At 61.7% G+C, this 56,531-nt stretch carries 56 protein-coding genes, 2 tRNA genes and 5 pseudogenes (2 of these 63 only partly in view); 33 read left to right on the forward strand and 30 right to left on the reverse strand.

Annotated features, from left to right (window positions below):
- The 4 genes from E3T27_RS14260 to E3T27_RS14275 all read left to right on the forward strand — a co-directional run.
- Positions 1-516 carry the 3' portion of a dipeptide ABC transporter ATP-binding protein gene (locus tag E3T27_RS14260; RefSeq protein WP_174722227.1) on the forward strand. 1,182 nt of this gene lie to the left of the window's left edge, so 516 of the gene's 1,698 nt are visible here — the last part of the coding sequence; its start codon lies off the left edge, out of view; its stop codon occupies positions 514-516.
- Between the two features lie 5 nt (positions 517-521).
- Complete coding sequence (locus E3T27_RS14265; protein ID WP_134573498.1) at positions 522-1,427, forward strand: ATP-binding cassette domain-containing protein; 906 nt, start codon at positions 522-524, stop codon at positions 1,425-1,427.
- Positions 1,428-1,657: 230 nt separating this feature from the next.
- Positions 1,658-1,730: transfer RNA gene (locus E3T27_RS14270), tRNA-Asn, on the forward strand.
- 123 nt (positions 1,731-1,853) lie between these two features.
- Positions 1,854-2,729, forward strand: coding sequence for a sensor histidine kinase (locus E3T27_RS14275; RefSeq protein ID WP_104196319.1), 876 nt, complete (start codon positions 1,854-1,856; stop codon positions 2,727-2,729).
- Between the two features lie 41 nt (positions 2,730-2,770).
- Here the strand turns inward: E3T27_RS14275 and def are convergent, their stop codons facing one another.
- Positions 2,771-3,343: a peptide deformylase gene (def, locus tag E3T27_RS14280; protein WP_134573500.1), complete on the reverse strand. Its 573-nt coding sequence runs from the start codon at positions 3,341-3,343 to the stop codon at positions 2,771-2,773.
- Positions 3,344-3,383: 40 nt separating this feature from the next.
- Here def and E3T27_RS14285 point away from each other — a divergent pair, with 40 nt between their 5' ends.
- From E3T27_RS14285 to E3T27_RS17040, 4 genes and pseudogenes are all read left to right on the forward strand, one after another.
- The gene (locus E3T27_RS14285) at positions 3,384-4,298 is read left to right on the forward strand and encodes a DMT family transporter (RefSeq protein ID WP_134573502.1); all 915 of its coding nucleotides are present in this window, start codon (positions 3,384-3,386) and stop codon (positions 4,296-4,298) included.
- Positions 4,299-4,453: 155 nt separating this feature from the next.
- A complete protein-coding gene (locus tag E3T27_RS14290; RefSeq protein WP_370449041.1) occupies positions 4,454-5,734 on the forward strand; it encodes a glycosyltransferase in 1,281 nt (426 codons plus the stop codon).
- Between the two features lie 39 nt (positions 5,735-5,773).
- Positions 5,774-5,847: transfer RNA gene (locus E3T27_RS14295), tRNA-Ile, on the forward strand.
- 718 nt (positions 5,848-6,565) lie between these two features.
- Positions 6,566-7,084 (forward strand): annotated as a pseudogene (locus E3T27_RS17040) (recombinase family protein); the annotation flags it as partial.
- Here the strand turns inward: E3T27_RS17040 and E3T27_RS17045 are convergent.
- The 6 genes and pseudogenes from E3T27_RS17045 to E3T27_RS14325 all read right to left on the reverse strand — a co-directional run.
- Positions 7,079-7,588: pseudogene (locus tag E3T27_RS17045) on the reverse strand (ATP-binding protein); the annotation flags it as partial. The pseudogenes E3T27_RS17040 and E3T27_RS17045 overlap by 6 nt on opposite strands.
- Positions 7,585-8,820, reverse strand: a complete 1,236-nt coding sequence (gene istA / locus E3T27_RS14305) for an IS21 family transposase (protein ID WP_134573707.1) — start codon at positions 8,818-8,820, stop codon at positions 7,585-7,587. The pseudogene E3T27_RS17045 and the gene istA, both read right to left, overlap by 4 nt.
- 200 nt (positions 8,821-9,020) lie before the next feature.
- Entirely contained in the window at positions 9,021-9,806 is a 786-nt protein-coding gene (locus E3T27_RS14310; RefSeq protein WP_134573506.1) for a hypothetical protein, read from the reverse strand.
- Between the two features lie 215 nt (positions 9,807-10,021).
- Complete coding sequence (locus E3T27_RS14315) at positions 10,022-10,534, reverse strand: SdpA family antimicrobial peptide system protein (protein WP_166786218.1); 513 nt, start codon at positions 10,532-10,534, stop codon at positions 10,022-10,024.
- 83 nt (positions 10,535-10,617) lie between these two features.
- The gene (locus E3T27_RS14320; protein ID WP_134573510.1) at positions 10,618-11,361 is read right to left on the reverse strand and encodes a sporulation delaying protein family toxin; all 744 of its coding nucleotides are present in this window, start codon (positions 11,359-11,361) and stop codon (positions 10,618-10,620) included.
- Positions 11,362-11,408: 47 nt separating this feature from the next.
- On the reverse strand, positions 11,409-11,726 hold the full coding sequence (locus E3T27_RS14325; RefSeq protein WP_134573512.1) for an SdpI family protein: 318 nt from the start codon (positions 11,724-11,726) through the stop codon (positions 11,409-11,411).
- Between the two features lie 652 nt (positions 11,727-12,378).
- On the opposite strand from E3T27_RS14325, the pseudogene E3T27_RS14330 reads away from it, so the two are divergent.
- The 3 genes and pseudogenes from E3T27_RS14330 to E3T27_RS14340 all read left to right on the forward strand — a co-directional run.
- Positions 12,379-13,574 (forward strand): annotated as a pseudogene (locus E3T27_RS14330) (IS256 family transposase); the annotation flags it as partial.
- Positions 13,575-13,786: 212 nt separating this feature from the next.
- A complete protein-coding gene (locus tag E3T27_RS17235) occupies positions 13,787-13,948 on the forward strand; it encodes a hypothetical protein (protein ID WP_241992261.1) in 162 nt (53 codons plus the stop codon).
- Positions 13,949-14,585: 637 nt separating this feature from the next.
- On the forward strand, positions 14,586-14,909 hold the full coding sequence (locus E3T27_RS14340) for a PadR family transcriptional regulator (protein ID WP_134573516.1): 324 nt from the start codon (positions 14,586-14,588) through the stop codon (positions 14,907-14,909).
- A 311-nt stretch (positions 14,910-15,220) separates the two neighbouring features.
- On the opposite strand, the gene E3T27_RS14345 is transcribed toward E3T27_RS14340, so the two are convergent.
- From E3T27_RS14345 to E3T27_RS14355, 3 genes are all read right to left on the reverse strand, one after another.
- Positions 15,221-15,997, reverse strand: a complete 777-nt coding sequence (locus E3T27_RS14345; RefSeq protein WP_134573518.1) for a hypothetical protein — start codon at positions 15,995-15,997, stop codon at positions 15,221-15,223.
- Positions 15,994-16,368, reverse strand: coding sequence for a PadR family transcriptional regulator (locus E3T27_RS14350; RefSeq protein WP_420898070.1), 375 nt, complete (start codon positions 16,366-16,368; stop codon positions 15,994-15,996). The genes E3T27_RS14345 and E3T27_RS14350 overlap by 4 nt, the downstream gene beginning before the upstream one ends.
- Positions 16,369-16,660: 292 nt before the next feature.
- Positions 16,661-17,473 carry an arginase family protein gene (locus tag E3T27_RS14355; RefSeq protein WP_134573522.1) on the reverse strand — a complete coding sequence of 271 codons (813 nt, stop codon included), beginning with the start codon at positions 17,471-17,473 and terminating at the stop codon, positions 16,661-16,663.
- A 101-nt stretch (positions 17,474-17,574) separates the two neighbouring features.
- Between E3T27_RS14355 and E3T27_RS14360 the strand changes: the two genes are divergently transcribed.
- Positions 17,575-18,231 carry a GDSL-type esterase/lipase family protein gene (locus tag E3T27_RS14360; RefSeq protein WP_134573524.1) on the forward strand — a complete coding sequence of 219 codons (657 nt, stop codon included), beginning with the start codon at positions 17,575-17,577 and terminating at the stop codon, positions 18,229-18,231.
- A 132-nt stretch (positions 18,232-18,363) separates the two neighbouring features.
- Here the strand turns inward: E3T27_RS14360 and E3T27_RS14365 are convergent, their stop codons facing one another.
- Positions 18,364-18,852 carry an anthrone oxygenase family protein gene (locus E3T27_RS14365; RefSeq protein WP_134573526.1) on the reverse strand — a complete coding sequence of 163 codons (489 nt, stop codon included), beginning with the start codon at positions 18,850-18,852 and terminating at the stop codon, positions 18,364-18,366.
- On the reverse strand, positions 18,849-19,691 hold the full coding sequence (locus tag E3T27_RS14370; protein ID WP_134573528.1) for an NAD(P)H-binding protein: 843 nt from the start codon (positions 19,689-19,691) through the stop codon (positions 18,849-18,851). Before E3T27_RS14370 ends, E3T27_RS14365 begins: the two co-directional genes overlap by 4 nt.
- Positions 19,692-19,771: 80 nt before the next feature.
- Here E3T27_RS14370 and E3T27_RS14375 point away from each other — a divergent pair, with 80 nt between their 5' ends.
- Complete coding sequence (locus tag E3T27_RS14375; RefSeq protein ID WP_134573530.1) at positions 19,772-20,773, forward strand: AraC family transcriptional regulator; 1,002 nt, start codon at positions 19,772-19,774, stop codon at positions 20,771-20,773.
- Positions 20,774-20,817: 44 nt separating this feature from the next.
- Here E3T27_RS14375 and E3T27_RS14380 read toward each other — a convergent pair.
- Positions 20,818-21,297: pseudogene (locus tag E3T27_RS14380) on the reverse strand (IS30 family transposase); the annotation flags it as partial.
- 226 nt (positions 21,298-21,523) lie between these two features.
- On the opposite strand from E3T27_RS14380, the gene E3T27_RS14385 reads away from it, so the two are divergent.
- A complete protein-coding gene (locus tag E3T27_RS14385) occupies positions 21,524-22,729 on the forward strand; it encodes an IS110 family RNA-guided transposase (protein ID WP_134573532.1) in 1,206 nt (401 codons plus the stop codon).
- On the opposite strand, the pseudogene E3T27_RS17390 reads toward E3T27_RS14385, so the two are convergent.
- Together E3T27_RS17390 and E3T27_RS14395 are read right to left on the reverse strand one after the other, a co-directional pair.
- Positions 22,696-23,460 (reverse strand): annotated as a pseudogene (locus E3T27_RS17390) (IS30 family transposase); the annotation flags it as partial. The gene E3T27_RS14385 and the pseudogene E3T27_RS17390 sit on opposite strands and share 34 nt — an antisense overlap.
- Positions 23,461-23,567: 107 nt before the next feature.
- Positions 23,568-24,059, reverse strand: coding sequence for a GNAT family N-acetyltransferase (locus tag E3T27_RS14395; protein ID WP_134573536.1), 492 nt, complete (start codon positions 24,057-24,059; stop codon positions 23,568-23,570).
- A gap of 162 nt (positions 24,060-24,221) precedes the next feature.
- Here E3T27_RS14395 and E3T27_RS14400 point away from each other — a divergent pair.
- A protein-coding gene (locus E3T27_RS14400) for an IS3 family transposase (RefSeq protein WP_134573709.1) occupies positions 24,222-25,621 on the forward strand; the annotation gives its coding sequence in 2 pieces (ribosomal slippage) (positions 24,222-24,543 and positions 24,543-25,621; 1,401 coding nt in all).
- Between the two features lie 105 nt (positions 25,622-25,726).
- Here E3T27_RS14400 and catA read toward each other — a convergent pair.
- The 4 genes from catA to E3T27_RS14420 form a co-directional block, all read right to left on the reverse strand.
- Positions 25,727-26,401, reverse strand: a complete 675-nt coding sequence (catA, locus tag E3T27_RS14405) for a type A chloramphenicol O-acetyltransferase (RefSeq protein WP_134573538.1) — start codon at positions 26,399-26,401, stop codon at positions 25,727-25,729.
- Between the two features lie 460 nt (positions 26,402-26,861).
- A complete protein-coding gene (locus E3T27_RS14410; protein ID WP_134573540.1) occupies positions 26,862-27,410 on the reverse strand; it encodes a hypothetical protein in 549 nt (182 codons plus the stop codon).
- A 430-nt stretch (positions 27,411-27,840) separates the two neighbouring features.
- A complete protein-coding gene (locus E3T27_RS14415; RefSeq protein WP_241991182.1) occupies positions 27,841-28,116 on the reverse strand; it encodes a winged helix-turn-helix domain-containing protein in 276 nt (91 codons plus the stop codon).
- Between the two features lie 36 nt (positions 28,117-28,152).
- A complete protein-coding gene (locus E3T27_RS14420) occupies positions 28,153-29,097 on the reverse strand; it encodes a hypothetical protein (RefSeq protein WP_134573542.1) in 945 nt (314 codons plus the stop codon).
- A 183-nt stretch (positions 29,098-29,280) separates the two neighbouring features.
- On the opposite strand from E3T27_RS14420, the gene E3T27_RS14425 reads away from it, so the two are divergent.
- The 5 genes from E3T27_RS14425 (at position 29,281) to E3T27_RS14440 (ending at position 32,583) form a co-directional block, all read left to right on the forward strand.
- Positions 29,281-29,649, forward strand: coding sequence for a PadR family transcriptional regulator (locus E3T27_RS14425; RefSeq protein WP_134573544.1), 369 nt, complete (start codon positions 29,281-29,283; stop codon positions 29,647-29,649).
- On the forward strand, positions 29,646-30,389 hold the full coding sequence (locus E3T27_RS14430) for a hypothetical protein (RefSeq protein ID WP_134573546.1): 744 nt from the start codon (positions 29,646-29,648) through the stop codon (positions 30,387-30,389). The genes E3T27_RS14425 and E3T27_RS14430 overlap by 4 nt, the downstream gene beginning before the upstream one ends.
- Positions 30,389-30,967: a hypothetical protein gene (locus E3T27_RS14435; protein WP_134573548.1), complete on the forward strand. Its 579-nt coding sequence runs from the start codon at positions 30,389-30,391 to the stop codon at positions 30,965-30,967. Before E3T27_RS14430 ends, E3T27_RS14435 begins: the two co-directional genes overlap by 1 nt.
- 117 nt (positions 30,968-31,084) lie before the next feature.
- Positions 31,085-31,228, forward strand: coding sequence for a hypothetical protein (locus E3T27_RS16640; RefSeq protein WP_158252419.1), 144 nt, complete (start codon positions 31,085-31,087; stop codon positions 31,226-31,228).
- A 143-nt stretch (positions 31,229-31,371) separates the two neighbouring features.
- Positions 31,372-32,583 carry an LCP family protein gene (locus E3T27_RS14440; RefSeq protein WP_134573550.1) on the forward strand — a complete coding sequence of 404 codons (1,212 nt, stop codon included), beginning with the start codon at positions 31,372-31,374 and terminating at the stop codon, positions 32,581-32,583.
- A gap of 182 nt (positions 32,584-32,765) precedes the next feature.
- On the opposite strand, the gene E3T27_RS14445 is transcribed toward E3T27_RS14440, so the two are convergent.
- From E3T27_RS14445 to E3T27_RS14465, 5 genes are all read right to left on the reverse strand, one after another.
- Positions 32,766-33,782, reverse strand: coding sequence for an acyltransferase family protein (locus E3T27_RS14445; RefSeq protein WP_134573552.1), 1,017 nt, complete (start codon positions 33,780-33,782; stop codon positions 32,766-32,768).
- Positions 33,770-35,236, reverse strand: coding sequence for a hypothetical protein (locus E3T27_RS14450; protein WP_134573554.1), 1,467 nt, complete (start codon positions 35,234-35,236; stop codon positions 33,770-33,772). The genes E3T27_RS14445 and E3T27_RS14450 overlap by 13 nt, the downstream gene beginning before the upstream one ends.
- The gene (locus tag E3T27_RS14455) at positions 35,233-35,592 is read right to left on the reverse strand and encodes a PadR family transcriptional regulator (RefSeq protein WP_134573556.1); all 360 of its coding nucleotides are present in this window, start codon (positions 35,590-35,592) and stop codon (positions 35,233-35,235) included. Before E3T27_RS14455 ends, E3T27_RS14450 begins: the two co-directional genes overlap by 4 nt.
- Before the next feature lie 195 nt (positions 35,593-35,787).
- Positions 35,788-37,005 (reverse strand): MFS transporter, encoded by a 1,218-nt coding sequence (locus E3T27_RS14460; RefSeq protein ID WP_134573558.1) that lies wholly within the window; start codon positions 37,003-37,005, stop codon positions 35,788-35,790.
- Positions 36,998-37,528, reverse strand: a complete 531-nt coding sequence (locus tag E3T27_RS14465; RefSeq protein ID WP_134573559.1) for a winged helix-turn-helix domain-containing protein — start codon at positions 37,526-37,528, stop codon at positions 36,998-37,000. Before E3T27_RS14465 ends, E3T27_RS14460 begins: the two co-directional genes overlap by 8 nt.
- 423 nt (positions 37,529-37,951) lie before the next feature.
- On the opposite strand from E3T27_RS14465, the gene E3T27_RS14470 reads away from it, so the two are divergent.
- Both E3T27_RS14470 and E3T27_RS14475 read left to right on the forward strand, forming a co-directional pair.
- The gene (locus tag E3T27_RS14470) at positions 37,952-38,287 is read left to right on the forward strand and encodes an ArsR/SmtB family transcription factor (protein WP_134573561.1); all 336 of its coding nucleotides are present in this window, start codon (positions 37,952-37,954) and stop codon (positions 38,285-38,287) included.
- Positions 38,288-38,365: 78 nt separating this feature from the next.
- On the forward strand, positions 38,366-39,088 hold the full coding sequence (locus tag E3T27_RS14475) for an NAD(P)H-dependent oxidoreductase (RefSeq protein ID WP_134573563.1): 723 nt from the start codon (positions 38,366-38,368) through the stop codon (positions 39,086-39,088).
- A 142-nt stretch (positions 39,089-39,230) separates the two neighbouring features.
- Here the strand turns inward: E3T27_RS14475 and E3T27_RS14480 are convergent, their stop codons facing one another.
- From E3T27_RS14480 to E3T27_RS14490, 3 genes are all read right to left on the reverse strand, one after another.
- On the reverse strand, positions 39,231-40,088 hold the full coding sequence (locus tag E3T27_RS14480) for an alpha/beta fold hydrolase (protein ID WP_134573565.1): 858 nt from the start codon (positions 40,086-40,088) through the stop codon (positions 39,231-39,233).
- Positions 40,089-40,236: 148 nt separating this feature from the next.
- On the reverse strand, positions 40,237-41,031 hold the full coding sequence (locus tag E3T27_RS14485; RefSeq protein WP_134573567.1) for a GNAT family N-acetyltransferase: 795 nt from the start codon (positions 41,029-41,031) through the stop codon (positions 40,237-40,239).
- Positions 41,032-41,577: 546 nt separating this feature from the next.
- On the reverse strand, positions 41,578-41,964 hold the full coding sequence (locus tag E3T27_RS14490; protein WP_134573569.1) for a hypothetical protein: 387 nt from the start codon (positions 41,962-41,964) through the stop codon (positions 41,578-41,580).
- Between the two features lie 194 nt (positions 41,965-42,158).
- Between E3T27_RS14490 and E3T27_RS14495 the strand changes: the two genes are divergently transcribed.
- The 3 genes from E3T27_RS14495 (at position 42,159) to E3T27_RS14505 (ending at position 43,857) form a co-directional block, all read left to right on the forward strand.
- Positions 42,159-42,623 (forward strand): GNAT family N-acetyltransferase, encoded by a 465-nt coding sequence (locus E3T27_RS14495; protein ID WP_134573571.1) that lies wholly within the window; start codon positions 42,159-42,161, stop codon positions 42,621-42,623.
- A 237-nt stretch (positions 42,624-42,860) separates the two neighbouring features.
- Complete coding sequence (locus E3T27_RS14500; protein ID WP_198416540.1) at positions 42,861-43,262, forward strand: gamma-glutamylcyclotransferase family protein; 402 nt, start codon at positions 42,861-42,863, stop codon at positions 43,260-43,262.
- Between the two features lies 1 nt (position 43,263).
- Complete coding sequence (locus E3T27_RS14505; protein WP_134573573.1) at positions 43,264-43,857, forward strand: SGNH/GDSL hydrolase family protein; 594 nt, start codon at positions 43,264-43,266, stop codon at positions 43,855-43,857.
- A gap of 400 nt (positions 43,858-44,257) precedes the next feature.
- On the opposite strand, the gene E3T27_RS14510 is transcribed toward E3T27_RS14505, so the two are convergent.
- Positions 44,258-45,175, reverse strand: a complete 918-nt coding sequence (locus E3T27_RS14510) for a LysR family transcriptional regulator (protein ID WP_134573575.1) — start codon at positions 45,173-45,175, stop codon at positions 44,258-44,260.
- A gap of 72 nt (positions 45,176-45,247) precedes the next feature.
- Between E3T27_RS14510 and E3T27_RS14515 the strand changes: the two genes are divergently transcribed.
- Complete coding sequence (locus E3T27_RS14515) at positions 45,248-46,189, forward strand: DMT family transporter (protein ID WP_134573576.1); 942 nt, start codon at positions 45,248-45,250, stop codon at positions 46,187-46,189.
- Between the two features lie 132 nt (positions 46,190-46,321).
- On the opposite strand, the gene E3T27_RS17055 is transcribed toward E3T27_RS14515, so the two are convergent.
- Positions 46,322-46,726 (reverse strand): NAD(P)/FAD-dependent oxidoreductase, encoded by a 405-nt coding sequence (locus E3T27_RS17055; protein WP_241992264.1) that lies wholly within the window; start codon positions 46,724-46,726, stop codon positions 46,322-46,324.
- Here E3T27_RS17055 and E3T27_RS17060 point away from each other — a divergent pair.
- The 6 genes from E3T27_RS17060 (at position 46,661) to katG (ending at position 55,121) form a co-directional block, all read left to right on the forward strand.
- On the forward strand, positions 46,661-46,990 hold the full coding sequence (locus E3T27_RS17060; protein ID WP_241992265.1) for a tripartite tricarboxylate transporter substrate-binding protein: 330 nt from the start codon (positions 46,661-46,663) through the stop codon (positions 46,988-46,990). The two genes, E3T27_RS17055 and E3T27_RS17060, sit on opposite strands and share 66 nt — an antisense overlap.
- Positions 46,991-46,995: 5 nt before the next feature.
- A complete protein-coding gene (locus E3T27_RS14525) occupies positions 46,996-47,544 on the forward strand; it encodes a tripartite tricarboxylate transporter TctB family protein (protein ID WP_134573578.1) in 549 nt (182 codons plus the stop codon).
- A gap of 6 nt (positions 47,545-47,550) precedes the next feature.
- The gene (locus E3T27_RS14530; protein ID WP_134573580.1) at positions 47,551-49,194 is read left to right on the forward strand and encodes a tripartite tricarboxylate transporter permease; all 1,644 of its coding nucleotides are present in this window, start codon (positions 47,551-47,553) and stop codon (positions 49,192-49,194) included.
- Positions 49,191-50,393, forward strand: coding sequence for an MFS transporter (locus tag E3T27_RS14535; RefSeq protein ID WP_134573582.1), 1,203 nt, complete (start codon positions 49,191-49,193; stop codon positions 50,391-50,393). The genes E3T27_RS14530 and E3T27_RS14535 overlap by 4 nt, the downstream gene beginning before the upstream one ends.
- Before the next feature lie 5 nt (positions 50,394-50,398).
- Positions 50,399-51,367 (forward strand): NAD(P)H-quinone oxidoreductase, encoded by a 969-nt coding sequence (locus tag E3T27_RS14540; RefSeq protein ID WP_134573584.1) that lies wholly within the window; start codon positions 50,399-50,401, stop codon positions 51,365-51,367.
- Between the two features lie 1,480 nt (positions 51,368-52,847).
- Positions 52,848-55,121: a catalase/peroxidase HPI gene (gene katG / locus E3T27_RS14545; RefSeq protein WP_206750169.1), complete on the forward strand. Its 2,274-nt coding sequence runs from the start codon at positions 52,848-52,850 to the stop codon at positions 55,119-55,121.
- A 706-nt stretch (positions 55,122-55,827) separates the two neighbouring features.
- Here the strand turns inward: katG and E3T27_RS14550 are convergent.
- Positions 55,828-56,196: a hypothetical protein gene (locus E3T27_RS14550; protein WP_134573588.1), complete on the reverse strand. Its 369-nt coding sequence runs from the start codon at positions 56,194-56,196 to the stop codon at positions 55,828-55,830.
- A 292-nt stretch (positions 56,197-56,488) separates the two neighbouring features.
- Between E3T27_RS14550 and E3T27_RS14555 the strand changes: the two genes are divergently transcribed.
- On the forward strand, positions 56,489-56,531 hold the 5' portion of the coding sequence (locus tag E3T27_RS14555) for a hypothetical protein (RefSeq protein ID WP_134573590.1). 998 nt of this gene lie beyond the right edge of the window; only the first 43 of its 1,041 coding nucleotides appear in the window; its start codon is at positions 56,489-56,491; the stop codon falls past the right edge of the window.

Consider the following 56,531-nt stretch of genomic DNA (forward strand, 5'->3'; position numbering starts at 1 on the left):
ATCGCTGAGTGCGTGGCCGAACCGCTCGTCGTACACGGGCGAGCAGCCAACCCCCGTGCCGCCCGTAGGCGCGTCAACGAGCTACTCGAGGCGGTCCAGCTGCCGCGCGCATTCGGTGACCGCTACCCGCACGAGCTCAGCGGTGGACAGCGTCAGCGCGCGAGCCTGGCCCGCGGACTCGCGCTGGAACCGAGCCTGCTCATCGCGGACGAACCGACCAGCGCGCTCGACGTGTCGGTGCAGTCGAAGGTGCTCGAGCTCTTCGCCGAGCTGCAGAAAGAGTTTGGCTTCGCTGCGCTGTTCATCAGCCACGACCTTGCCGTCGTCGATATTCTCGCCGACCGCATTGCCGTGCTCTACCAGGGAAAACTGGTCGAGGAAGGAACCGGCGCTGAAGTTCTCGGTGCCCCGAAGGATGCCTACACCCAGCGGCTGCTGGCGTCGCTGCCGGTTCCTGATCCGGCGGCGCAGGCCCTGCGGAGGGATGAACTTCGCATCCTGCGTGCGGCAGGATAGATCGGATGAGGCATGGCGCAGCATCCGTTCCCCCGATTCAAACGAGCGATCTGACCATCGAATACCCGCAGCACGGGGCGAGCCCGGCGTTCGTTGCGGTGCACGGGTTCACCCTGCGCATCGCACCGGGGGAGGTCGTGGGTCTGCTCGGTGAGAGCGGCTCGGGCAAAAGCACCCTCGCCCGGGTGCTCTCCGGTGACGCCTTCGTGAACGATGCCGCCGGCATCCGTCCGCAAATCACCGGGGGAGAGGCGACGGTGCTCGGGTTCGAGCTGCGCCGTATCAGCAAACGCAAGCTGACCCGGCTCACCTTCGGAGTGGGGCTGCTGGCCCAGAATGCCGCGGATACCCTGCCGTCGACCATGACGGTGGCCGAGATTGTCGCCGAACCGGTGCTCGAACGGGATCGACGCTATAACCGTCGTGCGCTCGGCGCCCAGGTGGCTACCATGATCGATGCGGTGCGCCTGCCGCTGGCTCTTCTCAGTCAGTATCCCTATGAGCTCTCCAGCGGTCAACGACAGCGGGTAGCGCTGGCCCGGGCGCTCGTATTCGGTCCGGCCCTGTTGATCGCTGACGAGCCCACAGCGGGCGTTGATGTACTGGTCCGGGACGCCGTGATTGACCTGATCAGCGAGCTGCAGCAGGAACGATCCTTTTCCGCGCTCGTGATCAGCTCCGACCTGGCCGTGCTGCAGCGGGTCGTCAATCGCATCGGTGTCATGCACCAGGGCGTGCTGGTCGGTCTCGGCACCATCGACGACGTCTTTCGAGACCCCTGGCACCCGTATGTCCGTGGACTCGCCGCAGCCTTGCAGCCTCCCGCAGACACTGCCGTCGTCGTCGATGATGTGCGCAGCGTCGAGGTTGGCGACATCAGCGGTGAAACCGGTGGCGTAGCCGGGAACTGATCTGGGTCGCGATCGATCGCATCCGCTGCGAAGCGCGATTGGTCGCGACCGGTCCGACACGCCCGACCGGCTTTTGGAGCACCAGACTGCTCAACTGTTGCCCGTGGCCCATATTTCGTGGCCTGCAAAGGCTTTTCGGTGGTCAAAATGAGAACTTAGAGCCAATCGGCAGTCGTCGTGGTTTTGGCACATCAAGAAATCTTGGTAAAGTAACAACGCTGTTCCAGTATTCCTCGATAGCTCAATTGGCAGAGCAGCGCACTGTTAATGCGCAGGTTCTTGGTTCGAGTCCAAGTCGGGGAGCGAAAGGCCACTCAGGGCTCCACCCCGGGTGGCCTTTTTTGTCGCTACGTTTTTGTTTCGACAGAAGGTTTTTTCACCTCTTAAAATGCGCCATGGTTTCGGCACAAGAAACGGCGGTCAGCAGTGGATTTCTCGCAACTTCTGGTACCTGCACTCGGCGTACTATCCGGGGCGCTGCTCGTGTTGTGGACCATCTCGTTGCTGCGCTCACGTCGAGTCATCTTCGATCGCAATGCCGCTGAACGTGTGCGCATTGAACTCGAGCTCTCCCTCGCCGAGCAACAGGGGCGCCTGGCCATCATTCGGGAGTTGCAGGATGGCGCAGTGCTCACGATTGCCCGCCTCGTCACGCGGGCCGAGGGCGCCCGCTACATGGCGGAGAGCGATCCGTCAACGGCCGTGCGCGCCGCCACGGCGCTCGTTGATGATGGCCGGGTGGCCCTCGCTGACATGCGTCGCGTGCTGACAATCGTGCGCGAGGGCGAAACGGTCGGGGCCTTACAGCCGGGCCCGCAGTCAACCCGCGACCTGTTTCGCGTGATGCGTGACGCCGGTCTGGTGGTCGGTTTCATCGAATCGGGCGAACGATTCGCGCTCAAGGCTGGTGCGGAGCTGGCCATCTTCCGAATTCTGCAGAGCGCCCTCTCAAACGCGCTCAAGCACGGCGGCGTTGGAACTGAAGCGCGCGTGTCGTTCACCTGGACCAGGGACGGCCTGCAATTGCTCGTCGACGATGACGGTATCCGCGCCGCAGCCCGTCGGGACGGCAAGGAAGCTGGCGAACAGGCTGCACGCACCCCGTACACGATCGAGGACGACCTCAAGGCCCTCAGCGAGAGCATCGCCGGTCCCGGCATCACGCAGATGCGGGAGCGCGCGCAGCTCTTCGGTGGTGTCTTCAACGCCGGAACGGTACCCGGGCTGGGTTTCTCGGTGTCGGCCGTGTTCCCATCCCTGCGCTTTCACAACGGCGTGCACGGTGTAGACCTCAGCCGGTGACCTCGGTACCGCTCACGGTGCCTGATACTCGTGCTGGGGCGTTACCCCTCGAGGTTGTCGACCCCCGGGGTCCAGCTCAGGCCGGGCCCGCCCCAACTCTTCTTACGTTCGATCTTGGCCGCAGCCTTCGCGTAGACGTGCTCGAGGCGGTCAACATATAGGGTGCCGTCGAGATGGTCGTACTCGTGCTGAAAGATACGGGCGAGCCAGCCGTCCGCTCGAATCTCAAAGGGTTTTTGCTCGGCGTCGACAGCGCGCAGAATGGCCGACTCTGCCCGTTTCAGTGGAAAACGTTCGCCCGGAAATGACAGGCATCCTTCGTCTTCGTCGACATCTTCGTCGTCAACGGGCTCGGCCGACACCGGTGTGATCCAGAGTTCAGGGTTGATCGCGACGCCCCGCCAGGACAGGTCATCGTCATCCTGGTAGCTGTAGGTGAAGATGCGCAGCCCGACTCCCACCTGCGTGGCAGCGAGACCGACCCCCGGCGCAGCATCCATCGTCTCGAACATGTCCTTCACCAACGCGCGCAAATCGTCGTCGAAATCGACGACGGGAGCAGCGGGGGAGTGGAGAACGGGGTCACCTGAAATTACTATCGCGCGTACGGCCATTCCTCCAGAATATCGTCAAGCTTGTCGATAGGGTCGTCAAGTGACTCCTGACCTAACCGATCTGGCGACAGAAATCGCCATTGATCCGCGGCAGGCCATCGGCATTCCGCTGGCCTTGGTCGGCGCCGTCTTTCTCTCCCTCGGCGCTCAATTTCAGCATCGCGGCGTGAATAAGGTCGAGGCGCGCACCAAAGCGGTCACCGGCGGGCTCAGCGCGCGTCAGCTCACCCTGCTGCTGGCCCGGCCGTCCTGGGTGTTTGGATCTCTTATGCTCGGCCTGGCTATTGTGTTCCAACTGACGAGCCTTGCCTTCGCGCCCATCATCGTCGTGCAGCCGCTCGGGGCGGTCGCCCTCGTCATCACCGCCGTTCTGAACGCCCGAGTCAGCAAGGTCAAGCTCAATCGGGCGAGCATTATCGCCATCTCTATGTGCGTGGGCGGGGTAGGCCTGTTCGTGACCGTGGCAGCGTTCACCGCCGTCGACAAGCCGGTCACCGACCAAAACCTGGTGACGATCCTCATCGTTCTCGCTGTCGTTCTGCTGGCCTTTGCGCTTGCCTTCGGGTTTCTCCGCCGCCGGTCGCAGGCAATTTTCTACATTCTCGGTGCCGGCGTGCTCTACGGATTCGTAGCGACGTTGGCCAAGGTCGTCATCAATCGCACCCAGAACGGAAACTTTGATTGGCTTACGTTGACGTGCGTGCTCGGCCTACTGCTCGCCGCTGTGCTGGGAGCGTACTTCGTGCAGAACGCCTACGCGTCGGGACCACCGGATCTCGTGATCGCAGGGCTCACTGTTGTCGACCCGCTCGTCGCTGTCGGCATTGGAATTATCGTGCTGGGCGAAGCCAGCCAGGCACCGCCCGCAGCTGCCGTCGCCTTCGTCGTGGCCGGGGCAATTGCCATTTGGGGCGTTTTTCTGCTCGCGCGCTACCACCCCCAACTCGACCGCTGACTCGCGAAGAATTTTGGGCCGCCGCGGTGCGGGACACCGCTCGGTAGGCACGGTTTAGAATAGGGTTCGAGTGCACCGCGTCATTTCCAGCGAGTGCACTCGAGATTTCCTGCCGGATGATGATCTCCGGCCCAACAACGTAGGGACCACTCCACTTGTCAGATTCGACCGACTTGCTGAGCAGCCCAACCCCGGGCAATGCGCCCGAGCGCGCCGCGAGTGTGCCGTCTGAAAAGCCGCGGATTCGTGTTCTCATCGCCGCCGACACTTTTGCACCCGATGTGAACGGTGCTGCTCGATTTGCCGAGCGACTGGCCGCCGGCCTGGTGGCACGAGGCCACGAAGTTCAGATCATGGCTCCCGCGGCGTCGCGCAAGCACGGCAGTTGGACCGAAATGCACGAGGGACAGCCGATGGTGGTGCATCGCCTGCACAGCTGGCGCTGGTACCCGCACGACTGGTTACGCTATGCCCTGCCCTGGCTGATTCGTGGTGAAAGCCGGCGCATTCTCAACTCTTTCCATCCCGACGTCGTGCACTTTCAGTCCCACATCAACGTCGGCCGCGGTGTTTCGATCGAGGCGGCCAAGCGCAACATCCGCCTGGTCGGCACGAATCACTTCATGCCCGAGAATATGGTGAAGTTCTCCCTCGTGCCGGTCGGCTTACAAGATCGCGTTATCAAGGCCGCCTGGCGTGCTGCCCGGCGCACGTTCGGCCGCGCCGCAGCCGTCACCACCCCGACCATACGGGCCGCACAGTTTTTGGAGAAATACACCGGTCTCACCGGTGTCCATGCGATCTCCTGCGGAATCGACGCTGACAACTACGCACCGAACTTCGAGCCGCGCACAAAGAACCGAATCCTATTCGTCGGTCGCGTCACCGGAGAGAAGCAGATCGACGTGCTCCTGCAGGCGGCAGCGCTGTTGTCACCTGACCTCGACGCCCGGGTCGAGATTGTCGGCGGGGGCGACCAGAAACGCAACCTGGAGCACCTGGCCGACACGCTCGGCATCCGCTCCCGTGTCACGTTCACCGGCTATGTGACGGATGACGAACTGCGCGCGGCGTACTCACGGGCCACGGTCTTCGCCATGCCGTCCATTGCCGAGCTGCAGAGTATCGCCACGATGGAGGCCATGGCGTCGGGATTGCCAATTGTGGCCGCCGATGCAATGGCGCTTCCACATCTCGTTCATGACCAGGCCAACGGGTACCTGTTCAAGCCGCGCGATGCGCGGGATCTGGCGGACAAACTGACCCTGGTGCTGACGGCTACCCCAGAACGCCTGGAGGCACTCAAGCGGGAGTCACTCAAACTCATTGCCGCGCACGACATCAAGCGCACTTTGAACACGTTCGAATGCCTGTATCGTGGGGAGCCGGTGAGCGATCTGGTCACCAACGGGGTTTCGTCGCAGACGCCGGGATAGTCACGTATTTGTGGGAACGACCGTGTGGTCGTTCTCTTTGGGGCGGTAGCTCAGCTGGTTAGAGCAGCGGACTCATAATCCGTCGGTCCCGGGTTCAAGTCCCGGCCGCCCTACTGTTAAATTTGTCTGATCAGGGATTTCACCTTGCAAAAGTGGTCAAGATTGAGGATTTGAACGTCGTTCCCGGTTCTAAAATTTAATACCCCTCGTCAAAACGACCCGCCATCAAGCATCTTGCGAGCCCGCGAGCCGGTCTGAAACGATGAAATTCGATTTGGTTCTGGATTCGAATCCAAGCATCGACTTTGAAATACCTTCTGACCGGGAATTCCCCGTTCGCGCTAATTAGTCCTGACTTGATGCACCCATCGTTTATCCATTGTTTATCCCCTAATGCTTGCCGTGCTCGGTTCTCGAGGAGGACACGTTAGACAAAGCTCGAGACATCTTGGTTGAGCTCGATCACCTTCGGTCAAGGGAAGCGCACGTCTACTAGGAGCGGTAGGTGATTCACGACACAATCCGGGGGAGAGCTAGACAAATATCAAGCGTGCGTGGCATGTTTTTGCGCTGCTCCCGATATAAACGTGCGCTCGAGAGGCGATAGGTACACGCGGCGTCTCGTAACCCGTCGGCTGCGAGACACCTTGTCGAGACAAAATGGCGCGAGGCGTTCCCGCAGATAGAAGCAGTGCACATCCACTCGGGGCAGGGATGTGGCAACCGTCACCCCGCGGAAGCGGGCGAGTCGGCGTGTCTCGCAACGTGTGTTTTTACCCAGTCGTAGGATTCCAGTAGGCATGGACAGTTGCGAGACATCTGGAGGCGTCAGTGGCGAAGCTGATCGGGTATGCACGGGTTTCGACAAAGAGTCAAGCGATGGATCGGCAAATCACTGATCTGATCGCCGCCGGCATTCGCAAGGACGACGTCTATGTCGATCATGGAGTCAGCGGCGGGCGCGCACGGCGGCCGGCATTTGATGCGGCTCTCGACGCATTGCAGATTGGTGACACCCTCGTGGTCACCACGCTTGACCGCTTGGGGAGGTCGACAGCCAACATGCTGGAGCTCGCGGGGGTGCTGCGCACGCGCGGGGCTGCGCTTCGTGTGTTGAACCTGGGCGGGGGAGACGTGGACACGAGTACACCGATGGGTGGCATGGTCTTCACCGTCATGGCGGCGCTGGCTGAGATGGAACTAGCGATCAAACGCGAACGCATCCAGGACAGTGTGAGTAAGCGCCGCGCTGCCGGAAAGGATCTCGACGGACGTCGCCCACGCTTCACCGAAAGCCAAATTCTGAACGCGCGCCGTCTGGTCAACGCCGGCGAATCCCCAACTCAGGTTCGCAGCGTCCTGATCAAACGGAATATAGCCAACTTCATCGCAGATCAAAACGCTGTAACGACGCAGGCGTGTGAGCTCTGCGGCGAGCTTGCCCCGGGAGTGAGCTTCCTGCAATCGGGCGACCCAGCCGGTGGCGGTGTCGAAGAGGACGCGGTGGGTCTTGCCGGTGCCCGGCGGGCCAAGGAGCACCACGTTCTTCGCTTCGGTGACGAACGTGCTGGTGCCCAGGTGCGCGAGGAGGTTCCGGTCTGCGGTGGGTTGGTGGTCGAAGTTGAAGTCCTCGAGGGTCTTGTGGCCGGGGAACCGGGCCGCTTTGATCCGCAGGGCCGCGCCGGACGCTTCACGTTCGGACACCTCGCGGGAGAGGACCGCGGCAAGGTATTCCTCGTGCGACCAACCGGAATCACGGGCCTGGTCGCCGAGGCGGCGGAACGCGTCGCCGATCCTCGGCGCGCGCAGCGCCCGGGCGTAGTACTCGATCTGTGAAGCCGCGGCGCCGCTCATGCGACCACGTCCAGGTCGCGCAGCTCAGTGCCAGTCTCCACGCCGAACAACCGGTCGTAGGACGCCAGGCTGGCCGTCTCGACGAACGCGACCGTCGGTTGCGGGCGGTGATGGCGCAGCGACTGAAACTGGCGCCGCAGCACGTCGGCCTGCCCGACATGCTCCGGGTCAGTCACCGTCAGCGCGCGGGCCCATTCCCGCTCGTGAGAGGAGACGTTCATTCCGTTGTGGGTGACGTTGATGGTGTCCAGGCTCGCCGTCACGTCGACGAGGCGGCCGATCATCGCCGGCGCGACGGAGTGATCGTTGGAGAGCACCCGGACGTAGTAATCCCGCGGCAGGCGCACCGTGTTGTGAAAGAGCACGTCCGGCGGCACCGGTGACAGCGGGCGCATCGCGGCGCGGTCCTGCTCGATCAGATCGATCGGGCGCGCCCGTCGTGACCGGGAATGACGCGCGTTCGCCAGCGGCAGCCAGTCAGCGATCTGCTCGTTGAAGTCCTGCGGCGATGCGAAATGTCGCCCCGGCATGAACGACGATCGGAAGAACCGGTTGCGGCGCTCGACCATGCCCTTGGACTCCGGATCGCGGGCCTTGAGCAGCTTAATCTCGGTGCCGAGGGTCCCGGCGAACGCGGCGGTGCGTTCGGTGAGTTTGCCCTTGCCAATGCCAGTCTCGTTGTCCCAGGTCAGCCGGAGCGGCACGGCGCCGGCGGCTTGCAACAGCGACCATATCCCGCCGAGCAGGTCCGACGTGGTTCGCGAGGGCAACATAATTGCCTGGAAGAAATCGGAGAACGTCGACGTCATCACCAACACCGGCGGCATGCCCTCCTGTCCATGGCTCAGCGGCAACGGCTCGTGCGGAAACCAGAGGTCACACTGCACCTGCCGGCCGGGCTCATGCACCAGCCGATCGGCCGCGTCCGGCGGGACATACTCCGGTCGGATCAAGGCGACCTTGTCTCGGAACACCGACGCTGACCCCAACCAGCCGACTCGCTCCGCCAACGTCGAGGCGGGCATCCGCGGCGTCACGGCCAACAGCACCCGGACCTGCGTCGCATACGCGTCAAAACTCGACCCCGTCGCGGCCCGCTGATACTTCGAAAGCCGGTCCGACTCCAACGCCCGATCGACCGTTCCCCGCGAGACGCCGACGAGTCGGCCGATCTCCCTCTTCGAGTGCTGGCCCGCAGAAAACAGCTGGCGTATCTTCCCCCAATCATCCATATTGATCACCCTCCATAGTGGCTGGTGGCCCTGTTTTCAGTCGGCGTTAACAACGCAGTCTCTGGAAAACCGGGAAGGAGCACAACAACGAATGGAGCTATGAAATTGGGATGCTTCGTTGGTCGTCTACCGCGCCTGCTTTTCCGGCAGGTGCAGCTACTTGTTGAGGGAGTTTCCGTTCGAGTGCGCCTGACCGTCGGTTATCGTGGAATTGCGGTCGCGTCCCCGGCCGACGCCGATGATTGAGAAAGCTGGTGCCTGTCGGTGGCGGCGATTTTAGGGGCATAGTCTGTCTTGGAGTTGCGCGGGTTGGCAACAGTCTCGTACGTCACTGCCGCGGCAAGGACGACGCCCACCATGATCAGCCCGAAGCTGCCGATGCCGAGCAGGACGATGATAGAGGCGTGCAGCGCGAGAGATATTCCTACCGCGATAAGGCGGCCCCGCACGGGCAGCCAGATGAGGACGGCTATCAAAATTTCCGAAGCGATCACTCCGTACGTAATGAAGAACGATCCGGCGGGAATGGACGTAATAGCTAGCACAAGGGGAGCTAAAGTGCCGGATACCCCGAACATCTCCATACGGGTGACGTAGTAGATCGCTGAGCCGTCAATCCACGCCTCCGTCCCGAACTTGGCGGTCGCCGAATGCAGGTAAATAACGGAGCACTGCACTTTAAGAGCGATCGCAGCGGCCTGCGGAATACCTATCCAGAATGGTGCGTCGCCGACGACGACCCGAGTCGGAGCGTGGGATGCCCAACCGTTCCAGCGCCGATCAAACAGGCACAGGATCGAAATCCAAACCAGTGCGACCACAGCGGCTGATTCCCCACCGTCAATGTGCGTGAGCCCGGCGGCAATAGAGATGGCTATATAGAGGTGCAGCGGCGCGGTGACCCGGGGAACCAGGCCGCTAATCACGAGCAGAAGGCAGACAACGATTACCGCTTGAATGGCCTCTGCGGGGAGGCCGCTGCACACGATGTTCCACGCCCGCAAGGAACCGGTGCAGTGCTCTTCTCTCGTTACCCCACCGACTTGCGCAGTGAGACGTGAAAGAGGCGTCAATACAAAAATACTAAGTTGAGCAAGGGCAATGATCGCCCGACTGAGCATGAACCAACGATCGACCGTCCACCAGCGAAGGGTGCGCGAAAAAACTGAGGGCCGTGTGGCTTGGTTTGGCGAAGACTGCATTAACATTGCACCTCGAGAAGTACCGCTCTGTCATCGACCCGCCACCCATCGAATTGAGAACGGAACTCCCAAGGAACCGGGACTGTCATCGCAACGATGACAGTCCCGCAAATCGTTGGTAGGTCAGATGGGTTCTTGACCTTTTCAGGGGCAGCCAATCTTGCCGTTTCGACTAGGCAGTCGCCATCGACCGTGCCGCACTCAACCCAGTTGGTCGATTGCTGCGTGACACTCGCCAGCTCCGTACCCTGAGCACGTTGACCCCGGGCGAAACCCCATAGATTGCTCGTCAACGAGTTCGGAAACTCACTAATGGAATCAATACTTCCATCCTGAACGGAGTACACCGTTGCTTCGGCGTCGTCAGGCGCTTTCGTAAAAAACTGCCAACCTTGCGGGTACAGCGTCGACCACGCTTTCCGCACGTCATTATTACTCCCTCCCATCACGGTCGTTGGAAGTTGTATAAAAATAGAGCAAGCGATAACCGCAACAAACGCGATGAGTGACACGCGAAACGTGATTTTCGCTTTTGTAAAAGGCTTAGCGGCGCGCCAACGTCTTTCACGCCATCTCACCATTGATCGATCGATGGTTACGCTCGAATGTTAGACATGAAGCTCGACACGAACTTCTGCTCATCCACCTGTCCCATGCGTTCGTTACCGGGCAGGTAGACGAACACAGCGGCTGCGAGGACGATGGTTACAGCCGCGACCGTGTGGAGTCCCGCTATCTGCCAGACCACTACCGCGGTCGTCAGCGCCAGAGCCACCTGCTTCACACAGAATGATCCGTTGCAGCCGCTCGCCCGGACGACGAGCCCTTCGGCGGACTCTGAAGCCCCTTCTGATACAGAGTCGACGTAGCTGACGAAGTCCCGTCCGAAGCGGTCGATGGCGTCCTGCACGTAAATGGGATTCGAACTTAGTAGGCCAGGGCGAATTTCGGAGACGAAGACGCTGCTCGCGTCAACGTACTGCTGCGACGCGTCAAGGGCCTGAGCCTCGGTGATCTCAGTAAGGGCCGGGATTTGAGCCTCAGCCGCGGCAACAGCATCGGGATTGCGATCCGCGATAGGGCCTTTGGCCAGTAGGAGGAATGCAACCAGCTCAGCATCGGTCGCAATGTCGAATTCCGCGCTCAAGGCGTCCGAGCCGAGCCGGTCGTTCGCCTCAGCCTTTGAGTCAATCAACGTGGCGCGACGGTCGTCCCCCGCGACCGCGTAGGGCTTCAACTCAGCAGAACTTACGTCGCCCGAAGCATGAGCAGTCGTTGGAACAGAAAGCGCGATCAGTATTGAGACTGCGCCGGCGATGAGTCTGGTGTGATTTTTCATTTTTCCGCCCTTCAGATTGTGCTTGGTGAATGGTTGCTTAGCGCGCCCTATTCGGAAGATTTTGCGGCTCGGTTCGCCGCCCTCATGGCGAGTAGGGCAATTGCGACGATAATCAGGAAGCCGCTGAGGGCGAGAATGTTCCCGAGAATCTCCGAATAACCGCTGAGTTGGACTGTCAAGAGTGCGCCTGCGTGGCTGCCGGCGACTGTCGCGATGGCGATTAGATACGGAGTTGCAGATTCTTGCGCTGACGACCAAGCCTGGTCGGACGCCAGCGTGTGCTTTGTTCTGATGCCAATGGCCATATTTCTGCTGAGGCCGCCTCGGTGTTGAATGATCGCTAAACCGATCATTACCAGCGACACGACCGCGTAACCTGCGATCGGAGGGTAAAAAATGTCGGGTCCTTTCTAGCGTGAGACTGACGCAAGTCGATTATCGCTTCCAACGAGAAAAACTGACTTGAATCTGACCCGCTCTCCTCCGGTTCATCGGAGCTGGATTCTGCTCTACCTACTCTGGGGATCCGAGACTAGAGTCACAAGTCGGCATTAATGCCCATTGTGGGTATCCCGGCAAGTCTGATAAGCATGCAATGTTGGGTTTGATCAGCTTGGAAGCTGCGGGCCTTCTGCTGGTTATTCATTCAGCGCGTGAGTCCGTGCCGCACTCAATCACCTTTTCTCGCTGTTCGGCCTTCTGAAGCGTCTCTCGGGTGCGCTTCGGTACGGCGACGAAATTGATGGATAACGGCACCGTGGCTCTGCATCGGGGCGGCGCGAAAACATTGGGCCGTTGACGTCAGCGGCATCGTCAAGTTCGTCTGCCTGATCGCTATGTGCGCCTTGCAGGCGAGGCGGCATCATCGGATTTGAAGACCCGGCAGGAGTCCGCGGGTCTCATGCTGTGTTCGTAAGCGGGCGCCGGGCGAATTCGCGTCGACAAGAGCATCTAGTAGAAGGCGGGTGACACACCAGCTATTACGCAGCGACGAATCAGGTAGGACAGGCCCTCCCCGATCGCATCCGCGTCGCGACCGAAACTCTCTACCAAGAACTGATCGACGCGGAAGCCACCGCCCTCATGACCGCCGGCCGTTTCGAACGCTCCGAATACCGCACCACCCAGCGCAACGGCACCCGCCCGCGCGTCCTGTCGACGACGGCCGGGGATCTGAATCTGAAGATCCCTAAGCTGCGCCAAGGTTCTTTCTTCCCCGCCCTACTCAAGCGTCGCCTGCGCGTGGACTAGGCCCTGTTCGCCGTCATGATGGAAGCGTACCTTCACTGCGTCTCGACATGGAAAGTCGACGATCTAGTCAAGGCCCTCGGCGCGGATACCGGCTTCTCCAAGTCCGAAGTGTTCCGGATTTGCGCCGATTTCGACGGGGAAGCCGCTGCTTTTCGTGACCGGGACCTCGGCATGACCGGGTACCCCTATGTGTTTCTCGACGCTACGTATTGCAAGGCCCGCGTCAAACACAGCGTCATCTCCTAAGCTACGGTCGTCGCCATCGGCGTGGCCGCCGACGGGCACAGCGAGGTCCTCGGCTTCGACGTCGGTGATAGCGAGAGTGAGGCGTTCTGGACCAGCTTCCTCCGGTCGTTGAAGACCCGCGGTCTCGACGATGTCAAGCTCGCCATCTCCGACGCTCACACCGGATTGAAGAAGGCCATCGGCACCGTGTTCCAAGGCGCCAACTGGCAACGCTACCGAGTGTACTAAATGCGAAATATACTTTCGATCGTGCCGCGGGCAGCCAGGAAATGGTCGCCAGCGTCATCCACACCATCTTCGCCTAGCCCGACGCCAAGCACGTTCAGGCGCAGTTCGACGAGGTGGCCCGCATGCGCGAACGCTCCCATCCCAAGGTCGCCCAGATGCTCCACAACGCCTGCGGCGACCTACTAGCGTTCTGCGGGTTCCCGCCCAAACACTGGCTGCAGATCTGGTCCACCAACCCCATCGAGCGCCTCAAAAAAAAAATCAAGCGCCGCCCCGATGTCCTCGGCGTGGTCCCCAAATCTGCGGTGATGCTCCGCCTCGCCGCCGATGTCCTGGTCGAGCGACACGACGATTGGGAAGCCTCAACCCGCCGCAACTTGTCAGAGGGCTCCATGCGCCGACTGGACGCGTTCAACGACGCCCTCGCAACCGTCGACGTCCGTATCCTCACAGGGATGATTCCCGTTCCCGAACTCAGTGCGGCATAATTATCACCACTGACCTGTACGGTGTCGGTAGCTGCGACCGGTCGGTGCGAAGCTGCTATCGAAGAAGTAGGACTCTGCACGAAAACGTAGATTCTGTTGAGTGGCCAACTAGCGAGTCGAGCGGGGACCTCGACGAGCAGCTTCTATGTGCTTCGGATTGTTCTAGTAGTGTCGAAAGTCACCTCCGTGAACTGCTGGAACAGGGATTTGACGTGGCCGTCGTTGCCGACGCGACCGCCGCCGCACAGCACCCTGAACTCGGCGACGGGTATGCGGCCGCCCTAACCAACTTCAACTACATCGCCGGGGTAGTACTTACCACCGAGCGAGCAATAGAAATGTTGGAATCCGCCGTATCCGTGGGAGACCGGTGAGCCGCGGTTCGGTGGCGCCGCTGCTGGTCCCCACCGAGTCCTCCATTTACGGCGATCTGCGAGCGTTTTTCATCAACGCTTGCTGAAGAAAAATCCCGAACTCAGCTATACCCAAGAGCTGATGGCTATTCCGAGTGTCGTCGAACAGAACGTGCAGCAGCCATCGGGAATGATGGACCGACTGATGCGCCACGTGTACTGTCGATCGCGTTAATTGACGACGGCCACGGATGGGATGGTGGCGTTCTCGGATTGGCGGGTTCCCTCTCTCAGGGATCAAACCGAGGCTGTCAGTTCTCCAAGAGCGCGCACGTTGAGCACACCATAAAGGCATCTGCCACGACGCCTACATGCGTGCGAGGCTCACCCCCCCCCATTCCAAACATTGTTGCCTGTGACCGTCCCATCTACCCGAGCTAGAGCCTGGCCAGCGAAAGCTGGATGACCAACAGAGGACAATTCGGTCGTTGTGTCGATGCTCGTTTGCCGGCTCAGGATCGCCCCTCGTCGGCACCGCACTCGTCGTCACTGCGCAGAGCTGGGGAAATCTGACGATCCCCATCGCGGGTCTGCTCCTGCTCAGTTCCATAGTCACCCCTCTTGTAGGCTGGAATGGCCGACCGTGGGTGCAGCAGCGATGAGTACCGCCGCCTGGCAACGCGCCTCCCTGCCGATGCTCATTCTCAACGTTCTCTCGGTCGCACCACGCCACGGATACGGCATCTCTCAGTCGCTCGCATCCGCCGGACTGCAACTCATCAAAGGCGCGCAACTGTATCCCGCGCTCGTCCGACTCGAGGACGAAGGAGCAATCGCCGCTCGGTGGGAGCAAAGCGAGTCTGGTCCTGCCCGCAGCAAGGTCTATGAACTCACGGCTGCCGGGCATGCGCAGAGGGAGGCGCTGCGCGGTCTCTGGTTCGCCTTCATAGACGCGGCGGAAGCCGTGGGACGCGCAGACTGATTCGAGGAATACCGGACTCTCATCGGGATGGAGGTGAACGCCGTGCGTTGCTTCTATTTCCTCGCTCGGGGATTCTTACGACGCTGCCGGTCGAGTTCCACACCCCCACAGGGAACCCCTCACGGGACGACGCGTTCTCCTTGTGATGTTAAGCCGCCGCATCACGACCGCGCTGCGTGTGGCACACGCAGCGCTCGACCGCTCTGATTGGACACAACATACCTTGGACTCTGTCGTTGCCCACCCGCCTCGGGCTGTAGCAAGTTGCGATTACACGATTCCGTGTGACTTAGGGACACCCCCGCCGGGTTTCAGCGAGCTAGGGTGTCCATGAACAGCTCCAGGGCGCAGAGGATGACACCCGAGATGACGAGCAGCCAGTTGGTGGCGACCAGAAATAGCCGGATGCCGATAGATACCCGTGGCGTGTCGGCCGGCGCGGAGCCAGGTGGCACGATGGGGTCAGCCTGATAGGAGTGGTGGAACTGGGCCCACAGAGGTGGGGCGATGAGTAGCACGATCGCCACAATGAAGACCGGTAGCGCGGGAACGCTGAACACGATCCGGTCCGCTGACCACAGGGATATCAGCGCAAAAACCAGCGTAGTGACAAGCCCAACTGCCGCCCCCTCGACGAACGCTCTGCCCTTCCCGTGCGAAAATATCCGCACGTCGATGATGGGGAGGAGTCGAGGCAGGAACGCAATAATCGCAAGCACTGCTATCGTAATCAGAACCACCCCGAGCCCGAATGTCACGTCTGTCTGATGCCTGAGCGGAACGACCGTCTCTATAAGCGCCATGAGCCCGAGCAGGCCGACACCGCTGCGCAGGGCGGCACCCCACACCCCTTTTGCGGCATCTGCGGTTGCCGGAAGGCTCAGCTCCGCGGCGTAGCGACGGGCGCTGCCGAAAGATTCTTCGGCCAGGGCCCCGGAATCGGCCAGAAACTCGCGTGCGGTCGCCACGGCGTCGCCGATCCGCGTTCCGTTCACGTCGAGCAGGCGCAGCTCGATGGTTAGGCCTTCCAACCACTTCTCGTTCTCGGTGTCGCGGTCGTGTGCGTTGCGAATGTTGCTGGTCATCATGATTTGTCCGTCCCCATGGTTAGTGCGGTGCCGCTTGTGGGTGTGTTGTCGAGGTGGGCCAGGACCGTGCCCGTAAAATCACGCCAGTGGGCGGTCTGGGTTGCCAACTCGTCGCGTCCGGTATTTGTCAGCGATAGGTATTTGCGCTCGGGGCCGCCGGCGCCGACCCGCCAATCGACAGCGATCCAGCCGGCCACTTCATAGCGAGTCAGCAACGGATACAGAGTGCCGCCCTTGATCGTGCCAAATCCGTTCTCTTCCAACGCCGCCGCGATAGCGTACCCGTAGGTCGGGCCGGCGACGAGAGTACGCAGCACGCACAGGCCGAGGGCTGCCCGCATCCAATCACTTGACCACTGTTTGGCGCCCACGACTTTCTCCTCCAACGCTGCACGCATAACTACATAGTGTCACTATTTAGTCAGACTATCTACTCGTCATTCGCGCGCCGGAGCCTCTTCCCTGAGCCGCGCCCGCGGTCGACCCCCAGCACACCCCGCGCGGCCGGCATCAAGGACAACTTCTACGCGCTTTAAATAATCCCGAAGGACCTTGGTTGTCATGGGCGCAGAATAATAATGGGGAATTACGCTGGCCTGTATCGTGAAAACTGGATAAAAGTTCTGCCCGTAGAGGAACCCTCTAGTGACGACGTATCGGTCGTCAGCGATTGGTGCTCAGTAGCGGGCCAAGTGCGTAGACAAGGCGCGCTGCCTGGGAGCGGGCAAGCTCCGCATCGCCGTGGTCCTCGAATTCACCGATTTCGACGCCAATAATGGGGTTCTGAGCGAGGCGTGTGGCGACGGCAGTGAGATCATCGAGCGTTAGACCACGAGGCACGCTGTAGTCAGTTGGCATGATCCCGGGGTCGAGTACGTCGCAATCGAGATGGAAATAGATCGGCCGGTCCGAAATGAGCCGATCTAGATCGCTAAGCATGTCGGGCCCAGCTGCTAGGGAGATCGTGCCCCCGTCGACGTGCGCCTGCTCCGCTGGGTCCAGTTCGCGAGTCCCTCCAAGAACTACGTTTCGGGGGTCGAGGCCGGCTCCAAGTCCAGAATCCCACCAGCCGAGGGACGCGCTCAGGGCCAGCCCTCCAAGGTAGCCAGTGGTGGTGTTCTCCGGAGTGTTGAGGTCTGCATGGGCATCGAACCACACGACGATGGCGTCAGGGTGTTGTGCGGCAACGTTGGGGAGAGTGGCGATGGCTGCGGCGCACCGCGGCCAGGCGAAGACCGGACTGCCGCCCAGACTTAATGCGGCGCTGTGAGCCGCTTGTAAGGACTTGAGCCCCGGTAGTGCCGCGGCCAACTCGACGTCCCAATTCCCGTTAAGAGCAGGTTCGGGATGCCCGATGACAGTCGGCTCAATCCCTAGCCGCCGGCCGAGGGCAGCTCCCACGATGGCAGCACCCTTCATCCCTCGGTCATTGTGATCGCCGATGCGCCCGGTAAAAACGAGGACACTACTGCTCATGTTTGACCCATTCCATTCGAGCACACTCAGATGCGGACGTGGACCCGACGCTACCGCATGCGATGTGCGCACGAATTTTGCACGGTTCCTAAACTGAAGTCATGCCTACTTCCAGTTGTGATGTGCGTGTGTGTTTCGTCGGTGATTCCTTCGTCGCTGGTCTCGGCGACTCCACCGGTCTCGGGTGGGTTGGTCGAATCGCTAATGAGTCCCACCGACGCGGATTGCCGTTGACGACATATAACCTTGGCGTTCGACGCGATACTTCGCTTCTCATCTGCGAACGGCTGCCGCGAGAGGTCACGCCACGGCTCGCGGACGCCGAATTCCCGCGGATCGTTGTTTCATACGGCGTGAATGATACGGCTGTGGAAGACGGGCACAGGCGCGTTAGCCGGGTGGACAGCGTGGCTGCGCTTCGCAGCGTTAGCGTCGCCAGTGGCCTTACCGAGTTGATATTCATCGGACCGCCTGCTGTCGACGATGACGACCAGAACGAGCGAATTTCAGACCTCAGCAATGCCCTTCAGAATGAATCAATAGAACTTGGAATTTCGTATCTCGACTGGTTCGACGGCACAGTTGCAAACACCGTCTGGCGACGCCAAGTCCGTGAGGGCGATGGCTATCATCCGGACGCCGCCGGCTACGAGCAGCTGGCCGCGATCATCCAGACCCCACTTCTCGAATGGATTAAGCCGGAGGAATTTGGGCAGTCCCGAACTCTACTCGCTTCGAGTCCCGTGATCGTTCCGTAAGACGAACCCTAAACGAGACAGGGTGCTCGTCAGACGATCCGCATGCGAGAAACGAACGACATTCGATCAAACGCGAGAGCGCGCAGGCCCGGCCCGTCTTCAGACGATGCATGGTGAGAGTTCGCGCTCTAGCTAAAGGCGTTGGACCAGTGACGAGGCGAGAAACGCCGAGCCGGTGATCGCCAGCACGGCTCGAGTCGTGTTTGCAGGACTCCAACCTGCGTCGAAAGATCGCCATGCGTCAGCGGCGTCCCCCTCGGATGGCCTGATCCGGGACAGCGCGTTGTTCCGCGGCACGTTAAACAGGATTGTCGTGACGAAGGACGCCACTGTTAGGCCTGCGCCGATGACGCGAACGGGAACTATTCCGGCGCTATCGTCCTGGAGCATAGCGGTGACGGCTGCCGCGCACGCGGCCAGGGCGCCCCCGAAGAAAACGATCATGAAGGGAGGACGAAGGGCTTTTTCGTTGACTCGTTGCATCACGGCCACGGCCTCAGGGGCCGAACGAAGGCGCAGGGCCGGAGACGCGATTGTGGCGAACGTGAAATAGACCCCTCCCGTGACACCAGCCCCGACCGCCGCTGCGACCGTCACGGCGGTGCCGAACAGTTCTGTCATGCGTGAGCCGCTGATCTTTCGTGCCACAGGCCCGTTGCGGCAACGCGCCGCGCATAAAGCGCGAAGTCGGTCGAAGGCCGGCCGAGTGCGATGTCCAGGTCCTCGGTCAGCGATGCATTGCGACCATCGAGTACTTCTTGGAACAAGTCAGCGAGCGGTTCTGCTTCAGGAGCGGGAATGCCGTCCAAAGCGACATCCGCTACGAACTCCACCGGGGTGCTCGGCTGGTAGCAAATCTGTCGCCCGGTCGCATGGGACAGTTCGGCCGCGACGTCGGCCATTGACAGGAGTCGCGGTCCGGTGATCTCGTAAACGCGACCGGCGTGTCCCTCTTCGGTCAGCGCGGCGGTTGCCAGATCGGCCAGGTCATCAAGATCGACGAACGGTTCCCGCACGGCGCCGGCTGGAAGTACCAAGCGGCCTCGTTGTACCGGGCCGAGTAGGAAATGCTCGCTGAAGTTCTGGGCGAACCACGACGATCGCACGATCGTCCAGTCGATGCCGGACTGTTGGATCGCACGCTCGCTGGCGCGTGCGCCCTGTTCGCCGCGGCCCGACAGGAGGACCAACCGGCGCACCTTGTGAGCGCGTGCTCGGTCTGCGAACTGCGCGATAAGGTCCGAGACGCCCGGGAAGGCTAGGTCCGGGGAGTAGCAGACATACACCGCGCCAACGCCGCTCAGCGCGGCACCCCAGGTCGCGGGCTGAGCCCAATCAAACGGATGCACGGACCGCCTGGAGGCCACCCGTGCGGGCACGCCGCGAGATCGAAGCCGCTCGGTAATGCGACGGCCGGTGCGACCGGTCCCGCCGAGAACAAGAACTGGTGAATTCGTCATATTCATAGCCAACACGTTGGTGAGTAGATGGTGAATAGCTGAATGAGTTGATTACATTCGTGATCGTCTACTGTAGGAGGGTGGACGCACTCACTCATCTCCTCAGCGGCCCGCACGCGCAGCGGGCGTTTGCGTTGCGCGTCGTGATGGACCCGCCATGGTCGATCGATGTTCAAGATCGTGCCCCACTGACTCTCATAGCGATACTGTCCGGCGAAGCATCTCTGGTCACCGAGCGGGTACGCGTCAGCCTGAAACCCGGAGATATCGCCATCGTGCGCGGACCGGAACCATATCGTCTTGCAGACGACCCCGAACGCGAAGGGCTTGTCGTCATCCACCCCGGACAAGTCTGCACGACTCAGGGCGGCGACCACGTCAGCATCAGCATGGCGCAAGGAGTGCGCACCTGGGGCAACTCGCCCACAGGGACTACGACCATGCTGATCGGCACGTACGAATCTGACGCTCAGATCGGCACGGTAGTCGCTGCGGCACTGCCTGCAGTCGCGGTTATCCCCGCGGGACACGTCGACGAGGCGTTAATGCGCCTCCTCCGCGACGAAATCTCTGTTGACGCGCCCGGGCAGGGCGGCGTCGTCGACCGACTCCTTGACGTCCTGCTCGTGCACGCGCTGCGCGGCTGGGCGCGCGAACACCCTGAATCCGCCTCCGGGTGGCTCGCCGCCGCCCGCGATCCTCTCGTGTCTGACGCCCTGAGGCTCCTGCACGACGCACCAGATGCGCCCTGGACCATCGAATCGCTCGCCCAACAGCTAACCGTCTCGCGAGCAACACTCGCACACCGTTTTCGCACGTCAGTAGGCGAACCGCCAATGACCTACCTCACCAGCTGGCGGATGCTCCTGGCCGGCGAACTGCTTTCAGACCCCCGTAGGACAACGGCAGACATCGCCCAACAGGTGGGCTATGGCAGTCCCTTCGCCCTCAGCACCGCCTTCAAACGCCACCACGGCGTAAGCCCCACCGAATATCGCCGCCACCGACAAACTCCTCTAGCCACACGAGCTGACGGACCGAAGCCGACCCTTGAGCCACGCCGATCGAGCACGAGCTGTTGAGGCAGGCGTTGACCCACCCGATGTGTCACAGGGGAACGGCGGATTCAACCGGTCGTCGCAACGATGGGCTTTTCTGGCTCTGACAATAGTCGTTGCATGGCTTGAGCGGGTGTGATGCCGCCGAGCGTTTTGCGGGGTCGATTGTTGAGTTCGGTAGCAACTTCGAGCAGCCGCTCGGGCGAATGAACGGATAAGTCGGTGCCCTTGGGAAAATATTGGCGCAGCAGCCCGTTGGTGTTTTCATTGGTGCCCCGCTGCCACGGCGAATGCGGATCACAGAAGTAGATCGCCATCGTGGTGGCCAGCGTGATCTGCCGATGCTGGGCCAGCTCGGTGCCCTGATCCCACGTCAGAGTCTTCACCAAGTGCTCGGGGAGACTCTTAATGGCGGCCAACAGCCCCTCACGAACCGTGATCGCGCCGTGATCACCGGGAAGGTGGACGAGTATGGTGAACCGGGTCTGACGCTCCACCAACGTAGCGATCGCCGACCGGCAGTGTGACCCCAAGATTAGATCTCCTTCCTTACGATGTTGTGAGTGTCGGAGGCGGAGTAGTGTTCCGGCAACCCTCGGGCGATGGGTATGGCTGAGGTCTCCTTGCCGCCTGGACGGCTTACTGGGAATGGCCGCCCGTCGCCCGTGTGATGACTCGACCGCTGATTGAGAATTGCGACATCGATCGCTGTGTAAGGACGTGCCGGCGCAGTTATCCGCAGGGACCATAACTCCACATTAGAAGGGACACTCTGTGCCAAAAATCTGGGCCGGCATCGACGCTGGCAAACGTGAACACCACTGCGTCGTCATCGACGAGGCAGGCAAAAAGCTCCTGTCCGAACGCGTCGAGAACGACGAGAGCGTCCTGCTGGAACTCATCGCATCGGTCGTTGACCTAGCCGACGGCGAGCCTGTGACCTGGGCGACCGACCTCAACGCTGGCGGCGCCGCACTGCTGATCAGCCTCCTCACCGCGCACGACCAACAGCTGCTCTATATTCCCGGCCGAATCATTCACCACGCCTCGGCGACCTACCGCGGTGACGGCAAAACGGACGCCAAAGATGCGGCCATCATCGCTGACCAGGCCCGCATGCGCCGCGACCTTCAACCCGTGCGCGGGGGCGATCACACCAGCATCGACCTGCAGCTCCTCACCTCGTACCGACACGACGTGATGTGCGATCGGGTGCGCACGATCAATCGCCTGCGCGCTGTGATGCTCGAGTACTTCCCAGCACTGGAGCGGGCTTTCGACTACTCCAAAAACAAGGCAGCACTCGTGCTCCTGTCCAGCTATCAAACCCCAGACGCGCTTCGCCGTCTTGGACGCACCCGACTCCAGGCCTGGCTGAAAGCGCGCGGCTGCCGCAACAGCGCCAACGTCGCCAACAAAGCCGTCGATGCCGCCCAGGCCCAACACACTAACCTCACGACCCAACCGATGGGCGCCATGTTGGTCGCCCGCCTCGCCGCCCAACTCCAAAACATGGACCACACCCTGACCGAACTCGACACCCAGATCGCCAGCTTGTTCCAGCAACACGCTGACGCTGAAATCATCATCAGCATGCCCGGCTTTGGCCCCCTACTCGGCGCGACATTCCTCGCCGCGACCGGGGGCACTATGGACGCGTTCGATTCCGCAGACCGGCTCGCCACTGTCGCTGGCCTCGCGCCCGCACCCAGGGACTCCGGCCGCATCAGCGGCAACCTGCACCGGCCCCGCCGCTTCAACCGCCGCTTGCTCCGAACCTGCTATCTCGCGGCGCTCTCGAGCTTGAAGAACAGCCCCGCGTCACGGACCTTTTACGACCGCAAACGCCGTGAAGGTAAGAGCCACAAACAGGCCCTCCTTGCGCTCGCCCGCCGACGCATCAACGTCCTCTGGGCCATGCTCCGCGACCACACCACTTATCAGGAACGAGTCCCCCTCCCCACGCTCACAACTACTTGACAAAGACATTGAGATTCCCAATGCCCCGGCACGGCTCGGCCCTCAACCTCCGCGGGTCGCTCGCTGATCATGGTCATGTCCGGGATCTTGCCCGAGTTCTTCGCAGCGGGCCGTCTCGGACGCCGGATGGCGCGGCCGGTGCGCAAATGCTGATGCAGATCACCGCGCAAGCCACCCCGCCCGCCCCCATAAAGCGCCTGGTAGATCGCTTCCGGACTGACTCGCATCTCCTGCCGATCGGGAAACACCGCAGCCAGATGATCACTGATCTGTTCCGGACTCCATTTCAAGCACAACTTTTTCTGCACCAAAAAAGCCAGTTCCGAATGGTCGAATTTGCTCGCCTTGGGACGACGTCCACGAAGCTCAGCCTGCTTCTGCGCCGCGTACGGGGCATACTTCGTCCGTGCCTGCGGGCCAGTCTTGGATCCGCCTCGAGCGAGCTCTCGACTGATCGTGGCAGCAGACCGGCCTGCCAGGGCAGCGATCGCCCGCACGCCGGTGCCACCCAGGTGCAAGTCCGCGATCCGCAGCCGCTCCTCCAAAGACAAGTACCGCCCAGACCTCTCTGCCTCAGGAAGAGGAACCCGCCCACCCGTTGCTTGACGCCAACGCCGTCCAGTTCGTCGATTCACCCCGACAGCATCGCACGCTGCAGTCAGCGTCGAGCCTTCACTCATCAACACCCAAAACCGCGCCTGCTTCTCCACCAACTCATACTTCGACCACACGTACAACACCTCACAAAAAATCGAGTGTTGCGACGACCAGTTGAATCCGCCAACCCTCTACGGGACGGGACGGGTACGAGCTGCAGGCTGTTCCTGCTCGGCATGACTTATGCCAGATCCTTTCGGAACCAGTGGTTCGCGTACGGGTCCGCGTTGTGCGCATCCCCTTCGATGAAGCCGAGAGACGCGTAGAGGCCGCGCGCCTCAACTAGGTCGGTGCGGGTGTCCAGCCGCAGTGTACGGATTCCCATTTCTCGGGAATTGCGTTCCAGCTCTTCCATCAGCAGACGCCCCAATCCGTTACCTCGTGCCGCAGATTCCACGAAGACTCGGGTCACCTCGCCGATGGCGTTAGGGCGAACCCGCATCCCCGCGCAGCCGAGCACACTGACTCCTTGACGAGCGAGCAAGAGGATCCCCGTGGGTGCGATGAGGTCACCGTTGGGGTATCCGGCTTCGGCATCCAGAACTTCCTCACGAGTGGCGGGACGACGGTGATACCGACCCACAAGGTCCTCGTAATACCGAGTCGACACATTCTTGGCTTCGGTGGAGGTGGGCAATGCAGCAGAGATACGGATCGGCAGTGCAGGGAGCATGCGTCCCACAATACTTCTCACGAGCAGAGCGGTCCGGCCCTACGTGCCAGGGTTGGGTGAGGCCAGTAGCTAATAGCAAGTCCGCCGTTTGACGTAGGGCGAGAATCAGGAATCATCACCATGTCCAGCCCGTCTTTGATCGCCGTGCGCGACGATAGTCATATGAGTAGTCCCGGACCCCGAGCTGGTGGTCCGACCTCGAGAAGGTCGTTCACCCCAGCGCAGAAGCTTGCGTACCTGGCCGCGTATGACGCGGCCATCAAGAACAACGAGGGCGGCGCGTATCTGCGCACCGAAGGTTTGTACTCGTCGCAGATCACGGAGTGGCGAAGGCTTCGTGATGCGGGTGTTCTTGCGGGGAAGAAACCTGGGGAGAAGATTGGCCAGTTAACGCCGGAGCAAGCTGAAATCGCCCGGTTGCGCCGCCAGCTGAGCAAGACCGAGCAGCGCCTAAAAACGACGGGGGTGGCGTTGGAGATCATGTCAAAAATGCACGAGCTACTCGAAAGTCTTTCGAAGAGCTCGCGGGACGAAACACCGCATACGAAGCCGTAATGACCGCTTACCGCGAACTAGCCAGCCGAGGAATCTCGACTCGCGTCGCGGCCGACCTGGTCGGGGTCCCTCGGGCGACAGCCACCCGGAAACCACGCAGTCCCGTGGCCGGGCCGGCTCCGATTCCGGCGAACAAAATCGGTGACAGCGACCGTCGGCAGATTCTCGACGTCGTCAATTCGGACTCGTTCGTGGACCTGCCGCCGATTCAGATCTACGCACAGCTGCTCGACGCGGGCACGTACTTGTGCTCAATATCAACGATGTATCGGGTGTTGAACGAGAACCAGCAGGTCAAAGACCGCCGCCGCCAGGCACGCCACCCGGCCCGGGCGATCCCCGAATTGATCGCCACGGGACCGGGCCAGGTGCTCAGCTGGGATATTACGAAACTCGCTGGCCCGGTTAAGGGAAAGTACTTCGATGCTTACGTGATGATCGATATTTACTCCCGTTACATCGTCGGCGCGTATGTTCACGCGTCGGAATCGGGAGAGTTGGCGGTGGAGATGATGAAGGAAATCTTCGGCATTCACGGCGTCCCGCAGGTCGTGCACGCTGACCGCGGCACGTCGATGACGTCCAAGACCGTCGCCGCGTTGCTGTCGGATCTGGAGGTCACCAAGTCGCATTCGAGGCCTCGGGTGAGCAACGATAATCCCTACAGCGAGGCGTGGTTCAAGACCCTCAAATTCTCGCCGACGTTCCCCGAACGCTTCGGCTCGCTCGTCGACGCGAAGACGTTCATGGCTTCGTTCGTCGATGGCTACAACCACGAGAATCGCCATTCCGGGATCGGCCTGAACACGCCCGCCGACGTGCACTACGGCCTCGCAGCAGCGAAAGCCATCCAAGGAGCAGCGACGCTGGACGCGGCACGAGCGCGCTTCCCAGAGCGATTCAGCACAACCCAGGCGCCAAAGATCCTGTCCATTCCCGAGACGGCATGGATCAACAAACCAGCCGACAAACCCACCGAGAATGAACGGCTCGAACTAGCCGCCTAAACTCCCACTGGTCTCATCCGCCTTGACAAGTTCCGCGGCGACAACCGAGACATCCCGATGTGCCCGACCCACAAGGGGACCTTTTGCGGGAAATGGTGTCTGAGCTTATGCGAGCCAGTTTGCGCTGGCGTCGAAAACTTCTTGAAGCTCGTTGATGAAGCGGGCGGCATGGAAACCGTCCGCGGAAGCGTGGTGGATCTGCAGGGTGAACGGGAGTGTCACTTGCCCCGCCTGCTCGACGTATTTACCGAGAGTGAAGATAGGCAGGTAATGGTCGTGTCCATGGGCGATGTTCAGCTCGAATCCACTGAACGACAGCCAGGGCAGACTTGAGATGTCGAAGATGTTCTCTGGCACGTCGCCTTGAGGAAACATTGTGGTCGCCGTTCGATGTGTCGACAGCAACGCCACCGCCTGGTCGTAGAACTGTGAGAAATCCTGGTTATAGTCGGCCCAGACACTCGCGAAGGTCTCGCGGTCGGGATTCAACACAGTGAACGCCGGATGCACGACATTCCAAATTGACGGGTGACCTTCCTTGTCGACAGTCATCCGAAATTCTTCGTGATTGTTCACGACGGAGGCGATCGCCCAGATTTGTGCCGGATAGATTTTTCTGCCGGTATCCCGCAGCGCGGCTACAAAACGGGTCGCATCGAGCTGGACTGTCACGCTGTACGTGCACGGAACACGGGTTCGGTAATGGTCGAAAGGTTCCCGACGCGGCCAGGCAGCTAGGTCAATGGGTGTTTTGTAGTCCACAAAATCATCTTCCCCCATCCCGACGTCCTCGCGGCCAAGCCGTCACAACCGATCCTGAGCGCCCGCAAGCCGGACGGTAACCGGGCGCGTTGAAGCGTGATTCCTCAAGTCGATTCGCTGAGCGAGTTGCCCGCAAGCCGAACCCTGAACGGGCAGCGAACCCTGAGAATCTGTACTCGGCCGAGGGACCTGGATTGGGCAACCCGGCCCCTTCACCGAAGGGGCCCTGGAGCCCGCGAATCGGAGGCAAGCCGGAGAGGTCGCGCTCCAGCAGCGCAGCCGTAGCTGCTCGTTCAGACCCCGTCGACTGATCGAAGGCTCGGACTCGCGCAATGTAAATTTCCTCAGACAGCCAAAACCGTCCGCACGAGTTCGAAGAGTTATTCGACCGGGACCTCGCTCCGACATTGGAAAGCGTTCAACGTTTCGCCATAAATGACGCCACACGCGGCTGGCGCTCATGGTGTCCCACCTGAGTTCAGGCCAATGCGGCCAACTTTTCACGCACCCATGAAGACAGCGTGTCAACTGCCACCTCGCGTCCAGACAGAACAATGCCGAGCGCTTCTTTATATACGACATCACGCACGGGAAGAGGTCGCCCTCTCCCCACCTCTAGCATCGTCAACCCATTCCTGAAATCACGCTTGTGGCCCTTATAAATCACCCAGTGCGCATCGGGGATAGCGGTAGTCAACACTTCACCGAGATATGCCTGCACCTCATTGATCAGTTCAAGCTGACTTGACGTGAATGGACCGCTTCCCGGAACACCGCTCTCGGCTGTGGGTCTTGCCGGGTCCCACCAGGACGGCAGGTCAGCCGTTTCCGTCTCTTTCGGTTCCTTGATGTGCGTCAGGAACCATTCGTTCACGGCGTCCAGGCTTTCGACGCTGCCGTCGAGTTGCGGATCGCCCGGCCCGCTCAACCGATTCCGAAGATGCGCCTGCGCCGGTTTCAATTCCCGGACATATGCCTCGTGCAGTTCCTCGCGCTTTTCGTGGCTGGCGCTCATGGTGTCCCACATGATCTCAGGCTACCCAAAGGGTGAAAGGGATGCCGAAGCGCTCAAGCCGCTCGAATAGAGCGACGTCATGAGTCCGGAGCCCGGCCAATCGGGGTCGAGAAAATCCGGTCTTCATGGGGCGTCCGTCTCCACGCGATGTTGCCCAGCAAGTTCATTCTTTAAAGAACGTTCAACGCATCCGGCACAACTATCGATGCGCACTGACCTCTGAACATCCCCACGTTCGGGGAAATCATCAGGGAGACCGGCTGCAACAGTCTGCACGGACGGCCCGCAAGCCGGACGCTGAGCGGGCGCGTTCAAACGTGATTCAGCTCAAGTCGCTTCGCGGAGCATGTTGCCCGCAAGCCGAACCCTCTGCGGGAATCCTGATCCGATTCGCGACGACATATCCAGGAGCGTTGTAGTGCGTTTGGACTGCGGCATTGATCTATGCCGTCGGCGCCATCCCCGCTGCGATGGCCTGCAGGGCGGCGATGTGGATTTTCATGGCCGCGGACCCAGCCGGTGTCGCAGTCAGCCAGGTACGCGGCCGGTTGCCCACGTATCCCTTGCGCACCACCAGATAGCCCGCCGTCTTTAGCGTGCTGATTGCTTTACTCAAGGCTGAGTCGTCGGTTTCGAGTAGATCGCGAAGGGAAGAGAAGTCAATTTCAACATCTGATCGCAGAGCGGCCATGACCGAGAAGCGCAGCGGTGTGAGCAAGGCATCGTCTAGATCGTGCCGAGGGTGGCCGGCCATTCAGGCTTCCCGGATTGGGGCGGGCCTGAACGACGCAACTACCAACGGAGCTGCAACGCAGATGCCACCAACGAAGCCGACGATGGTGAGATCCCAGTCCGTGCGGGCAAGCACGGCGGCGAGGGCATTCATCAGGAGGAAAGTAGAACCAAAGGCGATCCACTGGACTCGGCCCCATTCTTGGGCGAGACGGGATAAACCCCAACGGCTATCTCGCGTGGACATGATCGCAAGAATCAGTGCCGCGCTCGCTATGGACCAAGCAATGGACGAGGACAACCCTGCTGCTGCGCCGAGCACTCCTAGCCAGCTCCCGAGCACAAGTGTCACCACACGGGCGATCACGCTCAACGGCGCCAGCAATGTGGCGGCCGAGCGGCGAACACCGGCTTCCCGAGCCCGCAGAGCAGACCGGAGCGCCAGGGTGCTGAGCGGCAAAACGGCAAGTGCAACGATCCCGACCAGAATTGGCAACGAGATCCCACCGGGAAATAGGGAAAGCAAGAGAAGCGCTACCAGCGCGAGCGCAGACGCAGTCGAGACCCGCCGTCCGTGAAGGCGAGTCGCTCGAGTATGCTCCGCGGGCAGCTGATCGCGTAGTCCCATCTCGAGCATGGACGCTACAAAAAAGGGAACCAGGAGGAGATGAATAATGTTGAGCCTGGGTATTTCGATGCCGGGACTCACGGTCCAACCTTCGGCCACCACGCTTGCACTACTCAAGATCAACGTCAGGGCGCAGGTGAGGGTTGCCATGGCCATCCATGCTTCAGCAACGGCTCGAGTGCGCGCGTCGATGGCCTCCCCAACCCGGACACCAACGTACTCCCCGGCTTTCAACAGTGATCGAGCATGAGCTGTGGCTCCAGAAACTGTCATCGCATCGCGTGTGTCTTCAGATTGATCGCTCATCTTGTATCCCCAATTGGTCAAGCCCCACTGCATTACTGTCAATATTACATCTAGTTTCCATCTTGCAAGTCACAGAGCAAATCAAGGTAATCGGGCAACTAGATTCTGGAGAGGGGCTAGGTGTCGCCCGGAAGCCGAACCCTATGCGGGACGTTTGGGCTTAGGCCAGGCGGGAGGGGTTTGATTATCGGAAGCTATCTTCCTATAGTGGGACGTATGGCGCGCAGACGACCCGGCACACTTTTTCCGATCGAGGTTGACATTCTAGAGAGCGGGTTCGCGCTCCAAGCGAGCGATGGCAGTTTTTATGGCTTCGCTTTGGCTAGGCATCTCTCCTCCCGCGACGGTTCCGCGCTCACGTCGCACGGCACCCTCTACAAGGCGCTGTCTCGGATGGCTGAATCTGGCATCCTCGATGCCAGCTGGGAAGAACCGGCCAGCGCCGAATCCGAGGGTCGGCCCCGTCGCCGGCTGTACACGGTCACGGCGGAAGGTTCACGTGCCCTCGTCAAAGCCCAGGCTGAAACCCATCGCTCCGAGGCAAGCGTGCCCCGCATTGCACAGGCAGGGGTGACTTTCGCATGAGTATCTTGACGTCCACTTCCTATCATCACGCCGTTTCCCGTGTCTCTCGCTGGTGCTCGTGGTACACCCGCGAAGTTGATGTCGAGGTCGCTGCCACGCGGCGGGACGAACTGGCCTCGGACCTCTATGAACACGCGATCTGGGCCGATGAATCGGGAACGACGCCGCGCGTGGCGGCTCGCGAGATTCTCAGCCGTGCGCTGAGGGGCGCGCCGGCCGACCTGACCTGGCGTCACGCACAGCGGAGAAAAGTCGCTTTGGCGGACCCGACCCGCTTTCGCCGACTTCGGATTGAGGAAGCCGTATCGTCGCTGGTCTTGATCGCGGCTTCTGCCGTGCTGGGCTGGGGATTGTTCGTACTCACCCGAATTGTACTCAGCACGATAGCGGAGCAGATTCGACCTGGCTCCGCGACCGCCATAACAATCGCAGCGTTCACTGCTCTCGCCGCCTGTGGGCTGGTGTTGTTGCTTCGCCCGCGCACTCGTGTCGGGGGCGCGCTCGTTATGGTGCTTCCGAGTTTTGGACTCGTTCACTTTGGGCTCTTCCAGCTCTATTCCCTCAGCGTCACCGTGGGAGCCCTGACATTTACGATGCCAGGGTGGGAGCTTGCCAGCAACAGCCTCATTGTCGGGCTCGGCTTGTTCTTCACTGCGGCAGCGATCTGGTGGTGGCCGGAACACCGGACCACCCCGGCCGACACCAGCACCCGACTCAAAACTATTGGAGAGATGGCCTGATGAAAAAGAAGCTCGCACTCGGCATCGGTGTGGTCGGCGCAGCGCTCCTCACCCTCTCGCTGACGGTCTTCGGAATAGGCGCGGCAACAACGCTCAACCACGCAGACGCGGACCGGCCAGCCACACACGCGGCAGTAAGCGACGTCGTCCCCGCCGCGGCAGTCCTCCCCGACGACGCGATGACCCCCGCGCTAACTGAGACCCCACTAACGTCGGAAGCGTCGGACGCGGATTCGATCGAACCGTCCGACATCGTCGATCCGCTGTCATCCGACGCCTTCATAGCGATGACCCCCGATGAACAGGCCAACGGGCGCGAGTGGATGAAAACGCAGACGATCACGGCGGCCTGCATGAAAGACAAAGGATTCTCGTACACCTTCGAACCATTCTGGGAAAGGGACAACGACAATGCCGTGCATATAGTGACGTGGGTGGACACGCTTCCCGCTTCCGAGCAGGCAGCCGCCCGCCTCGCCCTCAACGGTGACACCGGAGCCGGCGCCGACTACCACTGGGACGACGCGGGATGCTGGGGCTACGCCGTCCACGTCATGGGGAACGACAACAAACACTGACGAGTCGCCGTCATCAGCGGCTCGGCTGCCACTGTGGTTGCCGCGCTGACCCGTCGGTGAAAGGCAAACCGTGCCACACGTCGAAGCTCACGAGAACTTGACTCTCGGAAGGACATCATGACCGACAGCGCAACACCCATTCCACCCATCCGACCCGAAACAATCGATGCCCCCACTACCCAATCGGTCGACATCACACCGTTCGTGACAGAAATGCTGACACAACTCGAGCAGCGCGACGGATCGTCACTGACGACGTAGTCACGATGCCCGCACGGGAATGCCTACAAGGCAGGCATGATCGGTCGTGATACAAAGAGTGTGATGCAAAGAGATGGTTCGGTCATAGATCGGACGCCAGGGGACGGGGCTGTGTGGTCGACGCGAGCAGGCGAAGCAAACGGATGGTCGGGATCGCGCGTCATGGGCGATTAAAACGCTCGAATCCGTACGCCACCGCCCTCAAGCTAGTGGCGGCCGTGCTGACCGTTGCCGTGGTCAGCACCTCAGCCGTAGGCGCTGTGGCGGTGTGGAACTTCAGCAAGACGGTCGACGACAACGCCATCGACATCACCGCTGGCGACACGGCAGCGCCCGTCCCACAGCTCGAAAGCTACGAAAACGGCTTCAACATTCTCATGGTCGGCGTCGACAACGACGCAACTCAGAGCGCGGCCTACGGCGACCGCGACGGCACCCTCAACGATGTGAACATTCTCGTGCACGTGTCCGCAAACCACAGCAACGCTGTCGTCGTGAGCATCCCACGCGACCTCATCGTGGCGCACCCCGAGTGCACCGACGTCACGACCGGAGCCGAGTTTTCGGCGATGGCCGCACGCCCCATCAATGAGGCCATGTCGCGTGGCGGGCTACCGTGTGTGGTCAAGACCGTGTCCGAGCTGACGGGACTCACCATCCCGTACGCCGGACTCATCTCGTTCAACGGGGTCGTGCAAATGAGCGACGCCGTCGGCGGAGTGCCCATCTGCCTGACTGCACCCATCAACGACGACTCCGCAGGCCTGTATCTGCCCGCGGGCACGAGCGTCGTCGCCGGGGACACCGCACTGGCATTTCTGCGCAGCCGCCACGGCGTCGGCGACCAAAGCGACCTGGCACGAATTTCCTCACAACAGATCTACATGGCCTCACTCATGCGCACGGTTCAGGGCAACGGAACACTCACGAGCATTCCGACCCTGATCAACCTCGCCAACGCTGCGGCCACCAATATTAAGCTGTCGACGTCCCTCGCCAACATCGACACCATGGTGTCCATGGCCCTGGCCCTCCAAGACATCGACCTGGATCGGTTGCTGTTCGTGCAATATCCCGGCACGACCGGAGACTCCAACTTCCCCGGCAAGGTCGTTCCCCTGAAAGCGGTGGCCGCCGACATGTTCACCAAACTCGCCGCCGATGAGCCCTTCACTCTTCCGGGGACAACGCCAACACCGGCACCAACACCGGATGCACCGGTGCCGGTCGAAACGTCAACGCCGGCTCCGAGCGAAAGCGTCGTCCCCACCCCACAGCCGACCGTTCAAGCGTTGGACGGACTCACCGGTCAAACAGCGCAGGATGACTCGTGCGCCCAAGCCTCCACCGGGTAACAGATCACACCGCACTATAAAACGGACGAAATAGGCGTAGGTATTTCCGGTCCGCCACGAACAATGCCTTGTCCTCCCCGTATGACGTCCCGTAAGCCGAACCGTCTACGGGACGGGTCATGCAGTTCAAGGGACAGATGTTGCCTGGCGACCGGATGTGATGGTCGTTAAATCGGGCATGCTCACGCCGTGGTGGCGCCGAGTGCAGATTTCGATTGAAGGCGTTGTGTGGGTTCGGGTCTTGCTGAGCGTTTCAAACCGAGGGCCGGCGCTTCGAGATAATGCCAGGAGAGAGTCGCGACCGCCAGAGTGAAGACGATCGTCAATGCCACCGAGAACGTGACCGGAAGATCTGGATTCACTTGGATGACCAGCTGCTGGATTGGATATCCCCACAAGTAGACGCCGTAGGACAAGTCGACGCCAGAGCTCGATTCTCGAGAGCGCAGTGCAATGGCAAGGACGGTCGCGGGTACGACAAGCCACGCAGCGGTCGTTGCGACCGGTGCGTTGAATTCGCCGAGCAGAACCCACCCGATGGCGAGGCCCACGATGAGCACGGTCGGGAAATGCCGACGATCCACGCGGAGGTGGCAGGCGAGGGCGCCGATCGCGAAGTAGGAGCACACCGCTCCGGCCGGACGCAGCGATTCCAGCGAGCTTCCAGCGGGTTGCAGTGCGAGAGCGATGGCTACCACGCCGAGGACGAGGGTTCCGATCCAAGCGAATCTCCGCAGCGCGATGCCGAGAAGCGCCGTCGCGAGGTAGCAGCAGGCTTCGATGCCCAGCGTCCACAGGGACCCGTTCATGGCCGGCGAGACGTGGGAGTCGAAGACACCGGGGAGTTCGTACTGGGGGACGAGCAGCACACCGGAGAGGTAGAGCCAGGTCTGCGAGGTACTCAGGTATTCGCGCAGGGTGAGGTCGGTTGCGAGCGGCCCGATGACGACGACTGTGAGGAGCACGACCGCCGCGAGGGCGGGCAGGATGCGTAATGCTCGATTGCGCACGAAGGACGGAATGTTGGGCCAGCGGTTCCAACTCGACGTGATCAGGTACCCGCTGATCGTGAAAAAGATATACAGCCCGAGGGTGTGGAGAGGGATCCCGCCCACGCGTGGTGCCGGCGTTATACCGTTCAGGACGTACCCGTGCCCGACGACCACGGCAACAGCCGCGAGAAGTCTTAGCTGCCGCATGAGGCGAGCCAGTTGTTCACTGTGGTGCGCGCTTCTGTGATGTTGTGGACGCCGATGAGGTCTTGAACCTCGGCGGGCGTATAGGCGATGGCGGGGAGACGCAGCTCGACGGAGTGCTCCATGCGCGGGAGCGCGGCTTCCGGTTCCGCACCCAGGAGCAGGGCGATGGCATATTGCACGCCCTGTTCCCGCCCAAACGTGGGGCCGTCAACGGCACCTGGCACTACGCAGCTTTCGGAGGTGTACACCGCTTGTCCGTAGCTGGCGAGGATCGCAGCGTCCGAGTCGCCTAAACGCATGGAGACCGCATTGATCGGGGACCCGTGTTCCTGCCCATCGCTCAGGCCGCTGACATACGGGGTAACGGCCGCTCGCATTGGGAGGCCGGCAGCGACTCCACGGTGAAAAGCCTCGGTCACGACGGGACGGATCGCAGGTCCGTACTCGGCATCCTGCTCAGGCCAGAGGCACACTTGCGGGGATGTGCCCTCGCATTGCAATTCGGTGAGGTCCCGTGCGACCTGACTGGCTTGACCCAGGGCAGGAACGGACGGTGAGACCGCCACGAGTATCGCCACGATTGTCACTGCCACGCCAGCGAACGACACCGACCTTCGCGCGCCGGGGCGTACGGCGACCAACAGCAGGGAGATTGCGGCGAGTGCTGCGCCACCGGCGATGGCGATGAGCTGAGCCTGCGGATGCGGGACGACATCGACCCAGAGGCAGCACTGCGTCAGGCCGGCGCCGGTCACATTGCGCCACGCCAGCACAACACCATCGAGGGGCGCCGAGTACCACGCGTACAGCAGCACGCCCGCGACAGGAACCGCCAGCACCGGGCGCAACACGGCACCGAGAGCGAAACCTACGGCCACCGCACCAAGTGCAAGACCGGCAAACGCCAGCGGAACGATCAGTGCGCTCGGCAATCCCGTCGCGGGGAGGCCAGAAACGAGAAGGCTCAAAAGAACAACCATCAGGTAACCGAGCAGCAGACTGGCCAGCACCGGCGCCATCGCCCATGCAGCCCTGGCTACGAGCCTCCGCGGCCCAACGCCTGAAGCGGCTCGCCGGCCGTGCTGGTGCCCTGTCATGGCGGCGATTGCCGCCGCCAGCGGGAGTGCAAACGGTGCCGACGATCCACCCGCCGTCAGGACCGCAGGCCAATAGCGCTCCACCAAAAACGCGTTCGGCCCCTGCCCCGATGCCCACAGCATCACGATCAGCAGGACCAGGCCACCCCAAAAACTGGGCGACGTTCGAGCTCGCAGCCAGAGACCCCGGCTGCCGAGATGAAAATCCTCCAGCAGGTCCCCGTGCCGTCGCTGGCGCACCTCGACGAGCGTGTCAACCACTTCAGCTCCGTACTGCTCCCGCCACCACTCGGGGAAAAGCCGGATCGCCAACCGGGTCGTCGGCCCGAGTGGCTCCACCGTCACGGGGTAACTCATGCCCAGGCTCCGCCACCCCAGCCGAAGGCGAAACCAGGCCGGTGCCGGAGGCGGATAGTCGCCCGAGCAGCAAGCTGCTCCATCCGAGCGATCTCCTGAGTCAGGGTCGCAGCGCCATCATGTGTCAGTTCGTAATATCGACGCAGCCGGCCCTCGATGACTTCCTCCCCCGCAGGGGCGATAAGACCCTCCTTCCGCAATCGATCCAGTGCCGTGTACAAAGTAGCGACACGCAGGGTCACTCGACCGCCCGACAACGTCTCCGCCTCAGCGATCAGGCCGTAACCATGTTTCCGGCCCTCCGCTAGAGCCGCAAGGATCAGAAATGTGGGCTCATGAAGGGCGGCAGAAGACATGACATCAACATACATCAGTTACCGATACATATCAATGTGCGAGCGTTCATGCGTTGATCTTCACGACACCGCTCACAAGATCGTCGCTAACCAGCAACAGGTGCGAAGACACTACAAGGCGACCCTCGGCTCGCTTTTCGTAAGGGGAACCCTCTGCGGGCACTCACCATCGCGGTGCTGGGCGTCTCGTTTCATCTACGCCGATTGCAATTGATTTACGACGGGCGCGGGTTTGGAGTTTCTGAGTATCGGCACGGTTGCGGCTATCAGGAGGATGAAGGACACCGCGGCGCCGATGATGAATCCCAGACGGGGCTCTATGGCGTCCATGGCGAACCCCACCATGACGGCGGCAACGGCGGCACCAGCGTTGACTGCCGCGTTGATCCAGCTCGATGCCTCGGTGCGCACCTCTGTAGCGGTGAGGTCGTCAGCGAGTAAGTAGCCGGTCACGAGCGACGGGGCGAGGAAGAAGCCCACCGCAGCGAGTCCGAAGCCGAGGATCACGACAAACTCAATTGTGGTGAGCAGTGCGCACAGCGCGGTCATGACTGTGGCCAAGGTGAGAAGTCGTTTTACGAGCGAGCTCCTCCAGGTTCGCTGGCCGTAGAGCAGGCCTCCGACTGCGCTTCCCGCTGCGAAAGAGGCGAGAAGGATGCCGGCCAGGGCGACCGATCCTTCGCTGTCGGCGACTGCGGGTGCGACCACCTCCACGGTCCCGAGTACGACACCCACGCCGAGTAGCGCGGTCAGCACTGCGACGAACCCGGTCTGTCGTAATGGCCGTGAACTCTTCTTGGGGGAAACGGTGACGGCAACAAGCTGTCGCGAAAGCGAGCTGCTTGTCATGCCGACGGTCCCGGCCAGCGCCACCGCGGCAGTAGCGAGCAGTCCGACCGGCGGCGACGCCGCACTGAGAATGGCCGCCGCGATCAATGGCCCCGTCGTGAACAGCAATTCCTCACAGACCGCATCGATGCTGTACGCCTTCGTCCGCAGCGCTCCCGGCGCGGTCAGCGAACCCCAGAGCACACGCATCGAGGCGCCGAGCGGTGGCGGGAACATCCCGACGATGGCCGCCAATGCAACGAGCGCCCCGGACGAAGGGTCGGGCTGGGCTGTCAGCGCAGCAATACCGCCGAGGCCGACCGCGAAGGCGATGGCTAGCGAGTTGAGTGCGAACCGCTGTCCGCGCCGGTCGACGAATCGTGCGCGGTACGGTGAAGCTATCACGTTCGCGAGCCCGAAAGCCCCCGTAGCCGCGCCGGCGACCGCGAAAGAATCCGTGCTCTCTTGTACCGCGAAGAGCAGCACTAAGGTCACCATGGCAAATGAGAGTCGCCCGACGAGCGCGGGGACAAAGACCCTGAGCGCGCCGGTCGTGCGCAGTACCTCGAGGTAGCCGCTACTCATGTGCGCGGATGGTGTCGTGGTTTACGACTTCGAACAATGCGAGGGTGGCACTCATCCGGATGCCTTCTGGTGTGGCGGAGGGCACGGCCTCATCGTGGATGAGTTTTCCGATCTCGCGTGACATGTCGCGGATACGTTCCCATGCCTCGCGGGAGACGGTGACCTCCGCCTCGGTGAACACGAATTCGGATTCTGACAGATAACGCGCGCTTCGAGCGATCAGCTCTGCGGCGAGGGAACCCATCAGAGCCTGGTGTTCGTCGACGCGTCCCGAACCGAGCGCTTCGCCGCTCGCGGAGTCGTGTCGGTAGCGCTTGGCGGTCCCGCCACGAATATTCGCCTCCTCGACCAGCTGCACGAGTCCCGACTGAGCCAAACGACGCAGGTGATAACTCACGTTCGCTTGGCTCTCGCCCAAGACCCTCGCCGCCTCCGTAGCGCTGAGAGCCTCTGCAGTCAGAAGCGAAAGCAAACGCAGGCGCAACGGGTGAGCTACGGCCCGGAGGCCATCAAGATCCGGCATGCCCAAACGATATGCCAAACAACACCCAACCTCCAAATTGTTCTTTTGCGGTCACCTGTCCGGAGCAAATGCCGACGCAGCTCACGGCACCGTCCGAGCTGAAGTGCCCTAAAACCTGACGATGATCGGACTCACGTTTGGATCGAAACGGCCTGTCCGCCGGCACCGAGCGTCGCGCCCGGAGAGGAACCTCTTGCGGGACAAATGGCGCGTCGGCGAAAAGTGGTCAGTGTGGTGTTTTGATGAGCGTTGCCAGAGTCATTGGAAGCTTCTTGCAGTTGTAACGACGGAGGCGATCCTCCTCGACTGCGATGGCAATTTCATCGCGATGGAATCGTTCGGTATCTGCCGGAGAAATCTCATGCTGAATATGTATGCTCAGAGCGAGATATCGAGGAATGACGACACGTTGGACGGAAGTATATGCAGTCGGATCCGGGTCCCACCCCAGATGAAAACTTGGTTGAGGTTTTCAAGGCCCTGGGTAATCCGATTCGACTCCGAATACTTCAATGGTTGAAGAATCCTGAAGTCAATTTCGCCGACTACGAGCCGATTGCTGACCGCGTTGAGGTCGGCGTGTGCGTGAGTCACATTCAAGCGAAAGCCGGGCTGGCGCAGTCCACCATCTCGGCCTACATGGCTGTACTCGAACGAGCTGGCCTCGTCACGTCAACCCGGATCGGCAAGTGGACGCACTACCGGCGAGATGAGACGCACATTGAAAAGCTCGTGAATTCCTTGGGGCGAGACCTGTAACGCCCGGGAAAGTTGATTACCGCTTACTCGCGTCTTTCGCCATATCGTTATTATCCGATATGACGATACGATGCGCATATGAACTTGCCCCCGGACGCAGCCGAGCACACTGCGAAACCAACAGCCTTGATAGTGCACGCTCATCCCGAACCTAATTCATTTAGTAATGCGCAGATGCGGTCTGCAAGATCATCCCTGCAGGACCAGGGCTACGACGTCAAAACTATATATTTGTACGAGAACGGCTGGTCACCCGTGCTTGATCACTCAGAGTTCCCGTCGGCCTCGACATACTTCAAGCCGCAGGCCGAACAAATGGCCGCAGCAAACGCTGGAACTCTCGCGCTTGAAGTTCGTGCAGACCTCGACGCGCTACTAGATGCCGATCTCCTCGTACTGTCGTTCCCCCTCTGGTGGTTCTCCCTCCCCGCCATTCTTAAGGGCTGGATTGATCGAGTCTTTGTCATGGGAGCCGTTTTCGGAGGCGATCACGGACTCTTCGACCAGGCTGCCCTTGCAGGTCACAAAGCCGTCTTGCTCATCACCACCGGCGGTTCGCTGGCCTCGTTCGGTGAGGGCCGCCGATTCGGCGTCCTCGACACGCACCTATTCCACATACATTTCGGAATGCTTCGCTTCGTCGGCTACGACGTTCTGGAACCGATCGTCACGTACGGGCCAGCTCACCTCGACGCCGATAATCGTAAAGCCGCGCTCTCGGCAATTCATGAGGCGTTCGAACGAATTGCCACACGAGCCGCGCTACCGCTCACCACACCGGCCCCACCTCAAAATCCCTAAAGAGACGCCAAAATGCACGACCCGAAACCGTCGGAGCTCCGGAAATTGGCGTCCTTGAGCGAAAGAAACTGGGGTCACGATGCGCGAAGCCCTCCGCAGAAGTTCCGTAAGGCGAACCCTCTGCGGGACAGGGGCGCGGTCTCTAAGTGGACTTGACCGCTTTATCGATGAACGTATCGATGACCTGCCGGAATGCTGCTGGCTGCTCAACCCACGGATAGTGTCCGCACTCTTCGATCGTCGCGGAGGCTCCCGAGGGGAACAAACGTGCCAGCGCCCTCACGGGTGCAAGGCCGACCAGGCAGTCCTCGGTCCCGGCAATAACCAGCACAGGGGCCGTCATCTCGCCCAGCCGTGTCGCGAGGTCGTGTGGTGGCGCGACACTGAAGTATGCCGTCGCGGCGGCCAGGCTCCAACGTCCGATCTTGGCGTGCGATCGTTCCGTTTCACCCCAGTTGGCGTAGCCAACGGCTGCCGAGTTCTGCTGCCAGGCGTTGAAAGCATCGTCATCGGATGTTTGCGGCCCGGCGTGCAACGCCAATAGTGCCGCGTCGAAATCGGAGTCTCCGCGCCGTTTCGCGATGAGAGTGTCAGCATCCGTCGGCTCATCAACCAAGTACGCTGCCGGCGGGGTGATCAGCACCAATGCGGCAACGTGGTGCGGAAATTGTGCGGCGTACGCGATGGCTAGCCTCGTTCCGGCCGAGTGGGCGACCAGCACGACGCTCTCCAGGGCGAGATGAACGCGGAGCTGCTCCAGGTCGTCAGCTTGACTCCACCACGACCCGCGCTCCGCCGAACTGGGCGCTTTGGTTAGACCGACGCCGCGCAGATGAGGCACGATCAGGCGGTGATTATCGCTGAGCCCGGCCAGGTCGCCCAGGTAGCTAGAGTGGCGGGCCGCGCCTCCAGCCAGGAGAATGACCGGAAACGCGCCACCAGCGCACGGAACGTCATCGTAGTGAAGCGCGAAACCGTCAGAGCTTTCGTAGCGGGGCATAGCTCGACGCTACAGGCACCCGAGCCACCCATATTGTTCGCACCCGACGTCAACGAAAACGCTCGTCGTCTAACTGTTGAACGCCACCGTCCATGCTCCACGCTGCGGCAAACGGCATCAGGGTCGGGGCTAGGCCACCGGCAGGGTGCTAAGTGAGCGGCGGGGTCCAGACGTACGGTGTCGTGGTTGTGATCGCGATAAACCCGAGTCTGCGGAGGATAGACTCGCTGTCCTCCGAGGCATCCACTTGGAGATATTTCACGCCTCGATTCTGCGCGATCTGTGCTCGCCGCGCCACAAGCGCTTTGTAGATTCCTTGCCCGCGCCACTCGACCAGCGTAGATCCGCCCCACAATCCAGCGAAGTCTGTCCCGTCCTTGAATACGAGCCAGGCGGCTGAAACGACACGACCCGCGGCTTCCGCGACGAGAACGACGACATTGCCCGGCTCAGCCGCTCTCCGGCCTTGAAGGTCCTTGGCGAGCCACGCGAAATCCTCGCCCCAGACCTCGGACTCCATCTCCGCAATCAAATCCAAATCTTCGCGCGCGTGAACAATCCGAAGCTCAACACCATCGGGCAGGAGCGGGTCGATGGCCATGTCCTGCACGTCACCGACCATCACCACTTCGAGGTCCTCTGGAACAAAGCCAGCACGCAACAGCCGTCTGGGGATGTCCGCCGGAACGTCGTGAGCCCGGGTCTTCCACTCAACCGACTCACCCGAGGCGGCGAAGAAGTCTCGATGTTTGTGGATCAGCAGGTCCAGCGCGTCACCCTCAACATCGAGCGTCTGCGCCGTTTCAACAAACCCGCGATGCTGCCCCGTCACTCGAAGAACGAAGCCATCGCTATGGAACTCCTGCCCAAGCGGTGGAACTAACGGAACCACTAGCCGCAGCTGAGAATCATACGCATCGAGCATCTGAGAGTTCGTTGTCATCCACAGCAGCCTATCGGCCAGGGAACTTGATGACATGGGGCCGGTGTGCCGAGGCGAGTCATCTACTGGCCTCGGCCAGTGCCGTCCGTAGGGGAACCCTCTGCGGGACGAATGCCCAGACGATTTCGCATTCAGGCGTTGAGGTGTCTAAAACAAAGTTTGTGTTCTCGTGTCATTTCCGGAACCGTCAATTGGACAGTAGCGGCGTCGCGTTCGAAGATGGCTTCATGAGAGACAATCGGCGAACTTCGAGACGTAGCCGCGTAGCCATCGTGACTTTGGTGTTGCTCGCCGCTGCACTTCCTGCCTCCGCGCGCTTCGAAGTCTTCCACGGAACGGTCTGGCTGTTCTGGTTGGCGTCACTGGCGCTTCTCGTTGCGGCACTTGTGGTTTGCGTCAGACATATCAAACATTCCTAACCAGCAGCGCAAATAGTTAGGAACTTCCCCACGCAAGCACGCTGGTGCACAGGCGCCTCGTTGGGAAAATCTGCTTTAGTCGATGTTCTGCGCGGTCTGCCCGCAAGCCGAACGTCTTGCGGGACGCTTAGCCGCGAATGCCTTGGTGTCCCGCTGCGGCCAACGAGCGCGTGCGCGCATTTCCGATGGCGATGAGGAGTCCGCCAACGGATGCAACGGCGGCACACAAGAGGAATGTGATCGTGGTGGTCCAGCCAGGGCCGGCCATTACAAAGCTTTGACCGTCTGCACGCTGCCAGTTGCAGGCTCGCCCCAACGGCCACCAGGAGAAAGATCCATGCACCCGCATGGCTTCCGACGTGACCGCGAAAGGGGCGGACGCCCGCCGTGGTCCTTCCACGAGGCACTTGTAATCGAGTCCGCCGTACGTGGCGGATAGCCAAGCCAACGCGACTACGCAGAGAGCAGCGATAATACCGACCACGATCAGAGAAATGCCGATAGACCGCGTCATTGCCATCCTGCTTTTCATCCTGCGCCGACTCTATTGCAATTCCTGCCCACCTTCGCCTTGTCACGGATCCGCAAGGGGAAGGCGAATTCAACCGGGCGCCCGTACCCCTGGGCCTGCCGACGATGCAGGCGTGGCCGGAAGAGCCCGAATGGAAACGGAGGAGTGAACGGAACGCGCGCAGATACTCTGGGACGATGATTACAAACGATTCGGTCTCTATCCGCGCGGTCCAAACCGCAGACTCGTCCCAGTGGGCTGAGCTCTATCGGGGCTATCGAGACTTCTACGAGCTGTCTCCCGATGACAGCATCGTTGAGCGCGTCTGGACCTGGATCAATGACGACTCGAATGAAGTCAATGCCTTCGTCGCCACCTCCGGGGATCGACTCGTGGGGCTCGCGCACTATCGTCGATTTTCTCGTCCGTCAACGGGAAGCGTGGGTATCTACCTCGACGATCTGTTCACGGACACGAGCGCTCGGGGAGCCGGCGTCGGGCGCGCGCTACTGAGCGAACTCTCCGCGCTGGCCGAACGCGAAGGACGCTCAGTCGTTCGCTGGATCACGGCAGAAAACAACGCTCGGGCCCGCCGTCTCTATGATTTGACCGCCACGTCCACAAAGTGGGTTACGTATGATCTTGCGCCCGGGGCACTATGACAGCACACCATCGCTGTCTTCCTCGACTCTGCAAAACGCATGACTTGATGCGGCTGGGAGGACGCCGCCGTCTCGCTCGGATGCTCGCGGCCCGCCGCCGCTTCGCCGACGCGCCTTAATTTTCGGGCCTCTGTTTCGGGGCCTCTTAAAAGAGGTCTTGCACCCATCACTGTGTTGGCTAGCTGATAGCGTGATTTCGGATATCGCAAGTCAACCAATATCGTCAGGGGTCTATTCGTGGTGCAACGGCTTTTTTCGTATGGGACGCTTCAGTTTGCGGAAGTACAGCTCTCAAATTTCGGTCGGACGTTCACAGGCACGCACGACCGACTTCCCGGATTCGAGCTGGCATACCTGCAGATCACTGATCCTGCCGTAATTGCAATAAGCGGCACGGATTCTCATCCGATCCTCCGGTTCTCTGGAGAGTCGAGCGCGTTCGTGGCGGGCGAAGTGTTTGAGCTCTCGGACGAGGAACTCTCTGCCGCCGATGCGTACGAGGTCGGAGACTATGCACGCGTGATGCTGACCCTCGAGTCAGGAACGCAGGCGTGGGTTTACGCGGACGCCCAAGATCCAAACGAAGATTCGCCCTCAACGTCCGGTAGTTCAACCAAGCTGATGGACGACAGCCGTTAACGTGCGTGCCCATCGGATCGTACTCGTCGGCGACAGCATTGCTTACGGACGGGGAGATCAGCACGGCATCGGTTGGAGTGGACTGTTACAGCGGGAGCATGTCTCGCAGGATCCAGCGAGCAACCGCTACTTCAATCTGTCGATACCGGGCATTGGGTCAGTTGAAGTGCGCCGGATCGTACAGTCGGAGGTTCCGTTTCGAAGCCCCGACCTCGTCATATTGGCCTATGGCATCAATGATGCTCGACGCGTGGGGTCACGATCGGGGCCCTACCCGTTGACGCTAGAGCACTCTGCCGATCTCTTCGCTTCCAATATTGAGGGCATCAGATCGCTCGGAAGCGAGGTTCTCGCCGTCGGTCTAATGAAGCCTGACACTTCCCGCACTATGCCCATCTTTGGAGACTTTTTCGACACCGGTCCGGCACTGGACCTTGAAAGGCGACTTGCGGAGATCTGCAAACAATTGGCAGTATCGCGGGTAGACCTGTGGAGCCTGTTTGACGGCCACCCCGACCGGTTCGTTGATGGGTTACACCCCGACACCACCGGCCATCAAGCGATCTACAATGCCGTCCGCCAGAAACTGGTCTGAGCACAATTTGCGGTCGTGGAATGGACAGCCAGGGCGCCTTGGAGGCAGCCGAGGGTTCCCTCGTGAATGTGAGCGCGCATGCGCACTGAGCGCACCATCCCGGCACAGACCTTTGCTGTCCGCATGAAATAGTGAGCTGGTGGCGGGGCCCGCCGGTGCAATCGGACCTGCGTGAGAACATCATCACGCTGCGCAATGAAGACCGCCCCGACAGCCCGACGCAAGCATGGATTCCTTCGGCGCCGGCGTCGACGCGCCCCAGAAACTGGACTTTTTGAGCGCTAAATCAAACTGGTCGACGTGGTCTCCGGCCCACATGGTATGACTCCCCACCCACTCTCGAAGCAATGACCGCACGGGGAACCCTCTACGGGACGCCTGAGGTTGAAGACGTATCCGGCTACACGGTAGGCGGTCGCCGGGTGAGGCTCATGGCGATCGTCCTGATCCGCGATAGGACTGCCTTCACGTTGTTTCGCTCAAGTGTTTCGGGTCGAGCGAGGCAGTCGATGTGCCGGCCCAGCCCGGGATGGGCGAGCGGACGCAGGACGAGGTCCGGGTGGTCGTGGATGTCGGTTGTGTACCGCGGCATCAGGGCGATGCAGCCGCTTGCTTCGACAACAGCGGCAGCAACGAGGAACTCGTTGATCCGGTGCAGGATGCGTGCTTCGCTGCCGCCGATGCCCGCAATCACGGTGATAGCTTGCTCGAGCGGGAAGCCTTCCTGCACTGCCACCCATGCCTCGTCGTGGAGATCCGCGGGTTCGATCGCAACTTTCGCTGCTAGTCGGTGATCGCGCCGGACGGCAATGTCCAGAGGCTCGAACAGGAGAGGTTCCACACGCACGGACCCTGGCCATGACGGGCTGCCGACCAGCCGGTGCGCGAGGACGAGATCATGTTCGGCCGTGAGAGGGGGGAAATTTTCCTGGGCCACGTCGAAATCGCTCAGCCGGACGTCAGGTTGATCGGGGCTGTTCAACGTGGTGATCAGCGGACCGAAGACCGCCAGGCCCGCGCTGTGGAAGGCTGCCACTGAAACGATGCCCAGCCGGTCGTTTTGGAAGCGTGCTACTGCCTGTCCGGCGCGTTCGAGCGCCACTTCCACATCGATCGCTGCCAACGCTAGGGCGCGCCCGGCATCGGTGAGTGCCGTCCGCCGTCCGTTCTTGAACGTCAATGGGACGGCTGAGTGACGTTGCAAGGCGGTGATCTGTTGCGAGACCGACGACGGCGTGACGTAGAGCGCCGCAGCGACGGCGGCAATACTGCCGCGGTCGCCCAACTCTCTCAATGCGCGAAGCTGACCTAGTTCCATAAGTTCAAACTAAGCCATCCGACACGAAACTCCTGTCTTGTCTTACGTAAAGTCGAACCGGACGATGGAGGAATGACTGTTCTACTCAGCCGATTCCGTGTCGACCTGCTCCTACTCCTGGTCGCCGCCTCGTGGGGTTCGACGTACCTCGTGGCCAAAGAATTGGTCACGCCAAATTCCGTGGTGGCACTCCTCGCGCTACGCATGATGCTCGCCGCTGCCATCATGGCGGCAATCGTGGCCGCGAGGCGGAACCGTGTGACCGCAGCAGAGCTGCGGGTGGGGGTGATCCTCGGGATTGTGTTGGCTGCTGTGTTTGCCTTCGAAACTTTCGGGATAGTCCATACGTCAGCCACGAATGCCGGACTCATAATCAGCCTGACGATCGTCTTCACCCCAATTCTTGATTCCGCGGTATCCGGTCGACGGCTGCCCGGCAGGTTTTTCTTCGCCGCCATGATTGCCATCACCGGAGTCGCACTTCTCGCCAGCAACGGCGCATTCCAAACTCCGAGCCTTGGCGACCTACTCATCCTTATTGCGGCAATCGTTCGCGCCGTCCACGTCACCACGATGTTCAAAGTCACGATCAACAGACCGATGGACTCGCTTCACCTCACCACGGTGCAACTGGCCACCTGCGCGATACTCTTCTCGGCGACGTCACTGTTCTACGGCGACTCGATCCCGCACTTCCTTGCGCAACTCGACGCCGGACGTACAGTCCTCTTCCTCTACCTCGTACTCGCCTGCACAGTCTTCGCCTTCCTAGTACAAACCTGGGCGGTCCGGCGCACATCGCCATCCAGAGTCAGCCTCCTCCTCGGAACCGAGCCAATCTGGGCCACAATCGTCGGGATCACGATCGCTCACGACAGCGTGGCACCCGCCGGATATTTCGGTATCGCCCTTATCCTCGCCGGAACAACGTGGGGCCGCTCCATCGAGCAAAGGCACCGCCTCAACGTCAACCCACCCGACCGCCAAGAGTCACGAGTGTCGACTACAAAATGAAGGGGACGAGCAGCGGGAACTGTCTGAAACGCTAGTCCGCGATCGGCACATCCGCGTCATCCAGCGCGCGTTCCAGTCCCAGCCAGGGAACCCCTACGGGCGCTCTATGGTCGCTGGGATTCCCAGCGAGTTTCACCATCCTTCTTCGATGAGGTCGGGTGTAGGGCTTGATTTTGCGCCACCTTCATGGAGGCCTGATGATCGGGATGAATGTGCGCTGTGAGGCGGCGGACTCCGTGTGATCGCAACCAGGCGACCATCGCTAATGTACGGTGCAGAGCGCTGGAAGACCGTCAGCTGCCCAGCGGTCTTCGCGAGCTCCGGCACGATCTGGATGCCGGATGCGCCGGACCCAATAACGCCGATGCTTTTGCCCTCCCGCTTGAACGAGTGGTCCCACCGCGCCGAGTGAAACATCGGGCGCTCGAACTTCTCCAGCCCGGTGATGTTCGGAAGCTTTGGATCGGACAGGTGGCCGGCAGCCGTCACGACGATTTCACAGCGCTGGCCGTCTCGTCGCCGGAGCGCCAGGCGCACCTGCCCGACACGCCGACGCTGGTCGAGCTCGGCTACGACGACCTCACGCTGGCCGTCACGATCTACGCGCTGGCTGCCCCGGCAGGCATGCCCGATGATGTCGTCGCAACGCTCTCCGACGCTCTCGAGGAGTGTCTCACCAACCCGGAGACCGTCAGCGCGATCGGCGAGAACTACATACTTCCTGAGTACCAGACCGGTGAGGAGTTCGACGGCTTCCTGTCCGAGGCCGAGAAGGTCTACACCCGAATCCTGGGCAGCTGAACGCAATGACCGACGTTGTCCGCACCGAGCACGACACTGGAACCTTAACTGAGCACAACACATCCGACCCCGTCCAGCCCCTCGAGGGCATCCGCGGGCGAGGGATCGCCCGCTGGGCGGCGGTCGCCGTGCTCGCGGCGGTCGGCGTCGGCGCGATTGTCCTGAGCATCGGCTACGGGCTCGGCACGGGCACCCGGCCGGGGCCGGGGCTGTGGCCGTTCGTCGGCGCAGTGCTCATGCTCGGCGCAACCGCGGTGGTGGCGATCACCGACACCCTCGAGGACTACGAGCCGTGGGGCACCGAATCGGTGCGTACGCTCATCGCCATTGCCTCGCTCGTCGTCTTCGCCGTGCTGTTCACCCTCCTGGGCTTCACAGTGTCCGCAATCCTGCTGATGCTCCTTTGGCTGCGTATGTTCGGCCAGATGCGCTGGTTGCAGGGAGGCCTGCTCGCCGTCGGCGGTGGCATCGCCCTTTTCATGCTATTCGACGTCGTGCTCGGCGTCCCGATGCCCCGGGACCTGCTCATGACCCCACTTACGTCTTGGATGTGATCCGCCATGCTAGATGGCCTGTTTATCGGCTTCGGAGTCGCGCTCGACCCGATTAACCTTCTCTACGTCTTCGTCGGGGTTGTGATCGGCACCGCGATTGGCGTTCTGCCCGGCCTCGGCCCAACCGCCACGATCGCCCTGCTACTCCCGCTGACCTACGCGCTCGACCCTGCCACCGCCATCATCATGCTCGCCGGCATCTATTACGGGTCAATGTACGGCGGCACCATCACCTCCGTGCTGCTGCGCATGCCGGGCGAGGCTGCGTCGGTCGTCACGACGTTCGACGGCTACCAGATGGCCAAGCAAGGTCGAGCTGGCCCCGCGTTGGGCATCGCGGCGATCGGATCGTTCATCGGCGGCATCGTCTCAGTGATCGGGCTGGCAATCTTCGCCCCGATGCTTGCTGATGCCGCGCTCGCTTTCGGCCCCGTGGCGATGGTGGCGCTGATGGTGCTCGGCCTGTTGCTAGTGACCTCGTTGGGCATGGGCTCGTCATGGAAGGCGCTCGTGATGGCGGCAGTCGGGCTCCTGCTCGCGACGGTCGGCCAGGATCAGATCAGCGGCATGCCGCGTTTCAACTTCGGCTCGGCATCGCTGCTTGACGGCTTCGACTTCGTCGCCATCGCGATGGGTCTGTTCGGGGTCGGTGAGATCCTGCACAACCTCGAGCAGGGCGGTCACCTTAACAAGATTGCCAAGAAGGTCACGAAGATCATGCCGACGCGCGACGACGCGAAGCGGTCGGCGATGCCGATCGTGCGTGGCTCACTTCTGGGGTTCTTCATCGGAATCCTGCCCGGTGGTGGTGGCGTGCTCTCCTCGCTCGCCTCTTATGCGCTCGAGAAGCGCGTCGCGAAGCATCCCGAGAGATTCGGCAAGGGCGCCATCGAGGGGGTCGCCGGTCCGGAGACCGCCAATAACGCATCCTCCACCTCGGCCTTCGTGCCGCTGCTGGTGCTCGGAATACCGTCGAACGTGGTGCTCGCGCTCATCTTCGGCGCGCTGCTCATTCAGGGCATCACGCCCGGCCCCAGCCTCATCCCGAATCACCCTGAGATCTTCTGGGGCGTCGTGGCGTCGATGGTGATCGGCAACACGATGCTGCTCATCCTCAACATGCCGATGGTGGGCGTGTTCGTGCAGCTGCTGCGGGTGCCGATGGGTATCCTCGTCACCTTCGCCATCGCGATCGTACTGATCGGCACATACTCGATCGCCAACGATCCCTTCGACATCTGGCTCGTGCTGGGCTTCGGCATCCTCGGTTGGCTCATGAAGCGCACCGGATTCGACCCCGGCCCCCTGGTGCTAGCGTTCGTCCTCGGCCCGATACTTGAGGCCTCGGTGCGGCAGTCGCTTCTCATCTCCGGTGGAGACTTCACCGTCTTCATCAGTGACCCTATCGCCATCACGATATACACGCTGATCGCCGTCGGCATCGCCTTCGCTACGATCCGCAGATTTACGAAGGGTCGCCCGTCGGTCCTTGAGCAGGCCCGTAACATCCCCCCAGTCACCGGTCTGATCGAGCTCGTCCGCAGCAGGCGCGACGCGAAGACGAGGACGACCACGGACGCATCGGCCGACGCGGCCGCCTACACCGCGACGGGCGAGGGTGAGCACGCGGACAGCACGTCGAAGCAGTGAGACCGGACCGTCGGGAGCGCCGGCTCGTCGCAGCGCTCTTCGTCTCTGGGTTCGCGACCTTCTCGCAGCTGTTCGACGCGCAGGCGATCCTGCCGAGCCTCGCTCGCGACCTCGAGATAACCAGCGCCACCGCGGCCCTCGCGATCTCGGCGACGACCACCGGTATCGCCTTGTCAGTGCTGGCGTGGGCCTGGCTGTCGGATCGCATCGGTCTCACGGTGGTCATGCGTATCAGCCTGATCGCCACCACCGTTTCGGCGCTTGCCGCGCCCTTGGCGCCAACTTTCGAGCTGCTGATCGCAATGCGAGGCATCACAGGGATCGCGCTCGGCGGCATTCAGGCTGTCGCCATGGCGCTGCTGGTCGAGGTGCTGCCGCGGCACCGCGTGCCGACTGCTGCTGCCGTATACATCACTGGCAATACCGTCGGTGGAGTCACCGTCCGCCTGATCGCCGGCCCGGTGAGCGAATTGCTGCACTGGCGGATCGGTCTGCTCATGGTCGCGGCGCTCGGAGTTGTCGCCTGCGTGCTCTTCTTGGCCCTCCTGCCACGCGGATTAGAGGAGCGCATCAGCCGTCCCGCATCGTTCCGCTCGGCGCTGGGGCACGTCGGTCATCACCTCTCGCGCTGGACGACCGCCTCGATCTATGTGCAGGGATTCCTGATCATGGGCTCGTTCACCGCTGTCTACAACTACCTCGGCTTCCACCTCACCCGCGAGCCGTTCTCGGTACCGGCCGCGCTGGCAAGCCTGTTCTTCCTCGTGTACTTTGTGGGCGCATTGAGCGCGCGCGTGGCCGGTGAGTTGGCCTCGCGCGTCCCGCCGTGGTTCGTCGTCATGTGCGGTGGTGCTTCCGTCGCGGTCTCGGCACTTCCGATGCTTTCTGCGAGCGTAGAGATACTGCTAGTCGGAATCACGCTGCTCACGGTCGGCACGTTCATGGCGCACCCGATGTCCAGCACGCTCTCGGGGTTGGAAGCTGGCCGCGGGCGTGTGCAGTCGACGGCGCTCTACCAGCTGAGCTGGCTCACAGGCGCTGCCGTGCGGGGATGGTTTGGTGGCGTGTTGTACGACCGATACGGATGGGCCGGCGTTGTCGGGTTGTCGACAACGCTCGTGATCGCGGCAGGCGGCATCGCCGCCAGCCGGGCGTGGGCGACCAGGATGGGTTTAAGTGGGCAAGGGAGCAGGGCGTGAAGGCGATGCAGTTCGAAGTAGGCGGACCGTTGACGTGGGAAGATGCGGCGGAGCCGGTGGCGGCGGGTGAGGTGATCGTGGAGATCGCCGCGACGGCTGTGAACCGTGCAGACCTCATGCAGCGGGCGGGCAGGTATCCGTCGCCCGCGGGGGAGTCGAACGTCTTAGGGCTAGAGTGCTCAGGAACGATCGTCAAACTTGGAGACGACGTCGAGGGCTTGGCCGTGGGAGGCCGGGTGTGCGCGCTGCTCGCGGGCGGCGGATACGCCGAGCGTGTCGCGGTGCCGGTGACGCAGCTCCTGCCGGTTCCTGATGCGGTCTCGCTCGAGGCGGCGGCGGCTCTGCCCGAGGCTGTCTGCACGGTTTGGAGCGCCCTGCGCGACGCGCCCGAACCAGGGGCGGGCGGGCTTGCCCTCGTGCACGGGGGTAGCGGCGGCATAGGCACCATGGCCATACAGCTGCTTCGTGCTCGTGGCTACCGAGTCGCTGTTACCGCCAGCGCCCGCAGTCACGAGCTCTGCCGCTCGCTCGGGGCTGAGTTTACGATTGACTACCGCGACGAGGATTTCGTTGATGCGGTTCTCGCGGCCACCGACGGGGTCGGCGCGGAGTACATCCTCGACGTCATCGGTGCCGATTACCTGAGTCGGAATGTTGATGCGCTCGCGCTCGACGGGACGCTCACGGTGATCGCCGTGCAGGGCGGCACGACGGCGGATGTCGACCTGCGCAGGCTTATGCAGCGCCGAGTCACGCTGCGCGCGATGACGCTACGGGCGCGACCGCGCGTGGGTGGCCGCGGCTCCAAGGAAGCGGTGATCTCGCAGGTGCGCGATCACGTCTGGGCCCTCATCGCCGCCGGCTCCGTGCGGCCGGTGATCGGTGCGACACTGCCATTCGCAGAGGTCGAGCGCGCGCACGAGCTGATGGGCTCGGAGCAAGCGCCCGGCGGCAAGATCCTGCTCGTGCACTAACGCGCCGGTCGTCAGAAGTGACGCCGCCCTCCTCAGATGACGCTTACCCCTTGGGTGGTACACGTGCAAGGCAAGGCAAGGCAAGGGCAAGGCAAGGCAAGGCAAGGCAAGGCAAGGCAAGGCAAGGCTAGGCTAAGGAAGACTTGACGCGCATACGTATATTCAACGTTTATTGCCTCGCGACCCACCGAGATGACCCGAGGTGTTGAGATAATGGTGACGACATCTCACACAAGAAGGTCCTGATCAGATCGAGATAAGTCGAGATTAACCGAGGTGTCAGTCCGCGCTTGGTCTGGTCCAAAAGAGCCCCGGCGCAGTCCGTCGGTCCCGGGTTCAAGTCCCGGCCGCCCTACTGTAATTTTGATCTGATCAGGGTTTTAATTCGGTCGAAGTCGTCGAGATCTGATGATGAGAACTTCGGTCCCGGGTTCAAATCTCGGGCATCTCTCTAAAACCGCCGTTGATCAGACTTTTCGTGCGCCCATGAATAGGTCTAAATCGGCGTATTTCGCGTCGGTTCTGGGTTCAAGTCTGAGACACGATAGTCGAATTCCGCATGATCAGGTGTTTCCCGACCGCATTCTTGAGATGTGACTTGATGCACCCATTGTTTATCCACTGTTTATTCGAAAATATCCACCGTGGCTTCATCCTCGTAGCCAGCGAAAATCCGGGATCGGACCCGATGATCGGGTTTGTCCTTGTCCTCGAAGTCCCTGGCAGCAGTCATCTCGAGCAGCTGTCGGTCATGCCGTCGGCGGCACACCGCGGGCATGGGCGCGCTCGTCGAGGCAGTCAAGAGCGAATCACGACTGCGCGGATGCAAACGGGTTACCTTGCGAACGTTCACGGACGTTCCAGGGAATGGGCCCTTCCACTTGAGCTGTGGTTTCATCGAGCGTGATCCCGATTCTGATTTTCTTCGTGATCTGTCAGCGGCAGAGCAACAGCGAGGACTTGGGTACGGCCGGCGTATTCAAATGAACTTCGACCTGACTGATGAGCTGCCCCGATAACCGTTCCCCACTAGGAGCCTCTGGCGGGGGTGCTCCCAGGTCACCGCGAGCGGAACACGATTCGCGGAAATCAAGCTCTCGACAGCCCCCATCCTCCGGCGTCGGTTTCACCGGGCTTCGCACCGCCCGCACCGCAGCAATCGGCGCAGGGCTTTGTTTGGTTTGGCCGTCGTGCGCTCGGCCACCGCACCACCGCCGTCTAGAAGTCAGTCACTTTCTTGACAGGCCACGCGCACCTTGCGGGAATACGATCTCTCTATCGGGCTTCCCGTCACGTCGGCAGCCCGCGACGCACCGCCTCACAGCAGCGTCGGAGCATCGCTGCACCACAGATTGACGCCGCTGCGATGCGTTGGCTAATCGTTATATTGTGACCCCGACGACACCGTTTCTCATCCAGCTAAAGCACACAGGGAGCATCAATGGGCACTGACGACCAGACCAACACATGCAGTTTCCACATGAGCGGTGCGCTGCCAGCAGGTGGCGACCACCTCGGTGGCGCCTTCGGTCAGTCGCCGACCCTGGACAGTTGGTACCCGCAGCGTCTTCGGGTTGAGCTTCTCCACCGGAACGGCGTAGACGCCGACCCGCTCGGCGCGGACTTCGACTACGCGGCGGCTTTCGCCACGATCGACCTCACGACGCTCAAGTCGGACATCAAGCGACTGCTCACCACATCGGTCGACTGGTGGCCGGCGGACTACGGCAACTACGGTCCACAGATGATCCGAATGGCGTGGCATGCCGCCGGCACGTACCGAATTGCCGACGGCCGTGGCGGAGCGGGCGCCGCGATGCAGCGGTTCGCACCAATCGGAAGCTGGTGGGACAACGCCAACACCGACAAATCACGACGACTCCTACAGCCGATCAAGCACCAGTACGGCAACGCTCTGTCGTGGGCCGACCTGATGGTCTTGACCGGCAACTGCTCCCTCGAGTTGATGGGCCTGCCGACGTACGGCTTCGGTGGTGGACGACTCGATGCGTGGGAACCGGACGACGGCACCTGGTGGGGCCCGGAGGTCTGGAACCCGCACGCGGTCGCGAGCCCTGACGAGATGGTGAGCCGCGACGAACGCTGGCATGGTCAGAACGGCGACGCCGGCTACGACTTGCAGAGCCCCCTGGCCGCGTCGCACCAGGCGCTCATCTACGTCAACCCGGAGGGGCCCTATTCGAACGGCGACCCGCTGGGCTCAGCACGCGACATTCGCATCACGTTCACGCGGATGGCGATGAACGACGAGGAAACAGTGGCATTGATCGCCGGTGGCCACGCGTTCGGTAAGAGCCACGGCCAGGTACCCGCATCCGACATCGGACCATCACCCGAGAAAGCCCCGATCGAGTCGATGGGGCTCGGTTGGCACAACCCGGTGGGTACCGGCAGTGCCGAGCACACTTCGACCAACGGCATCGAGGGCAGCTGGACTCCGAACCCGACACAGTGGGACAACGCCTACCTCGAGAACCTGTTCGCGTACGACTACGAGCAGACGAAAAGCCCGGCCGGCGCGCTGCAGTGGACACCGACTGACTCGGAGGCGCCGAAGACTCCGGACGCCCACGTACCCGGTCAGATGTACCCGCTCATGATGATGACCTCGGACATCGCACTCAAGGTCGACCCGGAGTATCGGGCCATATGCGAGCGTTTCCTGGCCGACTTCGATCTGTTCACCCTCGCGTTCTCGAAGGCCTGGTACAAGCTCACGCACCGCGACATGGGGCCGAAGCACCGATACCTCGGCCCGGAGGTCACCATCGCCGACGACCTGCTCTGGCAGGACCCGCTTCCGGACGCAGCAGGATCCTCACTCGACGAGGCCGACGTGGCAGCGCTCAAGGAAGCCGTCCTCGCGACCGGGCTGTCCGTGTCCGACCTCGTGTACACGGCGTTCTCCGCCGTCTCGACCTACCGCGACAGCGACAAGCGCGGAGGGGCGAACGGTGCCCGCCTGGCCTTGTCGCCGCAGAAAGACTGGCCGGTCAACCGACGCACCGTCCCAGTCATCGACGCGCTGCGGAACGTGCAGGCGGCTTTCACGGCGACGTCGGGCGGACGGGAGGTGTCTCTCGCCGACCTCATCGTCCTCGCCGGCAGCGCCGCCGTGGAGCAGGCGGCACGGGCGGCAGGATCTGACGCCAGCGTGCCGTTTACGCCAGGCCGTGTCGACACGACGCAGGAGTTGACCGACATCGAGATGTTCGAGTGGCTGCGACCCATTGCGGACGGGTTCCGCAACTTCGTGTCCGAGCGCTTCGAAGAGTTTGCTCCGGGGGTCGCGCCCGAGGCGGCATTCCTCGACAAGGCGAACCTGTTCACTCTCACCGCACCGGAGTGGACCGTCCTGCACGCCGGGCTCCGCGTGCTCGGCAGCAACTGGGACGGGTCCGACGTGGGTGTGCTCACGGATCACGTCGGAGCCCTGACGACCGACTTCCTCGTGAATCTGACCGACACCGACCTCATCTGGACGAAGGACGACGAGACCGCGATGACCTTCACTGGTCGGGTTCAGGCGACCGGCGAGGCTCGCTGGAGGGCCTCCCGGAATGACCTGGTATTCGGCTCGAACGCGCAACTGCGGTCGATCGCCGACGCCTACGCGGGCAGCGACGGGCAAGAGCGGTTCGTCCGCGCGTTCATCCGCGTCTGGTCGAAGGTCATGATGCTCGACCGCTACGACGTCAAGGGCCACAAGCGTTATGGGGCGATGGCCGCCTGACCCCGGAGGTCGCGTCCCGGCGAGCTGACGGCGTGGAGGCACGGCGCGGTCACGCGCTGCGCCTCCACGCCGTCGATGCCTTGACCGAACGACGTTTGAGGCCGCGAGCCGAACGTTGCACGGATTGATCAGGCTGGGGACGGCCAAGGAACCTCCGCGGGCAGCACGTGGTCGACCACACTCGCACCTCGACGGCCTGCGAGGGTGGACGGGCCGCTATGCCCCGGAAGCCGTTGCCCCCACTCGTAGAGACGCCGGCCGGATTTGCTGTCGCCTCGGGTCGCGCGAGGGTGCCTCTGATGTTCTCTGTGGCGGCTCGTAAGGCCTGAGCCTTCCGGGGTCATGTCCCGCTGAGGAATGTGCGTGACCGGTAGATGTTCGGCTTACGGTCACTTCTTACCGCTATTTATCCACCCAGCTGTGGACCCATGCCGTCGTTCTTTTAGGACGAATCTTCTTTAAGACATTTGCAAATAAGTTATCTGTGCCGGCCGCGGCAACTAGACACTGGCCTTGGAAGGCTGATTTGGCTGACCAGGGCGAACCACGTTCAGCCTGCCGGTACAGGCCCCTGGGCTTGGATGCGGCGCCGCCCGACGGCTATCAGTTCGTCCCTGGTGCTTCACCGACTCGCTTAGCCACGGCGTAGCCTTATCGCTAGCGAGGATTCGAAAAACCTCCATCAGGTAAGGCTGTCTGCCGAAAGCTAAACGATGGAATCAGGGGTAGTGTCTGGCACCAGCCCGAGCCACCGCATCGAGTTGGTATTCTCGACTAGTCCGTCTGCCCAGCCCTCCTGTCGTAACACGGCGGGTCCTTCCGGCTCTGATATCTCGCTCGTGTAAGCGGCGCGGGCCAGTTTCGCTGCGTCCTCAGTACCGAAAAGCACAGCGTAGCTGTCCAGGTTCCAGATTCTTCCTAGCAGCGCACCTCCGTCTTTCGCCGTGTAGAGAACGACGGCACGACCGTCAGCGGCCTGTCCGCCAGCCACCCAATCTTTCTCCGGAGCTATTCGCGGTGTCTGCTGCAACTGCTGCCGGATGGTGCGCAGGAACAGTTCAACGTCAACGGTCATGTTGTGAGTCGATACCTTTGGGTGCGTACGACCAAGTTGTCGTCACTGTTGGAGTTTCAGAGGTTCGAGACGCCGAAGCCGGCTTTTCCGTGCCAATAGCCCGGTCCACCCAGGCTGGGCAGGAAAGCGCGCCGTCGGGATTGACGCAGTAGGCCGTAGTGATTCCCACAACGGCATTCAGGGTGACCCCGTAGGATCGCCCCGCCCTTACCGTCCTCGGTGACCGCGACGGCGCGTTGGCTGACCCGCTGGTCATGAGCGAGATGCAAAGTCGGTTGGATGGGTTGAATGAATGGTCGCGTTTGTCAGCCGTCAGCAGCGACAGGAGACTGATG

Source organism: Cryobacterium lyxosi (assembly GCF_004403345.1).
GTDB classification, from domain to species: domain Bacteria; phylum Actinomycetota; class Actinomycetes; order Actinomycetales; family Microbacteriaceae; genus Cryobacterium; species Cryobacterium lyxosi.

Bases quoted from the DNA above. Each gene is read 5' to 3' on its own strand.
- E3T27_RS14480 (WP_134573565.1), bottom strand. From the start codon at position 40,088: ATGCCCCGCTACGAAAGCTCTGACGGTTTCGCGCTTCACTACGATGAC.
- E3T27_RS14515 (WP_134573576.1), top strand. From the start codon at position 45,248: ATGACTGTTCTACTCAGCCGATTCCGTGTCGACCTGCTCCTACTCCTG.
- E3T27_RS14340 (WP_134573516.1), top strand. From the start codon at position 14,586: ATGAGTACCGCCGCCTGGCAACGCGCCTCCCTGCCGATGCTCATTCTC.
- E3T27_RS14355 (WP_134573522.1), bottom strand. From the start codon at position 17,473: ATGAGCAGTAGTGTCCTCGTTTTTACCGGGCGCATCGGCGATCACAAT.
- E3T27_RS14410 (WP_134573540.1), bottom strand. From the start codon at position 27,410: ATGTGGGACACCATGAGCGCCAGCCACGAAAAGCGCGAGGAACTGCAC.
- katG (WP_206750169.1), top strand. From the start codon at position 52,848: ATGAGCGGTGCGCTGCCAGCAGGTGGCGACCACCTCGGTGGCGCCTTC.
- E3T27_RS14450 (WP_134573554.1), bottom strand. From the start codon at position 35,236: ATGAGTTACCCCGTGACGGTGGAGCCACTCGGGCCGACGACCCGGTTG.
- E3T27_RS14370 (WP_134573528.1), bottom strand. From the start codon at position 19,691: ATGACGAATTCACCAGTTCTTGTTCTCGGCGGGACCGGTCGCACCGGC.
- E3T27_RS14540 (WP_134573584.1), top strand. From the start codon at position 50,399: ATGCAGTTCGAAGTAGGCGGACCGTTGACGTGGGAAGATGCGGCGGAG.
- E3T27_RS14465 (WP_134573559.1), bottom strand. From the start codon at position 37,528: ATGCCGGATCTTGATGGCCTCCGGGCCGTAGCTCACCCGTTGCGCCTG.
- E3T27_RS16640 (WP_158252419.1), top strand. From the start codon at position 31,085: ATGACCGACAGCGCAACACCCATTCCACCCATCCGACCCGAAACAATC.
- E3T27_RS14460 (WP_134573558.1), bottom strand. From the start codon at position 37,005: ATGAGTAGCGGCTACCTCGAGGTACTGCGCACGACCGGCGCGCTCAGG.
- E3T27_RS14525 (WP_134573578.1), top strand. From the start codon at position 46,996: ATGACCGACGTTGTCCGCACCGAGCACGACACTGGAACCTTAACTGAG.
- E3T27_RS14445 (WP_134573552.1), bottom strand. From the start codon at position 33,782: ATGCGGCAGCTAAGACTTCTCGCGGCTGTTGCCGTGGTCGTCGGGCAC.
- E3T27_RS14360 (WP_134573524.1), top strand. From the start codon at position 17,575: ATGCCTACTTCCAGTTGTGATGTGCGTGTGTGTTTCGTCGGTGATTCC.
- E3T27_RS14440 (WP_134573550.1), top strand. From the start codon at position 31,372: ATGGTCGGGATCGCGCGTCATGGGCGATTAAAACGCTCGAATCCGTAC.
- E3T27_RS14550 (WP_134573588.1), bottom strand. From the start codon at position 56,196: ATGACCGTTGACGTTGAACTGTTCCTGCGCACCATCCGGCAGCAGTTG.
- catA (WP_134573538.1), bottom strand. From the start codon at position 26,401: ATGGGGGAAGATGATTTTGTGGACTACAAAACACCCATTGACCTAGCT.
- E3T27_RS14470 (WP_134573561.1), top strand. From the start codon at position 37,952: ATGCAGTCGGATCCGGGTCCCACCCCAGATGAAAACTTGGTTGAGGTT.
- E3T27_RS14435 (WP_134573548.1), top strand. From the start codon at position 30,389: ATGAAAAAGAAGCTCGCACTCGGCATCGGTGTGGTCGGCGCAGCGCTC.
- def (WP_134573500.1), bottom strand. From the start codon at position 3,343: ATGGCCGTACGCGCGATAGTAATTTCAGGTGACCCCGTTCTCCACTCC.
- E3T27_RS14490 (WP_134573569.1), bottom strand. From the start codon at position 41,964: ATGACGCGGTCTATCGGCATTTCTCTGATCGTGGTCGGTATTATCGCT.
- E3T27_RS14455 (WP_134573556.1), bottom strand. From the start codon at position 35,592: ATGTCTTCTGCCGCCCTTCATGAGCCCACATTTCTGATCCTTGCGGCT.
- E3T27_RS14425 (WP_134573544.1), top strand. From the start codon at position 29,281: ATGGCGCGCAGACGACCCGGCACACTTTTTCCGATCGAGGTTGACATT.
- E3T27_RS14265 (WP_134573498.1), top strand. From the start codon at position 522: ATGAGGCATGGCGCAGCATCCGTTCCCCCGATTCAAACGAGCGATCTG.
- E3T27_RS14345 (WP_134573518.1), bottom strand. From the start codon at position 15,997: ATGATGACCAGCAACATTCGCAACGCACACGACCGCGACACCGAGAAC.
- E3T27_RS14495 (WP_134573571.1), top strand. From the start codon at position 42,159: ATGATTACAAACGATTCGGTCTCTATCCGCGCGGTCCAAACCGCAGAC.
- E3T27_RS14365 (WP_134573526.1), bottom strand. From the start codon at position 18,852: ATGACAGAACTGTTCGGCACCGCCGTGACGGTCGCAGCGGCGGTCGGG.
- istA (WP_134573707.1), bottom strand. From the start codon at position 8,820: ATGGATGATTGGGGGAAGATACGCCAGCTGTTTTCTGCGGGCCAGCAC.
- E3T27_RS14475 (WP_134573563.1), top strand. From the start codon at position 38,366: ATGAACTTGCCCCCGGACGCAGCCGAGCACACTGCGAAACCAACAGCC.
- E3T27_RS14430 (WP_134573546.1), top strand. From the start codon at position 29,646: ATGAGTATCTTGACGTCCACTTCCTATCATCACGCCGTTTCCCGTGTC.
- E3T27_RS14530 (WP_134573580.1), top strand. From the start codon at position 47,551: ATGCTAGATGGCCTGTTTATCGGCTTCGGAGTCGCGCTCGACCCGATT.
- E3T27_RS14485 (WP_134573567.1), bottom strand. From the start codon at position 41,031: ATGACAACGAACTCTCAGATGCTCGATGCGTATGATTCTCAGCTGCGG.
- E3T27_RS14420 (WP_134573542.1), bottom strand. From the start codon at position 29,097: ATGCAGTGGGGCTTGACCAATTGGGGATACAAGATGAGCGATCAATCT.
- E3T27_RS14510 (WP_134573575.1), bottom strand. From the start codon at position 45,175: ATGGAACTAGGTCAGCTTCGCGCATTGAGAGAGTTGGGCGACCGCGGC.
- E3T27_RS14395 (WP_134573536.1), bottom strand. From the start codon at position 24,059: ATGCTCCCTGCACTGCCGATCCGTATCTCTGCTGCATTGCCCACCTCC.
- E3T27_RS14320 (WP_134573510.1), bottom strand. From the start codon at position 11,361: ATGAAAAATCACACCAGACTCATCGCCGGCGCAGTCTCAATACTGATC.